Below are 57671 nucleotides of genomic sequence, written 5' to 3'. Positions count from 1 at the left end.
AACTGTTAAATCTTCAATAGATTCAGGGCAGTTTTTAAGATCTCTTATGCTTGTTCTCCCCACACTTAACTTTTTAATTCCTTCAGGTATATGATTAAAATTAGAGATATTAGTTTTCCAAGCATCTATAATTTCAACAGACTCAGGACAATGCTCAAAAGATCCTACTTCTGTATAAGACATTTCTAATTCTTTAGTCGCTGGACATCCTTCAAGGGTTCTGATTTTTGTATTTGAAATATCTATGTTTTTATGAACTTTTGGAAACCCCTCAAATGAGCATATATTGGTATGAGAGCAGTCAAAAGAGTTTCTAACTTCCATGAAAGATAAATCAGGTATTTTCCCGTCTTCAAAAATCATATGAGAAAAGTCCAAATTCTCCAAAGCAATAGGTAGTCTATTATTAATAATATCTTCCATTTTTAGCTTTGCACAAGTAATTTGGTCATCCACAACCATATCTTGAATTATTTTATCTTCTTTGCTCATTTAAATCATCTCCTTATTTTTTGCTATTATCATTATTTAATAAAAAGTTTGTAGATAATGATGGTGTTTCAAACTCTCCTAAGTTCTTTAATCCTAGTCTAAACATAATTGTTGTAGCTGCATCAGCCCCTTTACGATTTGTTAAATCTCTCTCTCCAATTATTCCGAAAGAGAAACACTCATCAGTATATATAAGTCCTAACTTTGATTTAAGTAAGCCATCTCCTTTAGATCCTAAAGATGAAGTTGAGCTTCCAGATAGTTTCCAATAATTATTTATAGCAGAATCAAATCCTAATTTCAACTCTTGATTGTTTTCGTTTGTAATATCAATTGCTTCCTCTTTATAATATAGATAGCTACCCTTTAATCTGAATAGGTCTGGATTCCCTAAAGAAAAATAAGCTTCATGCTTTTTATCTGTTAAGCTATCTTTGTCTAAAAGTAAAGAGTAATCTAAGTTTACATTATTATTTGGTTTAGCTTGTAATTCTATAATTATGTCTGAAAATTTACTGTTTAAACTTGAAGTTTCAGGGAACAAGTATGAATTTTCTCTTTGTCTATAAGCTTGCCCAATAAATGCAGAGTAATATCCTCCATTATTATTTAATATTGATGTTTTAAGACCATAGCTGCTTCTTATTCCATCCTCTAATCTATCAACACCGCTAAGTCTATTTTTAGAAAATAGATTGGTGTAGTCTAAGTCTAAAATCGTTGAATCTTGAATCGGAGTGTCTTCATCATTAACTCCATTAGGAGCAAGTATTAAATTGGCAACAGGTTCTATAATAGCTGTTGAACCGCTTTTAAGATTTTTAGAAAGAGGGTATTTTGCTAGCATGTATAATTGAGGCATTACACTAAATATATTTTCTTTTTTTGTAGGGTCTTCACTGTCTATCATATAAGCTCTTGTGAATAAGTCAGCACTTACATCTAAACTTAAACCAAATGTACTTAAATAGTTCTGTTCAATTCCAGATTGGTTATAAACTCTTAATTCTTTGTTTTCATCTTTTTGATCAAGAGCAAGAATATCACCTTGCGATACCCAATTTGTATTTAGTCCCAAGAAAGAATCACCTTTAAAAGAGTACTCTGCTTTAGGTAGTATTATCGGCTGTTCTTGAGGAATGTTCGGTCTTAAATCTTTAAAATTGTAAGCACTAAGAGCTAAATAATCATCTCCATAAAAACCTTCTAGATAAGCTCTTGATGTAAGCATATCTGTATCTTTATTTTCAAAGTCATATTTTTCAAAATAGTCATCATGACTTACACTCTTTATAGAGAAACCTGTTCTCCAGTGTTCATTAATATTAAATTCTCCATCTGCAAAGAAATGACCTTTAAAACTATCTTCTCCTTTTTTCTTTACATCGCTTCCAGAGGTAATGCTTCCTGATAGTTTTAAGCTTCCATTTTTAAATAGATGTCTAAACTCTCCACCAATTAGAGGAGTTTTCACTAAATCTATTAAAGAAACTTCAAATGTAGCATCGGTATCTTCTTTTATGTCCCAATAGTAATAATTTCTAAGCATAAAGCCTATATCAGAAGAGCTCTCTATAGTTGGAGCCAACCAACCACTTCTTCGTGTAACTCTAGGATCTGGATGAGTTAAATAAGGTGTATAAAATATAGGAGTTCCATATATTTCTAACCAAGCATTCTTATATGTTACATTTAAAGTTTCTTCATTGTTTTCAACTTTACTTGCTTTTATTTGCCATATAGGATTGTTATTATCCTCACACACCTTACATGGAGAATAAACCACATTGTTTATGCTACTTAGAGTAGGGGTCTCTCTTTGAGCTATAGAGCCAGCAATTTGAGAGCTATCACTCATTTTTATTTGAGGGGATTTTATAAATCCTGTTCTTAAGTCATTATTGAACTCCATTGAGCTACCATAGCTAACATTGCCATCATTATCTTTAAATGTAATATTCCCTTTTGCTATTATAATATTTTGCTTCTTATTATAGGTTATTTCATCTGCCCATATAATGCTATTATTTTTAGCTACTTCAACATCACCGAAAGCATTAACTACATCGATAGAATTGTTATATACAATTTCATTAGCATTTATTAAAACCGAATTGTCTAACTCTACATTATCTGCTTTTGCAAAATTCATGCAAAAGCAAGATAGTAGAATAGATAATATTTTAGTTTTAATATTTGTTCTCATAATTATACAGCCTTATTAAGTAAGTAAGATATATCTATTTGTAAAAACTCAGGTATGTGTCCGCCAAAGCTATCTTTTTCCTTTTTAACTGTTGTTTTTTTAGATTGAGTGTTTTTTTCTAATTTCTCAGTTTTAGCAGCCTTTTCAACTTTTTTGTTCATTGCCTTGTTTATTTCAGCTATTTTTTCTTCATCTTCTCCTGAGTGAAATGTTATACCCATGCCTTTTTCGCTTAAATATGATAATCTTATTTTGTAATCATTAGCTCTTGTTGGCAGTTCTGATCCTATTATATAATCAATTTTATTTAAATCAACTTTTTTTGCAACACTATCCGAGCAAACAAGAAATGCTTTTTTATTATCATTAAAGAATTTAACAGCTTCTTCTTTTACTTCATCTTCCATTCCATTGTATAGAGGATGAGATTTGAAACCTGCTTCATTTAAAGCTTTATTAATTGCTTCGATATCTCTTTTCTTGTTTGAGAAAATTAGAGCTTTTGAGATTGATATCTCTTTTATTTTATTTATAATTTCTTCTTTTTTATTTTTTAAGTTTATTTCTAATAACTCGTTTTTTATAGTCATTTTTTTATCCTTTTGCTTTGTTTTTAAAAGGATTTAAAGGTTTACACATCTAATTCGACAGCGAAATGAGCATTCTCTTGTATGAATTTAAATCTAGCTTCAGGTTTTTTACCCATTAGCCTTTCTACCAGATCACTAGTTTCATTTATATTATCTAAGTTCTCAGGGTCGTTTTCAGTAGGGAGAACTACTTTCATAAGAGTTCTCTTTGTTATATCCATTGTTGTCTCTTTTAGTTGTTTCGGAGGCATTTCTCCAAGCCCTTTAAATCGGCTGATTTCTACTTTTGCTTTACCTTTAAACTCTGTTTTTAACAATTCATCTTTGTGCTTATCGTCTCTTGCATATAGTACTTTAGCCTTTTGAGCTATTCTGTACAGAGGAGGCATCGCTAAGAAAAGATGTCCTTGTTTTATTATTTCAGGCATTTGTGAGTAGAAAAATGTCATAATGAGTGATGCTATATGCGCGCCATCAACATCGGCATCCGTCATTATTATGATTTTTTCATATCTTAGTTTATCAATATCAAAATGAGATCCAATTCCACATCCAAGAGCTTGAGTTAAGTCGTTTATTTCTTGGTTTGCATGCATTTTTTCAGCTGTAGCGCTAACAACATTAAGGATTTTACCTTTCAGAGGTAGTATTGCTTGAGTTTTTCTATCTCTTGCTTGTTTCGCAGAACCGCCAGCTGAGTCTCCCTCAACTATGTATATCTCTGTGCCTTCAGCGGAAGAGTTAGAACAATCTGCAAGTTTACCAGGCAATCTAGTCTTCTTTGTTGCAGTTTTTCGATTTGCATCTCTCTTTTGTTTTCTTCTTAATCTATCCTCAGCTTTTTCTACAAATAAATCAATTAATTTTGTAGCCGTTGCTGTATCTTTAGATAGCCAATGATCAAAATGATCTCTTATTGAGCTTTCAACTAGCTTTGTAACATAAGTATTTGAAAGCTTGTCTTTCGTTTGCCCTTGGAATAGAGGATCTTTAATAAATACAGATATCAATACACAAGCACCAGATATAACATCATCTGAAGCAATCATATTTGCTTTTTTGTTGCCTATTAATTCTCCGAAGTTTTTTAATCCTTTATACAGAGCCAATTTAAGTCCGTTTTCATGTGTTCCTCCTTGTGGAGTAGGGACTGTATTACAGTAAGAATGACAAAACCCATCTGCATAAACAGGCCACACAACAGACCATTCAACTTTTCCTTTGTTATCAGGAAAATCTTTTTTACCAGAAAATATAGTTTTGTTATGAAGCTCTTGCCCCTCAATTGCTTGAGTTAAAAAGTCTTCTAATCCATTAGGGAAGTGGAATATATCCTCTTCTTTAACTTGAGATTCTGGTTTAATAATTTCACTTGCACATTTCCAAATGATTTGTACTCCTGAATATAAAAATGCTTTTGATCTAACCATTTTATATATTTTTTCAGCTTTAAATCTAGCTTTTTCTCCAAATATTTCTGGATCAGGGTGGAACAGTATTTTTGTTCCTCTTTTATTTATATTACCTAGGTTTTCTAGCTTAGTTGTAGGAATACCTTTTGAAAATTCTTGTTTGTAAAGTTTTTTCCCTCTGTAAACTTCTACTACAAGTTTATCAGAAAGAGCATTAACTACAGAAATACCAACACCATGTAATCCCCCAGAGGTTTCATAAGCTTTACTAGTAAACTTTCCTCCAGAATGAAGAGTAGTTAAGATAACTTCCAAAGCTGATTTCCCTGGGTATTTTGGATGTTCTCCAACAGGAATACCTCTACCATTATCAGCTATTGATACACAGCCGTCTGCATATAATTCTATTTCTATTTTATTTGCATGGCCAGCAACAGCCTCATCCATAGAGTTGTCAAGTATTTCTGCTATTAGGTGATTTAAAGCTTGTTCGTCAGTTCCTCCAATATACATACCTGGACGATGACGAACTGGCTCTAGACCTTCTAGAACCTCAATGTCGCTTGCGGAATAACCTTTTGATTCCTTTATTGATGTTGAATCTTCAAATAAATCACTCATAGCCATATACCTTAAAGCTTTTTTATATATTAATCAAGTATTTTTATTAACTTTTATCAAATAAATTAACTTTACATATAAGTGCTATATGTTATAGAAGTATATTTTTTTATTGGCTCTTTTTGTTTTGTGTCATTTGACTTTTTATTTTTTAAAACAGGAGGCTTATTATTTTTGTCATTTTTAGTTTGAGCCTTTTCTTGTTCTTCATACTTAGTTTTATTTTTATGACTCTTTTTATAATTATTGCTATATGCTTTTTGCTTTGTTTTTTTCTTAGCTTTTATTTTTTTGGTTTTTTTCTGTTTTTCATGAAAAGAATTAACTTTGTCTTTAAAAAACAATACAGTTTTATCATAGTCTTTAAAGTCAACTTTATGCAAGAATAGATCTTTAAATTTTTTGTTTTCAGGGTTGCCTATATCAACACCCATTTCTTCTATGGTATTTACAAAGTCTGATAAAAAGCTAAATGTTTTATCTCTGCTAAGGCTATAGCCAATTTCCGCAATGCTACTATTAACTTTTTGATTATTCATTGATAATCCTGACAACTTTACAACTTTAATCAATCTCAGTTTCATATTATCATTTTTGTTTTCTGATGTAATCGCATTGTCGCATATAAGAGTTGATAATAAGCTAAAAGAATTGCTAATAGCTTTTTTGTTTGCTCCTGCTTCTTGGCAAAATAATAAAAAAGAAGGAATTTTTTCTTTATCGAAAAAAGCATAACTATTTTTTGTATTATTATAAACTTTATTAAATAAGTTATCAAAAATTAGTTGGTTTATATTATCAGATTTTTCTTCTATTTTTGTTGGGATACAATCGATGTTTCTGAAAGATACCTTATGAATGTCTATAAGCTCTTCTGCTCCCGACTTTGCTGGAGTAATCATTGGAGCTGAATAGCTTAAGCTATTATAAAGTTTATTTGCTATTTTTTTAGCTGTTTTAATTTTTGCTCTTTTCTTTTTTTCTTCTTGACTAAAATATTTAAACATACACTTTCCTTATTGTTAATTTTATTGAGGTATAATATCATAAAATAACAATAAAGACAATAGCCTACTTTAAAACTTAATTAGGTTGTTGTAAGAAATATTACTTATATCTTTATATAAGCTTTCAGGTTTTTTGAGAGTCTCTCCAGTTATTAATCCCATTGGAGAAATGGAAGTAGCAATCTTATTATGTTTTTCCCCTATAGGGAAGGATAAATTAATTCCTACATTACTTCTAAAAGCATCATACTCTTCAATGCCTTCTTGATTTGAAATATTGCTAAATATTTCGATTTCTGCTCCGTTATTAAACTTTCTTTTAGCAGTTAACTGTAACCCTCTATCTCCCGCTAAGAATTGTCTGACTGAAAATTTTAATATAGTGTTTTCTAAATAATCTGGCTCATAATAAAAAGAAAGTCCGCCTGTTTCAATTAAGCTTGGATAAAAACTAAAAGCATTGTAGTGCTGTCTTTGATAAACTTGATTATAATCAAAAGATAAACCCCAATTGGACATTATAGGCTTATACATTACCTCTGTTGCTAATCCTTGATGCATTTCTTCTAAATACCCTAGTTGAGTGTCTATATAAACATTATTAAATGGGTTGAATATTTTCCTTATATATGCATTTTCTAAATTTAATCTGCGATTTGCAAAATGTTTTTCCATTCCTCTACCTTTGGCTAAAAGCCAATCTTCTTTTAAGTTATTAGAGGTGTTTAATCTTAATGCTACTCCATAGCTCAAGCCATTTGCTTCGGATGATTTTTTCTTTAATCCAGCAATTATATAAGATCTGTGCCTTGCTATTTTATCCTTTGTTGAAGTATCTATGTCTATAGATGGCTTGAAAAACCAATTAGAAGAGTCCGCTCTGTTTTGTATTGCATCATAGGATGTTTTATAAGAGGGTGAAAATTCAGACTTTTTAATTAATGCCTCTAAAGAAAGATTGTTGTTGTCTAGTTTCTCTAAATCTTCTCTTAGTATTGATGATTTAACCCCTGAAAGACCTTGATTAGTTTGTACTATTCCAAGCTTCTTGATGTTGTTTGAAGTGTTATTGTAAAGGTATCTAGAAGAGTCAAACATGTTTTGAGTTAAATTATCTTTTTCTTGATAATCAACCCATAGATCGGCTTTATTCATTCCTAAAGAAGAAGCATAAGCATTTATATTGTAATTGTGAGCTTTGGTAATAAGTCGATTTTCAGAAACTTGTATATCTTTTCTATTTATCTTTTTAACCTTATTTATTTTGGGAGTAATATTCTTAGATAACTTGTTGCTATTAAATGAGTATTTAAGTTTTGCTATGAAAATGTTACCATTCTCTATGCCTATTGATGTTGTGTAAGCATCTTTGTTATATTCAAGCCCATAAGATATAGAACTATTAGCATTATTTTTTTGATATAGATTATTAACCTCTTTGTTGTTATATTCAATATTAAATTTAAAGCGAGGATTAATTTTGTATGATAATCCTCCAAATAAGTTTACTCTTTCTCCAGTGAATAAGTTCTCTAGACGATTGTTAGTCTCTCTGTCTTTATTTTTACTGAAGTGAGAGCCTAAAAAAGATAGAGGGTTTTTTATGTTTCCTCCAGTACCCATTGCTCCCCAGGCTAAACCAGTAGAAAAATCAAAATTATAGAAATTCTTTGAAATAACAATATACTCTGATTCTAAATCTTCATCTCCAGCGATGGAGTTTATTCCAATTGCAACTTGAGGGATAAATCTACTTTCCTCATGAGCTTTAAATTTTAAATCTAAAGAGCTCTTATAAATATCACTATCGTTGTTATTTTTATATCTATTAAGCTTAAATAAGGCACTATCGCTCCATTGAAAGTTTGCTGATAATCCTTTTAACGACTCTCTACTATATATTTCTGTAGATATTATGCCCGTGTCTTTAAATCTGGCTGTAGGAGTAGAGATTAAGTCTATAGAACTCTTTGCAATAGCAGAGTTAGATATTAATGTTAATACTAAAAATAGAAATCTTTTCATAATTGTTAATAAATAATTAAGTTTTGATATAAATGCAAGCTTTATTTATTATTTTATTGAGTTAATTCTTCTGCATTAGCTGATGAGTATTGTGTTTTAATTTTTGCTCTTGGAGCTAGGTTGCTACCTATATTATTAACAGAAACATCAGAAGATCTAGATTGAGTTGTCATTACAGATTGTAACTCACTAACAGTTTTGTCATTTATAAACTCTTCAAGTTTTTCTTTATACACTGGAATGCATTTTGTTTTGATTTGATTAACAACTTCAGAGTTTGTCATTGATAATCCTCCAGAGATTAAGATGTTTGTTAAATCTTTTAAATCATTTAATCCACCACTACTATGACTTATAAATTCAATTGCTAAATCATTATTGCTTGTAGTTTTGAAAGAAACTCCTTGCTCGATGTCCATCATAAGTATGTTAGATGTGAAATCATAATATTTAATTCTATTAATTGCTATCTTGCTAGCTTCTTTTAGAGCTTTATTATTTATTCCAGCTTTTATACAAAGTTTTATGAAATTATAAGCTTTTAAAGAACCTTTATAGTCATTTTTATGAGATCTTTTACCTTTAAAATAAGTTTTATCATTTTTAATATGTGCTAATGACTCAGAAAATATATTGTCATTCAAGTCTATTAAGCTTTCTGTCATTCTTAATGTGTTAACAGTTTTAAAAGAAATGTTAAACTTATCAATTAATTGGTCTAGCTCTTTATCAGATCTTTCTTTTGATATAAATGAGCAAATTTTATTAGAGATTCTAATAGAAGTTTTAGATATCTCTTTAGGATGTGGTCCAGATTTTTTTTGGAAATATCCTCTTATATCATAATTCATAACAGCTCACCTGTCTTTCCCTTATTCTATGTTTATTATACCATAAAATAAGAGCAAAAACAAACTTATTTGGCTGTTTTTTTACAATATATTAACTATTTGAAGGACACAAAGAATTAGCTGGTTTTTTTAACTTCAGACAAGGAGAAACTACATATGTTAAGTTTATAGACATTGAGTTATTTGTTGATCTGCAACATCGTTTTGAATCTTCTTTAACTTTTTTAAATTCTTTTGAGTTTTTGCACATTCCACCTCTCCTGAAAATATCTAATAAGTCTTTTTTAGAACAAGGATCTTCACTTAATTTTTTTAATGCTAGTTTTGCTAAATCAATACCTTTTTGATCTTCAAATCTAACACCTGCATTTGTAGCAGATCTTAGAGACCAAAGTATCATATCATCAGTGTTTATTTGTGATGTTTTTCTGTCAGCGAGTTTAGAATGCTTTTTCTTTGTATTTAAAACTTCTTCATTAATAAAATTGAAAGTAAGATTGTGTATTAGGTTTTTATTTGCTCCACCGACAGATATCATATCTATAAATTTAGGGAAAAGATCATAGGTAATTATAGGGCTTTTAAATATTGATTGTAATAATAATGAGTATGTTAAGGAGTTGGTTGTTTCTGGATTTGATGATGATGGGGTGATTGCTTTAAAAGATATCTGCTCTTGTTTTAATTTTTCTCGATATTCAAACTTTTCATCACAATCAGATAGTGTTTTTAACAGTTTATAGGCTTTTATTTTAGCTTGTAGCCAATTTCCTTTTCTTTTAATAATCGCTTTTGCAGTGTCCAGCATGAATTTCACTCCTTTTTTCCCATTACAAAACAAAATGTTACTCCTGTAAAGTTTAAAATGCAAGTTTTTTTTATAGTTGCATTATTTTCTATAATATTATATATTTATTCGCATGAAATCAGAGATTAAAAATTTAATAGTAGAAGTAGAAAAGTCTATAGATGTATTTAGGAGGCATCTTTGACTTTGACAATGCTATTAAAAGAGTTAAAGAGCTAGAAGAAGAGTCTCTGAATCCAAATTTTTGGAATGATAATGATAATGCTCAAAAGGTTATGAGCGAAAAGAGTTATTTAGAGAGCTCTATTCAAGATATTCAAGAAATAGATAAATCTCTAAGAGATAGTATAGAGCTGATTGAGCTAGGAGAACTAGAGCAAGAAGATGATATAGTGTTAGAAGCCGAGCAATCTTTAAATAGTTTGAAAGAATATTGTGATAAAAAACAATTGGAAACATTGCTATCTGGAGAAGCGGATAAAAACGATTGTTATTTAGAAATAAATGCAGGAGCAGGGGGGACTGAATCTTGTGATTGGGCTAATATGTTATTGCGAATGTATTTAATGTGGGCTAGTTCAAAAGGTTATAAAACAGAAATTATTGAAGAGACTAAAGGTGAAGAAGTAGGTATAAAGTCTATAACTGTTGCTATACATGGGATTAACTCTTATGGGTGGTTAAAATCTGAGAGTGGAGTTCATAGATTAGTTAGGATTTCTCCATTTGATTCAAATGCAAAAAGACATACATCATTTGCTAGTGTATTTGTTTCTCCTGTAATTGATGATAATATTAATATTGAGATAAGTGAAAGTGATTTAAGAATAGATACTTTTAAAGCAAGTGGTAAGGGAGGTCAGCATGTTAATACAACCGATAGTGCTGTAAGAATAACTCATTTACCTACAAATACTGTAGCTGCATCTCAACAGCAAAGATCGCAACATAAGAATAAAGATCAGGCAATGAAAATGCTTAAATCAAAATTATATGAATTAGAACTACAAAAAAGAACTGCTGAAAAAGCTCAGGCTGAAGGTAGCAAAACAGATATTGGCTGGGGGCATCAAATAAGAAGTTATGTTTTACAACCATATCAAATGATAAAGGATTTAAGAACTGGAGTTGAAATTGGTAATGCTAAATCTGTTTTAGATGGTAATATTGATGCCTTCCTAGAGGCAAGTTTAAGTAATAAGATTTAAATAAATAGGTTTGTCATGCTGAATTTATTTCAGCATCCATTTCCAGAAGTTAATTTAGGAGTTAGACCTTGAGACAAGTTCATTTTGACAGGTGTTGTATTTTTATTCTCTATAAATAGTTTAATAAGCAAAGGACAGTCATAGAGAATACTCCACCTATAACATCGTCAAACATTACATAAAAAGCTCCTTGCTTTTTATCAAAGTATGAAATCGGCCAAGGCTTTAAAACATCATAAAATCTAAATAATGCAAAAGCTGTTAATGTCATAAACCAAAATGGTAAAGAAAATTGTAAGAAGAAAAATGGTATCATAGCTAACCACATTCCAACTACTTCATCTGCAACGATTGAACTTGCATCATGCTCTCCAAGAGCCTCAAACTTTTTTGCTCCTAAATAACCGATATAAAACACAAGAGTAGTTGCTATTAGTAAAAAATATATATTTGTATATAAAATCATAGCTATACCAAAAGGTAGAGCAAATACCGTTCCCCAAGTTCCACTTGCAGGCTTCAAAAGCCCAGACCCAAACCATGTTGCTATTAATATTTTAAAATCTTTTAAAGATAATTCTTTTGGTAGTTTTCTAATCATATTATACTGTTTACAATGTTTTTTATAAAAAATCAATATTAATATAAAAACTTTATTTAAATTTTTAATTTCAATAATTTTGCCATAGATATAAATGTTAAAATTAATATTAAAGGAGCAATTATAGAGTACATAAACTGTAAACCAAATTCATCAATTAAGAATTTTAAAGAAATCATAACTACTCCGTTGAATAATTGACTAATCATGGAAGAAACAGATAAGACTGTTGCTCTTTCATCAGATTTAATTCTATGATTTATCATTGATTTCATGACAATTGATAGCCCCGCTTGAGATGCTGTAGCAAATCCTACAACTATTAACATCGCATAAGTTGCATAAATGCTTTTTATACTTGGTAAGGCAAAAGCGGTTATAAGTCCTGTAAATAATATTAAAAATGCTGATATTGTGTACCATTTTGTTTTTAGGAATTTAAATAACTTGTGAGCTCCGTGAGATAAGATAGCTCTAAATAGTTGGTTCATTCCCATAAATATACCAAATAGATAAACAGGGACTGCATTGTTCTGCATTAAAGGTTGTTGAGTCCAAAATAAAACTAATGTTCCAGCTCCAAATAGGGAAGGGAATAACATTAACCATTTTATTTCATGATGAGTTGAAGCATATTTTGCAATATCAATAATGTCTTGCCATTTACTTTTGCCTTCTTTAACAACTCTTTTTACATCTTCTAGTTCTGGTAAAAACAGAGTCATAGCTAGACCCACAGCAATTAAAACTACTTCTATTAAGATTATATCAGTACCCATTATTTTATATAAAAACCCACCTATAAATGTAGCCGCTGCGGTTCCGTAAAGCATATAAGCACTAACTTTTCCTTGCTCTTTTATTGCATCTTTTTCTTTGTTTTGTTTCTTTAAAACATCATACAAATAGGCCTCATTAGTGCCAGAGGCAAAAGCCATAGAAAAAGCAAAGAAAACCTCTCCCAAAAGAACTAGGTAGAATCCGTATGCGAAATATAGAACTATTGTTCCTATTAAATAACACATAAAACTAAAAATAATAACTTTTCTTCTAGAGAATAAATCTCCTATATAACCAGTAGGTATTTCCAAAAAGAAATTGAATACACTAAAAAGTCCTTGAATTAAAAAGAATTGCCCAGTTGTTAAGCCTTTATCTTGATAAAATAAAATGATAATTGGTAATATTACCATAAACCATCTTAGCATAGCACTCCATCTTAGTAATATAGGAGCTTTTTCTAATGATACAGTTTTAATAAAATTCATGTTTTCTACTTTCCTTAATTTTTCCTATCTTTTACAATACTTATTGATTAAAAGCAAACTTTTTTAATTTATATCTTGAGTTTTTAATATATTTTTTTTATTATTCGATTTATGGAAGAAATTTTATATGTAATTATATTTGGTTTAATCGTTGGAATTGCTACATCAGTTCCTGTTGGAGCTATGTCTCTGTATTGTATAAAAAACACAATGAATCACTCTATGAAGCTTGGGATAGTTTCAGGAGCAGCCGCATCGTTAGCGGATATGATGTATAGTATTATTGCTGTTTTTTCTATAGGGTGGATGCAGTCTTTTTTAATGCAATATAGAATACCTATAAGAATGATTGGCGGGCTTTTGATTATTGGATTAGGAATAAAAATATTTCAAACTATACCTATTCCTTCAAAACAAGTTGAAGATACAGAGAGCTATTCTAAATGTGCAATGTATAGCTTTTTTATGACAATTACTAATCCTATGACATTTATGGCATTTACATTTATATTCTCTACATTTGGTCTTTCTTCTCACTTGACAAATACTATGTCTCCATATCTACTTGTTTTGAGTATATATTTAGGTTCTATTTTATGGTGGATTACTCTATCTTTAACAATAAAACATATAAAGCACAGAATATCTAAGGAGTTTTTAGTTCATATTAATAAGGGCTCTGCAATTATATTGTTTATTCTAGGAGCTGTATCTATAATTTCTGCAACTATATGGTGGCTATTTTAAAAGGAGTTAAAAATGGAAGAAAAAGGTAAAATATTAATATTATCTGCTCCATCAGGGACTGGCAAAACAACAATTGCAAAAAGGATTATGTCAATGGATCCTGATTTTGTTAACTCAATTTCTTTTACAACAAGAGAACCAAGAGATGGAGAAAAAGACGGAATTGATTATTTCTTTCGTTCAAAAGAAGACTTTAAAAAAATGATAGAAAATAAAGAATTTTTAGAGTGTGCAGAAGTATTTGGGCATTATTATGGAAGTACTAATAATTTTGTAGAGAGAAAAGTTGAAGAAAATAAAATAGTTTTATTTGATATAGACTGGCAGGGAGCTCAAATTATTAGGAAAAGAGCTAGAGTAGATGTATTTAGTGTATTTATTATGCCTCCTACAATGGGAGAGCTAAGAAATAGGTTAGAGTCTAGAGGCAAAGATAGTCAAGAAGAAATAGAAAAGAGATTATCTAAAGCAGAAAGTGAAATAGCTCATAAAGATGAATATGATGCTGTGGTTATAAATCATGATGTTGATGTTGCCGTAGCTGAAATTATTTCTCTAGCAAAAAATAGATTTTAAGTTCATTTTATGTGATTATTCGAGCCCCAGCTTTTATCTGGGGTTTTCGCTCATGTACTTTTATGTACACTTCGCTCAAAAATAATTCACCTAAAATAAGCTTAAAATCTATTTTTTATTGTTTACAGTCATTCTGATGAGCGAAGCGAAGAAGAATCGCACTGTTTTAAATCAGTGCCAAACTTTTTATTTGTCGCCATTCTGAACGGACACACTTGTGTGGTAGTGAAGAATCTCATTGTGTTACTGGATATAAATTAACATTCCACAAGCATGAAAAGATTCTTCACTGTGTTCAGAATGACAATATAATAATATATCATGATGAAAAGATTTTTCGACTCCTTGCAGTCGCTCAAAATGACATTACCATTTTTCCAAGCCGGTCATTCTGATGAGCGAAGCGAAGAAGAATCTTCTTGTGCCACTGAGTGTTAGTTAAGATTTCTCAAGCATGAAAAGATTCTTCGTTACACTCAGAATGATGATAATCTGGGGGGGAAGTATTAACAATAATTTGATAAGCTAAATTCTAGCAGGGTATCTTTTACCAAGAGTATCAAACTCTTTTAGAGTTTTTAACACACTCTCTAATTCTCCCATCGGAATCATATTGGGTCCATCACTAATAACTTGTTCTCCCATAGGATCTTCGTGAGTTTCAACAAATACACCCGCGATACCAATTGATAAAGCACATCTTGCAAGGATTGGAGCAAATTCACTGTTCCCTCCTGAAGTAGCACCTTTGCCTCCTGGTTGTTGACATGAATGAGTAGCATCAAATATAACAGGAGTTCCTTCTTTAGCCATTACAGGAATCCCTTTAAAATCATTAACTAGATTATTATAGCCAAAAGATGTTCCTCTTTCACATGCCATAACTCTATCATTACCATATGCTTTAATTTTATTAATAACATTTTCCATCTCTTGAGGAGATAAAAATTGACCTTTTTTAACATTAATAGCAAGCCCAGTATCTGCTGCAGCTTTTAATAAATCTGATTGTCTGCATAAAAATGCAGGTACTTGTAATACATCAACAACATCTTTAAGAGCTTCACAATGTTCTGGTAGATGAATATCTGTAACAATAGGAATATTGTTAAATTGCTTTTTTATTTCTCTAAAGATTTTTACACCTTCTTCTAATCCAACACCTCTTTTAGAGTTAACACTTGTTCTATTCGCTTTATCAAAGCTTGATTTAAAGATAAAAGGAATGCCTAATCTATCAGTCATTTCTTTTAAAGTTTTAACACTTTCAAGAGCATGTTCCATGCTTTCCATAGCACATGGTCCCGCAAGTAAAACAAATGGTTTATCATTGCTTACTTCTATATTTTGTATTTTAAATGTATTCATTTTAACCTCTTTAGATTATTATTAAGTTGATAAGCTAATATTTATATGTTTTTTTTAATAAAGTCAACTTGAAAATCTATAAATCAACCCCTATATTTTTTATATAAATAGGCAATGAAAGGAAAAAACATGGAAAAAATGCATTTTCAAACAGAAGTATCAAAGTTACTAAATATAGTTACACATTCGCTTTACTCTAAAAGAGAAATCTTTTTAAGAGAACTTATATCTAACTCTTCAGATGCTTGTGATAAGCTTAGATATGAAGCTATGCAGAATAAAGAATTAGTAAAAGAAGATAACATTTATTCAATAAGAGTATCTTTTGATAAGGATAAAAAAACAATTACTGTAAAAGACAACGGTATTGGAATGAATAAAGAAGACTTGATAAATAATTTGGGAACAATAGCTAAATCTGGAACAGAGAAGTTTATTAAGACTCTGGATAATGCAAATGCGGATATAGATTTAATCGGTCAATTTGGAGTAGGTTTTTACTCTTCTTTTATGATTGCAGATAAAGTTGAAGTCATAACTAAAAAAATTAAAGATAAGAGTGGTTTTAAGTGGGTTTCTGATGGGCAAGGAGAGTTTTCAATATCAGATATGAAATCAGCAGAGCAGGGGACTCAAGTTACTTTGCATTTAAAAGAAGATGCTGAAGAGTTCTTAGATGAGAATAAAATAAAAGAAATAGTAAAAAAATATTCAGATCATGTATGTTATCCTGTAGAGCTATGTATGCCTGATTTGGAACCTCAAACAATTAACTCTTCAAGTGCTTTATGGATGATGAATAAATCAGATATTACAGAACAAGAGTATAAAGATTTTTATTATACAGTTTCACATTCTTTTGATACTCCAATGATGAATATGCATTGGAAAGCGGAGGGTGTTATTTCATATAATGCTTTGCTATATGTTCCTTCAATGAAACCATATGACTTATTCGATCCAGCTAGAAATAATCATGTGAAGCTATATGTTAAAAAAGTTTTCATAACTGAAAATGTTGACGGTTTGATACCTGCTTATTTAAGGTTTATGGCAGGGGTTGTTGATAGTGCAGACTTACCTCTTAATGTTTCTCGAGAAATGTTGCAACATAATCCAGTGTTGTCTAAAATAAGACAAGGTATCACAAAAAAAGTTCTTTCTGAATTGAAGAAAACCGCAGAGAAAAAACCAGAAGAATTTAAATTGTTCTGGATGAATTTTGGCTCTGTTATAAAGGAGGGCTTATATGAAGATCCTAAAAACAGAGATGAAATATTTAAAGTGGCTAGGTTTAAAACTACAAAAAGCAACGGTAAGCTAGTATCTTTAGACGAATATATAGATAAAATGAAAGAAAAACAACAATCTATATTCTATATAACAGGCTTTGATAATGCAGAAAGCTTAATTAACAACCCTCATTTAGAAGGTTTTAAGGATAAAGATGTTGAGGTATTATTGTTAACCGATTCAATAGATAGTTTTTGGGTTCCTAATGTTTTGCAATATAAGGGCAATAGATTTGTTTCCGTAACAAAGGCATCGGATGAGCTAAGCAACATAGATTCAGATATTGATAAGTCTAAAGATGAGAAAATAAATAAAAGCTTAGAAAAGTTAATGGGAGTAATGAAACAAATTTTACAAGATGAGGTCAAAGATATTAAAATATCTTCAAGACTTACAAAATCTCCAGTTTGTTTAGTGTCCGATACTCAAGATGTTGATATGCATATGGAGCAATTACTTAAAAGCCATGCAAATCTATCTGATAATGTGAAAAGAATATTAGAAATTAACCCTAAGCATTCATTAATAAAGAAAATGAAAAAGATATCAAATAAAGAGAATGCTTTTGATAATCTGGAAGATTTAACTTTGTTATTGTTTGACCAAGCTAAAATTATAGAAGGAGAGAGTGTAAAGGACACTACAGCCTTCATTAAGAGAATGACAGATGCAATTGAAAAAGGCTTAATTGTTAATTAAATAAAAAAGAAGGGATTTAAAATTAAATCCCTTCTTTTATTTTAAGAACCATTTGTTGGTGTCTTTATACTTATTGTGTTCTCAACTTGTTTAGGTTTTACAGTTTCAGGTTGTTTTACTGTTGATCCTGGAGGGTTTCCAGAAGAACCTATTTTGCTAGTTGTCAATCCTTTGCTTATTTCACTAGCTTTAACTCTATTATCAATTTTTGTTTCAGAATTTTCTTCATTTTTTGTTTCAGAAACGGTTTCTGGAGCATTGCCTTCAGGATTTTCCTCTTCTTCCATTTCTGGCTCTTCATCTGTTTCTGAAGTCTGTTCTTTTTCCATTTTTTTCAATTCCTCTTGATGAGCTTTTTCTGCAGCTTCTAGTTCTTTTTCTGCAATCGCAATTTCTTTTTCATTGCCATTTTTTTTAGCTTCTTCTAATGCTTTTTGTGCATTAGCTAGCCTTAGTTGAGATTTTTTTAGAGGAGTTTTCTCTTCTTTTTGTTCTGCAGAACAATTACCTCCTCTACCACCAAGCATGCCTTTCATAGATTTTCGAGCTCCTTTTATAGCTTTGCCAGTCATATTTTTTAACTTTTTAAAACCACTCGATATAATTTTCCCTATACTTGCAAGTATAGCTCCTATTTTGCCACCTGAAGTAGCAGTATTACTCGTTCCACTCATTGTTTTTCCTCCTCTGTTTTTTAACTATGAAACTCTAAACCAAGATTCCTGTATCTTTCAGGGTTGTCTTGCCACTTTTTTCTAACCTTAACAAATAGTTTCAAGTGAACATCTTTGCTAATTAGGTTTGAAATATCTTGTCTTGATTTTATACCAATATGCTTTATCTTTTTACCACCTTCACCAAGTAGTATTGCTTTATGGCTATTTGTTTGAACAAATATAATCTGGTGTATCTTTACAGATCCATTTTTCATTTCTTCCCATTTCTCTGTTTCTACAGTAAGTTTGTAAGGGATTTCATCATGAACCGATTCTAGTATCTTTTCTCTTGTTATCTCAGATGTAAGGAATCTTAATGGCATATCTGATAAGTGATCATCAGGATATAACCAAGTTCCTTTTGGCATTTTTTCAGCTAATAAATTTAGTAAATCATCTGTACCACTACCTGTTTTTGCAGAAATCATAAATACATCAGAAAATACACCATATGCTGATAGATTTTGAGCTAGCCCTAATAATATTTTTGGATCAATTTTATCAACTTTATTCAAAACCAAAATAGCTTGTTTATCACATTTTTTTAGATTCTCAACGATAGCAATAACATCATCATTAATTCCTGACGAAGCATCTACTAAAAATAAGATGCAATCTGCATTGTCAGCTCCTTGCCATGCTGCAGAAACCATAGCTTTATCTAATCTTTTTTTAGGAGCAAAAATACCAGGGGTATCAATAAATATTAACTGAGTTTTATTATGTATTGTAATTCCTGTAATTTTACTTCTAGTTGTTTGAACCTTTTGGCTTACAATAGATATCTTAGAACCAACATATCTATTTAATAGTGTTGATTTACCCGCATTAGGGCTACCGATCAAAGCTACAAAACCACATCTTTTTGGCATAATAATTTCTTCCTTTTCTTTTTTATATAGAATTCATTATCTATCTAATTACTGTAAAAGTCAATATTATTTATATATAACTTCTGCTTTATTTTTAAGCTCTTTAACTATCTCTAGCATTTTTTCTTTGTATAGAGATTGTCTTATTGTTGACTTAGACTCCTCAAATGTTGGAGCTTTTTCCATTCTGCTTTCTTTAACATGAAAAACATTCCATCCAAATGGAGATTTTACAGGAGCTACAGAAAACTCTCCTTCTTTTATAGACTTTATTTCTTTCGCAATGTTATCAATTAAATCGCTAGACTTTATATATCCTAGAGATCCCTTTGTTTCTTTAACATTTGATGTTTGAGATTTCTTAATTGCTAATTCTGAAAAATCTGCACCAGATTCTAGCTCTTTTATAATATTTTTAGCATCTTCTTCTGTTTTGCTAAGTATGTTAAATACTAAGTATTCTTTTTCAGGAGAGAACTCTTTAACTGCTTCATCATAAACTTCTTTGATTTGTTTTTCTGTAATTGCTTTTTCTACTTCTTGTCTTAAGAACTCTTCTTGAATTAATCTTTCTCTTTCAATTTTAAGAATCTCTTTGAACGATTCGTTTTTTTCAATTCCTGATTTTAGAGCCTCTTGTTTAAGAGCTTCAGCTGAAACTAACTGATTTATTATGGCATTAGTAACCTTTTCTTTACCACCAAGAGATTTTATATTATCCTCAGGGATTGTCTTGTAAACAGCTTCAACAGAATATTCATAGATGTTTTCTCCATTAACTGTCGCTATTACTTTGCCTTTATTTGTTGCCGCATTTGCACTAGCAGATATTAATATAGCTAATGTTGTAATTAATAACTTTTTCATGGTTTCCCTCTTTCTTTATAATGGAGAAAGATTAGCATTTTATAGTTTAAAAGTAAACTTATTTTTAAAATAACTTCTGTAGTAAAAGGTTTAAACAGTCTCTGCCTTTTTTTGTTGCAAAAAGGTAACCTTTATTTATTTTTAAAAAATCATTTAAATTTTTATCAGCAATCATTTTTTTTATATCGATGCTAGTTTTCGCTTGAAAATCTTTCAAACAAATACCTTTGTTCAATCGCAATCCCATAATTAAATATTCATAAGCTTTCTCTTTATCATTTATTGTTTCTATATCTGGGGAGTTCTTTTTCAGCCAATTTTTAATGTTAGGTTCATTTATAAAAGCTTTCTTTTTTCCATTTATAGTTAATCTGCCACTAGCTCCAGCTCCTATGCCAATATAATCATCATAGTGCCAATATAGTAAATTGTGTCGAGATTCTTCGCTTGTTTTAGAATAATTTGAAATCTCATATTGATTTATTCCTTGTTTTGATAAAATGCATTTTGCGGTTTCTTGAAAGAGTAGGGATGTATCTTCATCTATTTCCTTTTCTCCATTTTTATATAGAGCAGTTCCTTCATATATTGTTAGTTGATACATAGATATGTGCCCATTATGATATTTTAGAGCTGTTTTTAAATCCTTTTTCCAATCTGCAAGAGTTTGACCCTTCCAGCCATATATTAAATCAAAAGAGCTTCGGTTAAATACTTTTTTAGCAACTTTTAAAGCTTTTTTGGTTTGTTTTACACTATGAGTTCTTCCTAAAGCTTTTAAGCCTTTTTGAGAGAAAGATTGAGCTCCTATAGAGATTCTATTTATTCCAGCGGTTTTAAATGCTTTAAATTTCTTTATCTCTGCCGTAAGAGGATTTGCCTCTATAGTTATTTCTGCATTGTCTAATAAAGAGAAATGTTCTTTTATATAATCAATTATCTTTTTCACCATTTGCGGAGACATTAAAGAGGGGGTTCCTCCTCCGAAATAAATTGTAGATATTTGTCTGTCGCCGACGAGACTTTTGTAATAGTCTAAATCTCTGAAGAATGCATCTAAAACTTTGTCTTGATCGATGTTTTTGTTTGCAATAGAGTTAAAATCACAATAAGAACATTTTGATAAACAAAAAGGGTAGTGGATATAAATCCCTGTTTTTATATTTATATTTTTTTTTGATAAGCTCATTCCGTTAACCTTTTATTAATTGTTCTATATATTATTTTATTTAAATAAGTATATTAAAATTAATTATTTTTTAATAAACTAAAGAAATAATAATGAATTGATTTGGTGATGATTATATATTAATAAGCATAAAAAAACAACCTTGAATTAACGAGGTTGTTTTTTTGCTTTAGCTTCAAACTTTAAGAGTCTTTTTTAGGAGGCTCAATATTCATATTACCGTCCTGATTCAACCCAGTTGAGGAAGTAGAAGCGTTTTCTTTAGCTCTAATACCATAAGGGTCGCCACCAGATCTATGATCTTCAAGCCTTTGTTTAGCTTCTTTTTTCTCTTGATCTGACATGTCAACATACTCACCTTTATTTGCATCGTATTTCCCTTCTTCCATATCGGCTAACATATTTCCTTTTTCGGATCCATGTTTTACAATAGTATCTTTAATTCTGTCATCTCTTGCAATATTCTTTTTCTTATTAGTTTGTTCATCATCTAATGATTTTTGTCTTGATGCATCAATACTTTTTTCTATGAACTTACCAGCACTTCCAGCGCCTTGTTCTACAGCATCTTCAGCACCGCTCAATGAATATCCGGCTCCGCCACCCATCCAACTTATGACTTTACCTGGTACATCATCTATAAGTTTGAAGCAGTTTGTAGCTATAGTGTATATTGTAGTTACATATATACTTATATATGCTAGACCTTTAAAATATGAGGCAAAAGATAGTATTGACCCTCCCCAAACACTATTCATGCTTCTAACACCCCAAGCAAAGTTATATAAGTCATTAAATATATATGTTGCAACAGATAGTAGTAGCATTGATCCTATCATGCCAAATACCATTAAAACAGGCCTTAAGAATATTTCAAGAATCATCATGTATTTACCTCTGTCTGGTCCAAGTATCATGCTACCTTTTTTTACAGTTATATGTCCTAATAAAAGTAAAGGAGTTCCAATTACTGCTTGGAAGACAGCAGCGAACCATCCTATACCTCCCATTATAAACTTTATAAAAGGAACCAAAGGTAAATAATAGGCTAGAGTTATACCAAAACTAAATATCATACCTTGAAATATGTTTAAAGGTATAGCCAATTGCTTTATGATTTCCCCTTTATAGCTAGGTATTTTAGATGCTAATACTGAGCCAATACCAGCTCCATATGGTATTGCTCCACCAATTTTAGCAAGAAGGTTACCTATAGATTTATATGTTTCAGCTTTCATGGTAGTTAAAATTTTAGTATAGGTTGCTGTATTTATTAATAAATGCCCAAGGTTAACTAAGTCTGCGAAGGGATTAGCGCCATTTATATTTGTAATACTAGCTCCTGCTAAACCAGTAGCAGTATTCATTATGTCAGCTAACATGGCAACATTTGATCCCATGCTGGAGCTTTCATCTGTTGAGCTTATTCCTGTTGTTTTTTTCTCTATATTGCCAATAATAAGATCTTTTTTTGTTAATATATAGTCAAGATAAGGTATGAATCCAGTCATCTTATCAGATGAATATGTATCTATTTTTATAGAACGACTACCTGTAAAAGATGAGATAGGGGAAGAGTAAGCATAGCTTGCACTTGTTGCTTTTATACCTAATCCGTTTATTTGAGATAATAGAGAATAAAAAGCCCCAGCTGCTATCCATCCTTTTTGCATCTGATTAGCTATATCGGTTTCTGCAGGTTTTTTGTTTTCTTTGGCATTACCAAATAGATGAGAATTTAAATCTCTAAAAGATTCGTTGGCTATTTTAAAGTATGGAGCCATATTTTCACTAAAGCGTTTTCCATATTCTTCTGACTGAAGAGATATAGTATTATCTTTAATAAGATCTAAAGAGTCTTCAAAGTTTTTATAATTAAGAGGTTCAATTCCTTTTGGTATAAAATTTTTACCACTTTTATCTGAGTATAAAGATGCAAGGACAAAATCATAAGCATAACTTGATAAACTGTTTGGTGTAGGGGGAGTTATTTTTGCTGCTTTTATGGCTTTTTTATACTTTTCATTTTTAAAATTTTTCTCAGAAATTAATTTTACAGATTTGTTTACAACATAAGCATCAATACCTCCTTTAGGGACACTAGGTATTTGAAATTGTGATGTCGCAGCTTCTTCAGAAGTGTCAGATATAAATCCAAAAACATTTTCTTTGTTTAAAGCTGCTAAAAATCCTTTTTTTACATTAGCTTGCATTTTTGCTTCCGTACAAGTTATTAAGTTGTTTAAGTCATGAGGATTCTCTGATATGCAATCTCTAGTTGCATCTTTTTCTTCAAATTCTTGTTGGAAAAATGCAGGTCCATAAGAACCACAAGCTCCAGCCATTGTAATAGCATTGCTACCTGAACCAAGATTAAAGTCATAAGATAAAGAATCTGCTTTTGAAGCTTTTGTAATCTTAATCGAAGTTGGGTTTTCTAGTCCTCCATACATTTGTTCTAACATTAATTCTTTTGACCCAATGTTGTCTGCCTTCTTTATTATATCTTTAAGTTCTGTAATTCTGAAATCATTAGGATCCGAAAAATCATCTTCACATTCTTCTTTTCTAGCTTCTTTTGTATAATCATTCCAATCTCCTTTATACCAATAAGATGATATTTTCCCATTATTATAAGGAACTATTTCACAGTCGCCGCCAATTTTACCATTTAAGGATTGTATTTCTTTTGATAATTCACTTTTTTCTTTTTTTATCTCATTTGTTTTATGAGGAGGTATACCATCTTTATTGTCAGTAATTTGAAGTTTATTACCTATAGCAGTTCCCCAATAACAAACAAATGAATCAAACATATTTTTTGATAAACTATCTAAATCAAAGCTTTCAGGAGATATTAAATCATTACCTTCTTCGCCACCTAAGTTTTTTAGAAAAGCTAACCATGTATTTGTTGCAAAAATTGACCCCGCTTTAGAAATTGATATAATAAGATTTTGACCTATATTTAAACCAGAGCCATTAGGTAGAGGTACTAATAAACACATAGCTATTAGTATTCTAGGATATGCCCATACTTCATCGCCTTGCCCCATGAATTTACCTGTTGATGCTGTGTCAACAATATTGTCAACAAATAAATAAGAAACCATTATAGAGCCTAATATTAAACAAGTAGAACTATAATATGTAAGCATAGATTGAAATCCTAAGGCAATACCTGGTTTGGCAGCAGTTCCTCCCTCACCAAACACAGCAGGTTTATATTCTCCAGCTAAATTAAACATCCAGTTTAACCATGTTGTTCCATGTTCATGTTTAGCAACCTCTTCAGTTAATGTAAATAAAGAGCTAACATCCTCCCCTGTGTTTTCTTGAGCCATTGCTAATGCTGCATTAGCAGTTCCTGTAGCTAAAGAAAACAGTAAGATAAGTAGTGTTGATAAAACAAAAATAACTAAGGCAATTGAAGATAACCATAAGCAAATTTGTGGTATTGATTTCTTACTCCTCCAGTTAATATTTTTTGCTGAAACAAAAATCATTTCTCCAAAATCAGAAAATGTTAATAATTGGTTTGTGTTAAATAAATCATCTTCCTCGTCTAATAAACCCGCATGAGAGAAAATCCCTGCTATTAATCTAACAAAAGAGTCTATAGATATTTTTATAGGTAAAAAGCTTCGGTTAAACTCTGGCATAAATATTTTTTTAGATATTTTCTTTTTAGTAAATCTTGTCTTTTTCTTACTTGATAGCATTTGTAATTATTCTCCTGAAAATATTATTTTTTTAAATCATAGCACTTATGTATTTTAATTTGCAAGGTTTTTTTTATTATTTTAATTTGCGCTTGAAATTAGTTTTTCCGTGTGTTATACTTATAAAAGTAAAAAAATGATTTTTAAAGGGGGTAATATGTCGATTTCTAACTTTAAAGTGCAATCTGTAAACAAAACTTTAAACAAGGCGGAGGTCTTAAAAACAGAGGATATAGTTAATCTTTATAATATTGAAGATGTTTTTAAGTGCGGTAATCAGATTTCTTTTGATTGTTTTAAAGATACTTGTGATCATGTCAGAAAAACCAATAGTTGTATAGAGAATATTTTAATTAAGGATTTAGAACAGGGGAAAGACAGAAGTAATTCTTTGAGAATCTTTTTGAAAAGATTCAAAAAGCATAGAAATTCTATATACTCTAAAATGCTTGGTGATAGAAAAGATGGGGACAAAGCTTTAAATAGTGTTAAGAATTGGTTAAAAAATACAACTTGTTTGGTTTTGGGAGGGGCTCTTTCAGGCTGGTTAGTAACAACAGGGATTGGTATAAAAAATAAAACTAATTTGCCAAAAGTATTTTTTAATTATGAAGAGTATATGGAAACCGTTTCAAAAACTGAAATGGATGCGTTATCAAAGAAAGAAGTAAATGATGCTGTGTCTGGTTTAAATAGGATTGTATCAAATCTTAAAGATAAAACATTAATTATATATTTTGAGGAGGTAAAAGTTAGTCCCTTAGATGCTTTCCAGTCTGATCGTAATGATAATGGTAGGGGGTTTTTGAAATCTTATTTTGAAAGTCCTATGTGGAAAGACTTTTCTATATTGGTTAAAAAAAGTTCTATAGATTCAAGGCAAAGTAAAGAGATGTTAGCTAATATTAATATGATTAATTTAGAATTATACGATCCATTTAATGAAAAATATTTTAAGGCTATAGATGATATTGATGAAGCATTGAGTGTTGTAAATCCAAAAGATCTTTATCCATTTTTCTTAAAGGAAACTTTGAATTTATACAATGATACTAGAGGTCTTCCTGTTATAGATAATGTTGTTATGTATAATTCTTATAATAAGAGGTCTAATGTTAAAAGCTCTTCTTTATTTATAAAAGAAACTAATGGGGAAAATAATTTATATGTAAGTCTTGGTTATTCAGGGGTGAATATTAGTAAGTATGATAAGTGGGGCGGTTTAGACAAATTAAAAAGTAGTATTGTAAATGTAATTCCTAAATATATTGCATCTGTTGATAATAATATTGACTCTAGACCTAGAATTAATGATGGTAGAGTCAAGGGGGTTTTAAATATTTTTAAAAATATTTCTAATGATTAATTGAAGTGTGTTTTGTCATAAAAAAAAAGAAGCTTTTTATGTATATAAAGCTTCTTTTTTTGCTATAGAGTAATGTTAATTATATTAAATGCTTGCTGTTAAATTTGTAGGTCTTTGTTTTTTTGTTGTTATTGAAGCATTTTCTTTTTTTACTGTTTCTCTAAATTTTTTTATAATATCTTTTTTGTTTGTGTTTTCTGGTGTTTTTAAACAGCTTTTAACATACTTAGATCTTTTGTATTCTATAAATTTATCAGCCAATAAATCTGTCGCTCCACTAGATGCAAATTGTGAACCTAAAAAACAGGTGGATGCAAACAGCGCATGGTGATAAAAAGTTTTTGGCCTTTTAATATAAAATATTGCTGTATAAGCTATCGCTTTTAAAGATGCAAGGTAAAGTACAGCAAAAGCATCCAGGAATCCTCCTAAGTTATTAGTGTGGGCTTCAACTCTACTGCAAACCTCTCTTGAGTCTCTTTGTACATAATCCATAATATCTTCTCCCAAAATATTTGTTCTGTAACTTCATTATCTATCTTTTAAATAACTATGTCAAGCTTTTTCTTATTTTATTGAATAATTATTATAAATATATTGCATTCAAAGAATATATATGATAATATTTGATATGTAAAGTACTTGGTTCAACAATATTAAGAGGATGATTTATGATAGGTAAAGTAATAGGTAAAACATGGAGAGGCTTTCGTTCTCTTAATTTATTTTTTAGAAAAAGATTAAAACCTAAATTTGATGGTACTATAGATGAGAAGTATCTTTATTTATATGCTTATACTAATGAAATTGCTACGAAATGGCATGGTAAATATGCTAATTTTTTATCTAAATATAGAAAAAAATCTATTTTGGGTAAAGCATTATTAAAACCAAAGAAAATAGTGCTAAGAAGGTATTATAAACACAAAAGAAATAAAGAGTGCTACTATAGAAGTATTTTAGGTGGTTATCAAGCAATTATATCTGCTGTTAAGGATCCTAATGTTAAAAATATAGAGTTGCATGATTTTGCAGCTCAAGTTACATCAAAAGATAAATTGTCTGAAGATTATATGGTAAGAGGTAAAAAGCTTCGTAAAATAGAGCTTGCCAAAGAGGGTGTTAGAAGGACTTTAAGGTTTACATCTATTACAACAACTTCTTTAGGGGCTGGGTTGGCTTTTTTAATGTATGGCCCTAGAGAGACTAGTAGAGATATAGTTGACTTTATAGATAGTAATATATATAAAGCAGAGATGTATATAAGAGATAAATTCTCAGATAAAAATCAGGGTCATGATGAGGTAAGTCTGGAAGAGAAAAAAGCTCCTGTTAAATTACAAGCTAGAAAAAAAGCATTAATGGAAATGTATAAAGGAATTAATTAACTATTTATTAACACATAATCAATGAATATATTTTTTTATGTTAATAAATGGTTAATTTAAATATTTTTTAAAAAAAATAAAAAAAGACTTGATTTTTTTTAAAAAAGAGTGTATAAAATGCTCAGTTCAATCGGGATATGGCGCAGTCTGGCTAGCGCACTTGTTTTGGGTACAAGGGGTCGTAGGTTCGAATCCTGCTATCCCGACCATTTGAACTAATAACGGCAAGAGGACTCGTAGCTCAGCTGGATAGAGCAACTGCCTTCTAAGCAGTAGGTCACAGGTTCGAATCCTGTCGAGTTCGCCATTTATAAAACCCCGTCAGCACTAGCTTTGACGGGTTTTTTATTTGTTTAAATTTAAGTTTAAAAAATAGTGATTTTATAGGTGGGTAGCAAACTTGCAAACTCTTTGTGACAGTAGCTTTCAACGATGTTTTTTTCAAAAATATAATTTATTATGGCAGTATGTTACAATAATATTGTTATATTTTAATGTGTTAGCTGTTGCAGGTTATCTGAAAAACTATCAGTCAGTCATAGTGCAAAATTGGTGCAATTAAAAAACTTGATTTTTTAAATATATAGTGATAAACACATAAGTATGTTTAAATTAAGGTGGTTATTTATGAAAAAACTTAAATGGATTAGTGAAAAAGATTTATATGAATTATGTCAGGAGATAGTTGATGTTTTAGAAGTTAAATCTAAAGATATAGAAAAAGATTTGCATTCTAATATTGTAGATCCTTTTTCTGCTTTATTTGATGCTTCTTTTCATAAGATGTCTTTAGAAGAATGGTTAGCTACTGAAAAATCAAGACAAATCCAAAAAAGTTTGCAGAATGCTATTGGCAATTTTCATCAAAAGATTCTAGGAAGAGTAATTGGTTGGAAAGACTTAAAAACTGGAGGAGTGGCAGATTTAGTAAATAAAGATAAAAAAATTATAGCTGAAATTAAAAATAAATTTAACACTACAAAAGGTAATCATAAAGTTGCAATATATGATGATTTAAAATCTCTAACTAAGTCTAAATATGAAGGATATGTTGCTTATTATGTTGCCATATTAACTAAAAAGAGATTTGATAAAGAATTTACTCCATCTGATAATAGAAAAGCAGGGAAAAGAAGACCTAAGAATAAAAATATTAGAGAAATTGATGGAGCTACTTTTTATGAAATAGCAACTGGAGATAAGAATGCTATCTATGACTTATACAATGTTTTGCCTCATATAATATCTGATATAGTTAAAAATGATAAAAAGAAAATCATTAAAGACCCTTTGTTTAAAGAGCTTTTTGATAGAGCATTTCAATAAAATTTATAAAAATATAAAATAACCCTTGCATTATGCAATGGGTATTGCTATATATAATTTATAGTAATGAATTTTATTTTTTAAAGGAGTTGAAATAATGAATTTAACAGTTCATCAGGTAAGTGAAGAATTAGAAGTCTCTGTAGATACAATTAGAAGATGGGATAAAAAAGGTCTTATAAAATCTCAAAGAGATGAGAAAAATTATAGAGTTTTTGATTTGGAGGAAGTGCAAAGATTAAATTCTAAATTAAATGGAGTTTCTAATGATAATAATTTTCAAATTTTAAAAAGTAATATAAAAACAGACTATAATATAATAGAACTTTTTGCAGGAGCGGGAGGAACTTCTTTAGGATTTGAAAATGCAGGCTTAAATCATTTATTATTAAATGAAATAGATAAAAGTGCGGTTGAAACATTAAGATTTAATTTTCCTAATGCTAACATAGTTCATGAAGATGTTAGAAATCTTGATTTTAAAGAATATAGAAATAAAGTTGATATAGTGCAAGCAGGATTCCCTTGTCAAACATTTAGTTATGCTGGTAAAAGTATGGGGTTTGAAGATACAAGAGGAACTTTGTTTTTTGAATTTGCAAGATGTATCAAAGAAACTAATCCTAAAATTGCGGTTGGAGAGAATGTTAAAGGTCTTTTAAGACATGATAATGGTAAAACATTAAAAACAATGTGTAATGCATTAAGGGAATTGGGATACAAAGTTCATTATAAAGTATTAAGATCTCAATATTTAGATGTTCCTCAAAAAAGGGAAAGGTTGATAATAATAGTTATAAGAGAAGACTTAAATATACCTTTTATATTTCCAAAAGAAAAAGATTATACAATTTCTATGAGGGAAGCTTTAAAAGATTGTCCTAAGTCTGAAGGACAAAAATATCCCGAGAAGAAATATAAAGTTTTAAAACAAGTTCCTGCAGGAGGGTGTTGGAGAGATTTGCCTGAAGAAGTTCAAAAAGAATATATGGGAAAAAGTTTTTATCATACGGGGGGAAGAACAGGAATGGCTAGAAGGTTGTCATGGGATGAACCTAGTTTAACTTTAACTTGTTCTCCAGCTCAGAAACAAACTGAAAGATGTCATCCCGAGGAAACTAGACCATTAAATGTTAGAGAATATGCAAGAATACAAACATTTCCAGATTATTGGGAGTTTAAAGGTTCTATGTGTGCTCAATATAAACAAATAGGCAATGCAGTCCCTGTTAATTTAGGATATCATATAGGTAGGTGTTTAATAGCTATGTTAGATAAAAAGTTTGATATAGAAGATGTGATTATAGAAAAAGAAGAAATTATCACAGATAAACAAGGGGAGTTGTTTTAGTGTGGTTTATTAACTGGGTGTATTAAGTGATGTAAACTGCTTGACAAGACTATAAAAATAGTATATAACTATTTTTATAGTCTTTTATTTTGCAAGGAGGTTGATTATGGCTTATCAAAAATTTACACAAGTTGGAGGTAGTTTTTCTCCGAGGTGTTCGGTAAATACAAATGGAAATATAGGTTTGAACCAAGGTTCTAGAAAGAAATATTTAATAGATAATTATTCTTATGTTGTTTTGTATTATGATAGAGAATGTAAAAAGATAGGTATTGAAATGTTAAATGATAAAACAGCTGAGGGAGCTATTAAAATAAGAAAGGGGGCTTATGGAGCTAATATAGCAGCAAAAAGTTTTTTTAATTGTTTTAATATAATGCCTGAAAAAACAAGTTATTTTGACACAAGAATAGATGAGAGGGGTTGGATAGAAATAGATTTAGAAAGTAAAAAAGTAAGAAACAGTAAAGTTGTTTCTAATCTTAATAGTTAGGTTAACAGTTAATAAAAAAATAGTTTTATAGTTGACTTAATGATATAAAGGTGATATAAAGAAATAATATTGAAAGATTTGTTGTGTTTCAATATTAAAAGAAGCCGACATGCTACTAACATGGCGACTTCAAATTCGAATGATAAGGTTTAACCTATCGAGACGAGAGAACTTGATAGTATCATGCTTATACACCCTTGTCAAGTTAATAATTGAGTGTGTGGTTAAAATGCTCAATAATATGGAGATACATGATGACTAGAAAGTATGTAAAATCTTCTATGATTAATGATATTGGTTATGATAGAAATATCCTTGAAGTTGGTTTTCACAATAATAGTGTTTACCAATATTATGGTGTGTCTGAAAATCTTTTTAAAGATTTAATGAATGCATCATCTCATGGTAAATTTTTTCATAACCATATAAGAGATATCTATAATTATAAAAGAGTTATGTAAAGCTATGGGTAGAATTATATTCTGCCCATTAGACTAAGTATTTTCAAGAAAGGGAACTTAACTATGTCTAAAATAGACAATATTTGGGATAAAGGTAAGCCTATAAGAGGAAAAAACCCAGATGTTTGGAGAAGAGATTCTAACGGCAATAAAATTAGAAAACCTTCATATGGAACTTTAGGTGAGTATGGTTGGGAAGTGGATCATAAGCATCCTAAGTCCAAAGGTGGTTCTAATAATATTAGAAATTTACAACCTCTTCATTGGGAAGCAAACCGAGAAAAAAGTGATAAAATAAAAAAATAGATTTTATTATTGTTTTTAGAAGGGCTTTTAAAAGCCCTTCTTTTTTAATATTAAATATACTAAGCATTAAAAAGAGTTGTTTAATGTATATTTGTTTCTTTAATTTTCTGTGACTGACTGTTTTTATAACAGTTAGTCGTATATAAAATGGGTAGCAAAGTGGGTAGCATCTGGAGGACAATAATAGGCAACAAATAGCAATGATTAGCAACAATTAATAAAACGAAAGTGTCTTTGAAAGGATTTGTGTGTCTAGCTAAGACTTTGTTTTAGTTGATTTATTTCTTTAAAGCTGTCTCTGCTTCTAAGCAGTAGGTCACAGGTTCGAATCCTGTCGAGTTCGCCATTTATAAAAAGCCCTGTAGCTGTAGCTTCAAGGGCTTTTTTTATATCTAAAATATAGAAATTATAATCGATTAAAAATCACTATAAAAGTCTAGAAAAATAGGCATATTTTTATTGCTCTCCGCAGAGTGACAACCCAAAGCTCTGGGTTGCCACTCGTGTTTGAACTCCACAAAGGTCTAGAGGGTGGTAACTGGCAACCAAAAATTATTTAGTGTTACTAGATATTCGTTGGGGTTCCCGCTACCCTCGTTAGTAAAAACTAGTCAAAAGTACCTTTATTTATTTGACATTTCTAATGCTAAATATACTAACTCTATAAGCTTATAAACTTCTTGGTTTAATTCTTTATCTGTTTTTTCTACACCTCTCTCTTTAAGTAATTTTCTTAGTCCTTCTTTTGTTTCTTGAAATGTTTTCTCACTAACCATAAAACCTTCTTGATATTTATTCTTTATTAATATATGCTTATTGCATGATTAAATTATACACTATAGGTTTTGAAAATAAATCAGCTGATGAATTTTTCTCTTTACTTAAAAAAGCAGGAGTAAAATCTTTAATAGATATTCGTTTAAAGAATACAAACTCTAAATATGGATATGCGAGCAAGAAAGAACTATATAAATGTCTTGCATATTATAAAATAGATTATAAGCACAAAATAGAGTGTGCTCCTAGTATTGAAATATTTGAGAATATAAAAAGAGGCAATGCTCCTTTTTCTGTTCGTTGGGAGAAATATGAAACAGATTATATTGACTTAATCAAACAAAGAGATATTATTGATATTTTTAAAGATATAAATTTAAATAATGCTTGTCTAATGTGTTATGAAGATAAACCTAAATATTGCCATCGCAGGTTGCTAGCAGAATATTTACAAAAATACTTTACTGATATTGAGATTGTACATTTTTCTTAACAATTTTATAATGCCCTGTCGCAAGACAGGGCTTTTTTTATTGGAGAAAGAAAGGAGTATAATATGACTAGAGCATTCGGTAGAGACAATATAAATTATGACGCCACAGGCAGAGCTGTTAGAAGCAGTAGCGATACTCCCAACCAAACACCTCAAGCAGGTAAAAATATTAAAAAGTGGAAAATACACAATACTAAAGGCGATACAAGTAAAGTTTGTGAAAATTGTGCTTCACTTGATGGCACAACATACACTAAAGTTGAAGGCATACCCAAACTACCTGTTCATCCAAATTGCAAATGCTATATTGAAAACATAGAAGTTTATTTAACATTTGATGGCACTGCTTTAGCTTTAATGGAAAATAAAACTGTTGTAGATGCTTGTTATGCAATGTCTGGAAAAGAAGATTATCAAGGAGAAGAGTTTACTGGGGTAAAAAACAAAGGACCTTTACCAGCAGGAACCTACACGATATCTCCTAGTAATGTTCAAAGGAGAAAAGATTATTCTTTTATTAAAAGATATACTAGTTGGCCAGGTGGAGAAGATTCTTGGGGTAACGAGAGAATATGGTTGACTCCAGATAAGGAAAATGATATGAAAGGAAGAGATGGTTTTTCTATACATGGCGGAACTTCCTTTGGTTCATCTGGTTGTATCGACTTAGCAGGAAGCATGTCTGAGTTTCTTGATGTTTTTGAAGAATACGATACTGAATTAGAATTAAGAGTAAGATATTAAAACATGAAAATAAAAAACATAATACAGAGTGAGTTAATTCCCAACGCAATATTCATATTGGGTTGGGTTGGATATGCTATTATATCTATTTGCCAAATTATTTTTTGGAATTTAAATTTATTTAATATTAATCCATATTGTTTAAAATGTGATTCTATAAATGAATATAGAATATTATTAACTTTTACAATAATAATTACACTAATCTATTCTTTAATTTTTATAAGAATAATCCCCATGTTTTTTAATTATAAAAACTCTTTGGCTAAAAAATATTCAATATTATTTTCATGCTTTATATTAGGAATATTATATTTTGTACTAATTACTCTAGGATATATCATTGGTATTATCATAAATTAAAAAGAAACTTTTAAATAAATAAAATTACTAAAATTAAAATAAGTTTTTTCATAAATAATTTTATAAATCAAAAATAATGTTTTATCAAATAAAAAATTGATTTTATTTAAAACATTGTTTATATTAATATCTTATGAAGAAAGCTCTTAATTTTATCTGGAATTTTTATAAGACAATTTGTGTTATCACATTTAGTTTCTTCTTAGGACTTTCTTTTTTAGTTATTATAGTTTCTTTATTTTTAGTTTAGGCAGGTTTAAATGAATAAAACAAGAATTTTTAAAAAAATATATGTTATTATATCCGTAATATTCACGACATTTATAATGATACCTGCATTTCTATTAATGGGAGCATATGAAGAAACTTATATAAAAAATAAGGAATATTTTTTAGAAGATAAATTAGTAGATTCAGACACCTTCTATAAAAATAATCAAAAAGGATATTCAACCATCAAAGAATACTATAAAAGTGGAGAACTTAAATCTCATAACATTTATTTAAATACCTTGTGTGATAATAAAACAGGATATTATAAAAGTGGGCAAATTGAATTCACTCATAGCTGTAAAAATGGAGAGTTAGATGGTAAATATATAGAATATTATGAAAATGGTAATTTAAAATATGAAGCAAATTTAATTAATGGAGAAACTAATGGTTTAGTTATATGGTATAATGAGGATGGTAAAATAAAGCGCAGCGAAGAACATAAAAATAATATGAAAAATGGTGAAGAAAAAATAAATTTATAAAAAGGATATGGTATGATATCAGACAATGTATTTAAAGGGAAAAAAGGAGTGCAGGATTTTTTAAATCCTAAAAACCATGTTACTCCATTAATCGAGATACCAGAAGAGTTAAATCCTTTTTACAATGATGAAGTTCATGTGTTTGTAAAGATGTTAAGTTTTACTCCATTAATGAATGTAAAGTCTATACCATCCTATAATATGTTGGATAAACATAAAAAGTTAGAAGAACATAATATAATTGAGAATTCTTCAGGAAATACGGCATTTTCTCTTAGTATATTATCTAAAATTTTTGGGTTCAAAAAAACTAGAGTGCTTATTTCAGCAAAAGATACCTCTATCGGTAAATTACAAATGCTCTTATTATCAGGGGCTGAAGTGCAAGCTAATAATGAGCCTTTATGTCCAGATCCAAGTGATTTAAGCTCTGGAATTCAAATAGCTAAAAATATGGGGAAAAGAAAAAAATGGTTTAACCCGAATCAATACAGCAATAAAAACAACCCTGAATCACATTATAAAATTACAGCACCTCAAATTTATGAACAATTAAATGGAGATATACAAATATTTTCTACTGGATTAGGAACAACAGGAAGCATGGTTGGTTGCGCTAAATACCTTAAAGAAAAATTACCAAATTTAAAAATATCTGGAATAGTAAGAAAACCTAACAACATAATATCTGGACCAAGAACTCTAGGCTTATTGAGAATGATTGATTTTGATTGGAAAAAGGATATAGATGAAATAATAGATGTAAGCACATATGACTCCTATTTAAGAAGCTTAGAGTTATGTAGATCTGGATTATTATTAGGACCAAGCTCTGGTTTTAATCTAGCGGGAACTCTTAAATATATAATGAAACTTAAAAGAAATAATTTATTGGATAAAATTAGAAATAAACAAGGTAGAATAAATGTTGTATTTATAGGATGTGATTCTCCCTTTCCATATTTAGATACATATTTCAAGTGTCTACCTAGAAATAAATTTCCGAAAATAATAAATGAAGAATTATTAATTGCTGAAAATAAAATTACTTTTAATTATAGTAAAGAAAATAAAAAAATATCTATATCTCCTCAAAAAACTATAAAAACAATATATGAAAGTTCAACTTCAAAGTTTAAGAGTATGGATATAAATACGAGAAATATTATTGTTGATGTTAGAAATAATGATAAATTTGTTCACTCTAGACTGCCTAATAGTGTTAACATACTTGAGGATGAGCTAATAAATAACCATCAAAAATATTTGGCTAAATGGGAAGGTCGCCGAGTGCTATTTTATTGTGAATATGGAGAGCTGTCTTATTTGATTGCCAAATATTATGCAAATAAAGGTATAGATAGCTATTCTTTATTAGAAGGTTTTGTTAAATGGTCTGATTTAGATTTGCTTAGGGTTTCAGATATATGTAAATGTGATTTAAAGTTAAAAAATAAAAAGAGCTAATAGGTGTTATTCTAGATAGTTTTTAAATTTATATTTATAATAATTATCATTATATAAATTTTTTGATAGATACAATTTGATTTTATTATTAAAATATTGTAGGTATATATGATATAAGGAGTTTTAGAGGAGGGAGAGCTATGTCAGAATATAAAGCAGAAAAGTATAAGTTAAAAGATGGTAGGGAGATTATTCTCCGTAGTCCTAAGCCGGAAGATTTGCCAAAATTCAGAGAATTTATCAAAGTAATTGGTGAAGAAACAACTTTTACAAATCAAACTCCATTACGACCAGAAGCTCCAGATGAAAAAATATTACAAGTTTGGAAACAACATAATGAGGCAGAAATATCTTCCATAATTATTGCTATTGAAGAAAAAACTGAAAATATTGTGGGTTTAATTGGATTAACTCAGGTTTCTCCATTGCATCCATGGTTGGAACATATTTCTAATTTTGCAACTATGATTGTTAAAGATTATTGGGGAGTTGGATTAGGTAGCAAATTTATGAGTGAAATAATTGCTCATTGTGAAAAATCAGGAATAAAGAGATTAGAGGGCTCGGTTAGAACTTATAATGAAAAGGCTATAAGATTATATAAGAAATATGGTTTTGAAATTGAGGGATGTCAAAAGAATACAGCTCTAATTGACGGCAATATGACAGATCTTTATATGATAGCTAAATTTTTTAACTTGTAGATATGTAGATATATAGATATATAATTAGTTGTAAGTGATATAGGTAAATCTATATGGTTTTATGTATAAAATTGGTTTATTGTAGTAAGAATATTAATTCTTTGACAAAAATGGATATTAATAGTATAGTCCGGATATGGAAAATATTTATGCAATCTCAAGTGGAGCAACTAAAGCAGGTGTCTGTGTAATTAGAATCTCAGGGCCAGAAGCAGAAAAATCTCTGCAAGTTTTAACAAATAAACCTTTGCCTCAACATAGAATGGCAAGTGTTAGATATTTGTACGATAACGAAGAGTTATTAGACGATGCTCTAGTAATATATTTTGAATCTCCTAAGTCTTTCACTGGGGAGAATGTGGTAGAATTACATATTCACGGCGGTAGAGCAGTTATTGATGGAGTGTTAAAGGCTTTGTCTAAAATTAAGAATTTCCGTATGGCTGAACCAGGAGAGTTTTCTCGTAGAGCATTTGAAAATGGTAAAATGGATCTTACAAAAGCGGAAGCTATTGCTGATTTAATAGATGCTGAAACAAAAGCTCAGAAAAAGCAAGCTCTAAGGCAAATGGAGGGTGAGCTAGGTAGGTTATATGAAGGTTGGAGAAAAGATTTAAAAGAGATTATGGCTTATACAGAGGCCGTGATAGATTTCTCTGATGAAGAGATTGATGTTGATAATACTTCTCCAAAAATTAAGAGGGTTTTACAAGAGATTGATAATCACTTAAATGATAATGGAAGAGGGGAAAAACTTAGAGAGGGGTTGTCTATTGCGATATTAGGAGCTCCTAATGCTGGTAAATCTCAGTTGATGAATGCAATAGCAAAAAGAGAAGTTGCAATAGTCTCTGATACAGCGGGTACAACAAGAGATGTTATAGATGTTCATCTGGATTTGAATGGTTATCCTGCAATAATTTCTGATACCGCAGGTATAAGAGAGGCGGATAATGAAATTGAACATGAAGGCATATTAAGAGCTCTTAAAAAAGCTGAAAATGCAGATATAAAAGTTGTGATGTTTGATTGCTCTAAAGATGTTGATGACACAAGTTTAGATTTAATAGATGAAGATTCTATTGTGGTTATCAATAAATGCGATTTAGAGAAAAAAGAAAATAGTTATAAAGCTGTTTGTGCTAAAGCCTCGGATGTGATAGAGATATCTGCTTTAAAAGGGATGAATCTTGATGTTTTATTATCTAAATTAGAGCAAGAAACTGAGAGTAGGTTGTTCTCTGCAGGAAGTGCTTCTGTAACAAGAGAGAGGCATAGAAAGTTCTTGCAAAATGCGGTGGAATCCCTTAATAGAGCAATAGAAAATAATGTTTTAGAGTTGCAAGCAGAAGATGTTAGGCTTGCTATTCGTGAGATAGGAAAAATTACTGGCTCTGTAGAAATTGAAGAGCTTTTAGATATAATTTTCTCGGATTTTTGTATAGGTAAATAACTAATTTATAGGCTATTATTTACTTGCAATTGATATGTTGTTTTGCTAAAGTTATATATGAACAATAATGAATTTCAGGGATAGGATAGTTTTTATGAAAAGATTTTTCGTGTTTTTTATCGCTATAATGATTAGCGGTTATAATGCAACAGCAAATAATAAAAAATTAGAAACAAAAAAAGTAGATAATGCTCCAAAGGGCATGGTCATGACTTATGATGAACTCCAAGATGCTTATAAACAACTTGAAAAGTTTGAAGCAGTTTTATCTCTTGTTAAACAAAGATATGTAGATGAAAAAACATATAAAGAGATAATAGATTTGTCTTTGGATGGTATGCTTAAATCTTTGGATCCTCACTCATCTTTCTTGGATGAAAAAGAGCTAGAAGATATGCAAGTTTCAACTTCTGGAAAGTTTGGTGGTTTAGGTATTCAAATTACAACAGAGGATGAGGTTGTAAAAGTTGTTTCTCCTATAGATGATACTCCAGCTCAAAAAGCAGGTATTATGTCCGGTGATTTTATAACTCATCTGGATGGTGAAGCTATTATAGGTATAGATTTAAATGATGCAGTAGATAGAATGAGAGGAGAGCCTGGTACAGATATCACACTTACAGTTCGTCAAGGTTTAAAAGGAGAACCTAGAGATGTTAAAATCGTTAGAGATATAATTAATATAGACTCTGTAAAAAGCGATGTTATAGATAATATTGGATATATAAGAGTTGCAACTTTTAGTCAAAAAACTAAATCAGAGCTAGAAACCGCTTTTGATGAAATTGGAGCTAATGTTGATGGGTATGTTTTAGATTTAAGAAATAACCCTGGAGGGCTTTTAACTATGGCAATAGCTGTTTCAGAAGCATTTTTAGATGGTGGCGAGATAGTTTCAACAAAAGGTAGAGATTCTGTTGATAATATGAAGTTTTTTGCTGCAAATGGAGATAAAGCAAATGGAAAACCAATAGTTGTTATTATAAATCAAGGCTCTGCTTCTGCATCAGAAATTGTTGCTGGTGCTCTTAAGGATCATAAAAGAGCTGTAATAGTTGGAACAAAATCTTTCGGTAAAGGGTCAGTGCAAACAATCTATCCTTTAGTTAATGGTAAAACAGCTGTAAAAATGACAACTTCAAGATATTACACTCCAAGTGGACACTCTATACAAGCTCTTGGTATAGATCCAGATATCGAAATTAAAAATGAAGAGCTTAAAGAAAAAGAGAATGATTGGGAGAAATATCTAATAGAAGAAGCTGATTTGAAGGGGGCTCTTAAAAATCCAGAAAAGGGTGAAAAAAAAGATAAAAACCCTAAAAACAAAGATAATTCTGGTGATAAAAAAGATGATTATCAATTAAACAGATCTATTGAAATTGTAAAAGGTATCGCAATATATGCAAAACAAAATGATTACAAAGAAGCAGATAAGAAGGTGGAAGATGTTAAGTAGTGTTTATAAAATAGTAGTATTTTTATTATTAATAACTTTTGTATCTATTATTTATATTATGAGTGGATCAGATTATGGTTCTTTAGAAGTAACTAAGTCTGATGAAGTTTATATAACTGTTGAGGAGCCAGTTGTTGTAGAAGTGGTTCCAAGTGCAGATTTAGAAAGCTTTGTTCCTGCTGAGCCTGTTGTTGATTTGGTTGCAGAAGAATTATTTACATATGATGAAGAGGTGAGTTTAGAAGATGAAAATCTATTAGATTCTTCTTGGGAAGCATTAAATGGAGCATATTTAGTTTCTGAAGAAAAGTCTTTAGAAGTTGTTTCTGAAGCTAATGAAGAAAGTGTTATAGATAGTGTTGTTGAGGAACAAGAAGAGGTTGTTGTGAAATCAACTAATATATCTATTGTTTTGACAGATATATCATCAGAGAACATAGATAGTGTTATTAAATATTTAGCAAATAACAAGGAAATTGGATTAGCTTTTAAAAATGGTAATTTTGAAGCTATGAAGAAAGCGAAAGAAGCTGGTTTTGATAATCTTATAGTAAGTATTACAATGGAACCTTTTAACGAAAGCATTTCTCTTCCAGAACTGTCAATTACTACAGGTAATTCAACAATGGAGAATGTGGATGTTTTAGATACTGTGCTGGATAATTCTTATATGCCTATAGCTATTACTAATGATATGGGATCCAAAGTTACTAGCAAGAAACACATTAATGTAATGAAGCCAATAATGGCATCTATAAAAAGCAAAGATTTAGCATTTTTGGACTCAAAATCTAATTATTATTCCGTCGCAGCTGGTGTTGCAGAAGAATACGGAGTTCCTTATGCAAGTAATTATGTTTTCATAGATAAAGATATATCAAATAAGGAGGCTGTTATTGGTGCTCTTAATGAGCTTGAAAAGGTCGCTTCTTATAAAGATTATGTAATAGCAATGGGAGATTACTCCGAAACTGTTATTAAAGCTCTTAGCGAATGGTTGGAGAATGTTAATACATACCCTATATCAAGTGGCTTCTAAGGCAATTTTATTTTAATATTTTAAGACTCTATTGTAGTGCTAGTGTGCACAACAAGAGTCTTAATTTTTTGTTTTATTTAATTTGATAAAAAAGACAGAGTGTTAATGCTATCCATTGAATCGGGTTTTTCTTGACTTTTTAGTATAAAAATGTAATATATGTATCTAAATCGATGGAAATTAATTTATAAATAAGAAATTATTTCAACAGATTTGTGTATAGATCTAAAAGTATATGTTATATGCATTTGGAAAAATTTAAACAATAAGGAGAAATTATAAAATGGCAATTAAAGTAGCTATTAATGGTTTTGGTAGAATCGGTAGACTTGTTTTTAGAGCAGCTATCGAATCAGGCAGAACAGATATCGAATTCGTAGCAATTAATGACCTAGCGCCAGCATCTGCTCACGCTCACCTATTAAAATACGATTCAACACACGGTAAATTCAACGGTGAAGTATCTTTCACAGAAAACTCACTAATCGTGAACGGAAAAGAAATTAAAGTTTGTGCTGAAAGAAATCCAGCTGACCTTCCATGGGGTGAACTAGGTGTTGACCTTGTTATGGAATGTTCAGGTATCTTCACAGCTAGAGAAAAAGCAGCTCTTCATTTAGAAGCTGGTGCTAAAAAAGTTCTTATCTCAGCTCCATCAGGTGATGCAGATAAAACAATTGTTTATGGTGTTAACCATGACACATTAACAGCTGAAGATGTTATCGTTTCTAATGCTTCATGTACAACAAACTGTCTAGCTCCAGTAGCTAAAGTTCTTGATGAAGTTATCGGTATCGAAAAAGGTTACATGACAACAATTCATGCTTACACAGGTGATCAAAACACAGTTGATTCAATTCACAAAGATCCACATAGAGCAAGAGCTGCTGCTATGTCTATGATCCCAACATCAACTGGTGCTGCTAAAGCTGTTGGTCTAGTATTACCACAACTTGTTGGAAAACTACACGGAAGTGCTGTTAGAGTACCTACACCAAATGTATCTTTAGTTGATCTAAAATTTACAGCTAAAAAAGATACAACTGTAGAAGAAATCAACAATGCTATCATTGCTGCTTCTGAAGGTGAATTAAAAGGTGTTCTAGGTGTTTATGATGAACCACTAGTATCTATCGACTTCAACCATAACCCTAACTCATCAACTTTCTCTCTAAACGGTACTACTGTTATGGAAGGTAACTTCGTTAGAATTATGACTTGGTATGATAATGAATGGGGATTCTCAAACAGAATGAGTGATACAGCTGTAGCACTTATGAATGCATAATTTATTTATATAAATCATGAATTTGAGTAAATGAAGAAAAGAGTCTGTTTTGAACAGACTCTTTTTTTATATAATTAATTACCTTTTTGATATTATTAAAATAATCCAATAGTGCTTTTATTAACCAAATTAGCTTCAGAATGTTGATTGGTTTTTTGATTTATTATAATAATATCATTAGATCTTTTTTGCTCTGAAAAATTAAAGCCATTTGTTGCTTTGTAAATAGCAAAAGCTGATGCAATGCTTGCTCCAGCTAATATCGCATCCCAAGCAACTCTACCTGTGTCTGCTAATAATTTCTTTCTCATGATTTCTCCTTATAAATAAAGATTCATTTTATCATATTTTTTATAAAAAATAAAGAGGGTTTGAATTTTTAAAAAAATAATTGCAAATTTATAAAAATAGAGATAGATTAGAAAATATGAAAATAAAAACTAGATTATATATAGAAAAGCCTTTGAGAGAAAATCTAACTCTTGATATAGTCGCTCCACAATTGCATTTTTTAAAAAATGTTATGAGAATAAAAGAGGGTGATTATATATCTGTGTTTAATGGCAAAGATGGAGAGTATTTAGCTCAAATAACAGAAGTTAAAAACAAGTTTATATTAGCAGAATGTCAAAAGCAGTTAAAAGAGCAAAAATGTTCTTCAAATATTAAGTTATATTTTGGCTCTACTAACAAGCATCGTTTAGCATTTTTAGTAGAAAAAGCTACAGAGCTTGGAGTTTCAGAACTTCAGCCAATTATTACAAGTTTTGGTGATAGTAAATTATTTAAAGAAGATAAAATGAGATTGCAAGTTATTGAGGCTGCAGAACAATGTGAAAGATTAGATGTGCCAAAAGTTCATGATGCTATTAAATTAAGAGATATAAAAGATGATAACTTAATCTTATTTGCTGATGAAAGCAGGGTGGGTGATAATCTTTTTTCTGCTTTATCAAAGATGGGGTCTAATCAAGAGGTTTCTATTATAATAGGCCCTGCGGGAGGATTTTCTGCAGAAGAAAAAGACTTTATAAATAATAAATTAGATAATATAAAAAATATTTCTTTAGGAGATAATATTTTAAGGGTAGAGACCGCTGTTATAATGATACTTTCTTGTCTAGTTGCTAATCAGGCTTATCATTAGAGCTCTTAGTTCATCAATACCATCTTTTTTCTCAGAGGATGTGAATAATACTTCAGGGAAAGCTGCTGGATTCTTCTTGATAGTAGTCTCCGTTTCAAGTTTTAATCTTTCAATTTCTTTGATTCCAACTTTATCTTTTTTTGTAAATACAATAAAATATTGAACTCCGGCTTCATCAAGTATACTCATTAACTGTTTATCGTGATCTTTTAAACCACGACGAGAATCTACTAGAACAAAAGCTCTTTTTAGGTTAGGACGACCTTTAAGATAGTTAACCATAAGTCCATCCCACTCTTTTCTTAGAGATTTAGAAACTTTAGCATAACCATAACCAGGCATGTCTGCTAACATAATCTTGTCTCCAATTTTAAAGAAGTTTATTTGCTGAGTCCTTCCCGGTGTATTTGATGTTCTTGCAAGTTTTTTTTGTCCAACAACTGCATTTATAAGAGATGATTTTCCTACATTTGACTTTCCTGCAAATGCAAACTCTGCTAGTTTTGAATTTATCATGTTTTTTTCAGAAGTTACCCCAGCCATAAACTGAGTTGGCTTTGAGAATTCTTTCCTTGCTTTTGTGACGATACCTTTTTCAAATTCCATGATAAATATTCCTTATAAATTGATTTGATATGTTTGTAGCATATAAAACAGAAAGTTGCAACTTATTATAGTTTGTTACTTTAAATATAGCTTAGATTTACATTAGATTTTTTTAATTTAAGTTTGTATAATATTATGCAAGAATAAAAGAAGACCTTGTATCTTCACAAGGTCTTCTTTAACAATCATATTAAATTGAATAAAAATTCGTTTTAAGCTTTGTTAGCTGATCCGAAAACTTCAATCTTTTGTTTTACGATCTCTTTCATAGCTTCTTTAGCTGGACCACAATATTTTCTTGGGTCAATTTGAGCAGGATCTTTTACAAAAGTTTCTCTGATTGCTCCAGTCATAGCAAATCTTAAGTCTGTATCTGTATTAACTTTTGCAATACCGTGTTTAGCAGCATAAGATAGCATTTCATTTGGAACACCCATAGCTGGAGGAATTTCTCCACCGTTTTCATTACATCTAGCAACTAGTTCTGGATATACAGAAGAAGCTCCGTGCAACACTAATGGGAAGTTTTCTGGTAAAACAGCTCTGATTTCTTCAAGTCTATCAAAAGCTAATTGAGGCTCTGTTGTGAACTTGAATGCACCGTGACTTGTTCCAATAGCGATAGCTAGAGAGTCACAACCTGTTTCTTCAACGAATCTTTTTGCTTCTTCTGGAATTGTATAAGAAGCATCTTCAGCAGATACATTAACATCATCTTCAACACCAGCAAGTCTTCCTAATTCAGCTTCAACAGTAACACCTCTTGCATGAGCATACTCTACAACTTCTTTAGTGATTCTAATGTTTTCTTCTAGTGGGTGATGAGATCCATCAATCATAACTGATTTAAATCCTGCATCTATAACTTTTTTACAAGCTTCAAAGTCTGGACCATGGTCTAGGTGAATAGCTAGAGGAACTGTGCTTGATTTTAGAGCACCTTCCATCATTGCCATTAAGTATTCCATACCAGCATATTTAATAGCACCTGTAGATGCTTGAATAATTGCAGGTGATTGCATTTCTTCACAAGCTTCAACAATAGCTTTAACAGCTTCTAGGTTGTTCGCATTAAATGCTCCGATAGTATAACCTTCTTTTTGAGCTCTTTCGAACATTTCTTTAGTATTTACTAATTGTCTTTCCATTTTAAAATCCTTTTTTTTGTTAAATTAACTCCTATTTTATATAGTATAATTCTATATTATGCAAGCTTTTAATTATATTATAAAAAAATCTTGCAATTTGTTGTAAAAGGTCGTTAAATATAAATATAAGGGGTAGAAAGTGAGGTGGTTGTCATGAGTAAAAAGACAGTAGTAGTTGTTCCTATTTATGAAGAATTATCCAAAGAGGATAAGGTTTCCTTAAAATGCCTAAAGAATAACTTAAAAAAACATGATAAGTATATATTATGCCCTATAAACTTTGATTTAAAGGGGGTTAATACAGCTGGTTTTAAAATAATGAGGCTTTCTCCTGGAAGGTTTAAGACTAGAAAAACAGCTCTTGCAATGCTAATGTCCAAAAAATTCTATTCCTATTTTAAAGATTATGATTATATGCTTTATCATAAGATTGGTAGTGTTGTTTTTGGCGATGATGAAGATTTGGATAAATGGGCTGAAAAAGACTATAGTTATATAGGAGCTCCGTGGTTTAGAAGAAATAAAGAGAATCGCAAATCTGTTATAGGTGGAGTAGGTAAGGGTGCTTTATCTCTTAGAAAAATTGATGAGTTTATAGAAATTTTTGATAGAGAAACAATACACTTGGTTCCTCAGAATAGACAATCTAGAAAGCTATTTTTAGAATGGAGATGGTGGAGTAGATTAAAAAGATATGGTGCTTGGATTCATCTACAAAACATGGTTGGTCGAAAAAGAGCTATTCATAGTTTAATCAGGAAGTTTGATAAGAAAGAGGATATTTTCTGGGCTTTCTTTGCGGTTCAAATTAATCCTAAGTTTAAGCTACCATCTTTTGATGAGGGGTATAAATTCGCTATAGAGAATACTCCATATAGAATTTTCCCTGATACAATTCCTTTTGGAATTACTAGAAAAGCTTGGTTGAGCTCTAATAAATGGGATGATTTGATCGAAGAAAATCTAGCTAAGCATAAGGTTAAAAGAAAACCTAAAGCTAAAATAAAAGAGCCAGAAACTAAGAGTAAAGTTGTAAAAGCTAAAAAGTCAGTTTCAAAGGTTAAGAAAGCGGTTACTAAAAAGAAATCTATTAGGAAAACTGCTTCTAAATAGAGTTTTTAATTCTTTTAACCATTGAGAAAAAGCCATTTCTTCTGTTTACAGATAAATGACCTTCAAGACCTAGTTTAGTAAATACTTCTTCGATGTTTATCTCTTTTGCTTCTTTAGCAGATTTACCATTGTATATCAATAGTAATATTGCAACTAATCCTTTTACTATTGTAGAATCGCTATCTGCTACAAATTCTAAGCTTTCTTTACTTGAGTTTTGGGTCTCTGTTAGCCATACTTGAGATGTGCAACCATCAACTTTTGTCTTGTCGTTTTTTAGTTCTGAGCTCATGTTTGGCAAGCCCTTGCCTAGGTCTATTATGTAGGCATATCTGTCTTCCCAGTCGCTTAATAAAGCAAAGTCATTTTCAATATCTAATAAATTCATGATGGCTATTATATATGTAAACATAAAAAAATCAAGTTAAAACTCTTGACAAAAAAAGGGTTTTAATGTATATACTTTAGTTCATAAAAGAATTTTAGGAGAATTATACAAATGAAAAGAACATTACAGTCTCAAACAAAGAGAAAAATGAAAAGAAAACTAGGCTTCTTCGCTAGAAAAAAAGCTGGTACAGGAGTACTTGCTAAAAGAAGAGCAAAAGGTAGAAAAAAATTAAGTGCTTAAATTAAATAAAAAATTTTCGATAATTAAAAAACGAAAAGATTTTATAGATATATCTAAATCCGATTTGAAATGGGTATGTCCAGCTTTCATTATGCAAATAAAAAAGAAAGAGGGAATTGTTCAGAATAGAATCGGATTTACGGTATCTAAAAAGGTTAGTAAAAAAGCTGTTGTGAGAAATCGCATAAAAAGAAGATTAAGAGCTTTAGCTAAGGAAACTCTTAAAGATAATGTTATAGATGGTGTTGATTTTGTTTTGATAGGAAGAAAAAGCACTCTTGACACAGAATACTCTGATATGTTAAAAAGTATGAAACATTGCTTAAAGAGGTTAAACTTAGAAAAATAATGAAATTTATTTTATTAACACTTATAACGATTTATAAAAAATTGGTGTCACCAGTTTTACCAAGTCATTGTAGATTTACTCCAAGTTGCTCAAATTATGCTGTAGATGCTATAACTGAACATGGATGCAAGACTGGATTAAAATTGATTATAAAAAGGCTAATGAAATGCCACCCTTGGGGCTCTCATGGATTTGATCCCGTCCCTACAAAAGAAGAGTTGAAAAATAGAGGTTTAAAAAAACATGACAGATAATAATAAAAAAGATAAAGAATTAGTTAAAACCGATGATGTAGAACTAAAACCTAAAAATAATTTTATGGTTACTCTTATTTTGTCTATGGTTATACTATTTGCTTATAAGCATTTTGTAGAGAAGCCAAAGCTTGAGGTTATTGAACAAAAGAAGCAAGAGCTTATTGAAAAGCAAAAAGAACAAGATTTAGTTTTGCAAGAGGATATTAACTCTGTTTTTGAAAACATAGATAATAATGCTGGATCAATTAAAATAAATACAGATAAATTGTCAGGAGAAATCTCTTTACAAGGAGCAAAGCTAAGTAATTTAAGTCTTAATAAATATTTTACAGATGTTTCAAAAGAAGAAAATGTTAAACTATTGCAAAAAGGAACCACTCCTTACTTTGTAGAGTATGGTTGGAAATCTAATGATAAGTTAGTTAAATTACCAGGTGTTAATACAGTATGGAGTAGTGATAACGAAGTTCTGGAAGCTAACTCATCAGTTACACTGACTTGGGATAATGGAGAGGGGCTAGTATTTAGTAAAAAGATTACTCTAGATGATAACTATATGTTCAGTGTAGAGCAATCTCTTAAAAATGAAAGCGGTAAAGTTGTTGCTGTTACTCCATATACAAAAATAGTTAAAGAAAAACAAAAGCCAGATCCAAAGAAAAAAGAGAGAGCTACTCAACAGGGAGCTATAGGAAATATAAATGGGATTATATTTGATAAGTCTTATAGAAAATTAAAGAAAGAAAAAACTGTAGAAAATTCAACAGTTGGTGGTTGGTTCGGTTTCACAGATAAATATTGGTTAGTTAGCTCTATCTTTGAAAGTGAAAACAGTATAACTTCTAAATATGATAAAATTAACGGGCACGATGTTTATTTTATAGAGATTGAGTCAGAGCCTCAGTATATAGAAAATTTATCTTCTAAGTCATATAATAGTAAGCTATTCTCTGGTGCTAAAGAGCTTAATCTAATAGATAAATATATGTCTGAACAAGGTATATCTTTGTTTGATAAAACAATTGATTTTGGTTGGTATTACTTTCTAACAAAGCCTTTTTACTATATTTTAAATACAATAGGTGGAATAGTGAATAACTTTGGTATCGCTATATTGATCTTTACAATTATGTTAAGAATAGCTTTATTCCCAATTGCTAACAAATCTTATGCTAGCATGAGCAAGACAAAGAAGATACAACCAAAAGTAAAAGATTTAAAAGATAAGTATGGTCATGATAAGCAAAAACTTCAAATGAAACTTATGGAGCTTTATAAGAAAGAGGGGGTGTCTCCAATGGGTGGTTGTTTGCCGATGTTGATACAGATTCCTATTTTCTTCTCTCTTTATAAAGTGTTATCTATTTCTATTGAAATGAGACAGGCTCCGTTCTTTGGTTGGATACATGATTTGTCAGCTCCAGACCCTACAAATATATTTACATTGTTTGGTTTATTGGAATGGAATCATCCAGCTATATTATCAATTGGTGTTTGGCCATTATTAATGGGTATAACAATGTTTTTACAACAAAAAATTAATCCAAAGCCTGAGGATAAATCTCAAGCTCTTGCTATGGCATTTATGCCAGTGTTGTTTGTATTCATGTTAGGAAGATTTGCTTCTGGATTAGTTATCTATTGGACATTTAGTAATATATTTGCTATTTGTCAGCAAGTGTTCTTTATAAAAACACATGGGCCAAAAAAATAGATTTTTAATATTTTTTATATAATTTTTTAAACCTCAGATTTTATCTGGGGTTTATATTTTTTTACTTGATAATGTTTAATTTTTTATATATTATTGCTTAAATGCTTAAAAGAAAGGAAAAATAGTATGAAAAAAATATTGTCAGTTTTAGCTGTATCATTTTTACTAAGTGGTTGTGCGACTCCTCTAAACTCTATACAAAAATCTGAGCTTAGAGAGTGGAAAGCAGATGGTTTAGAGGTTCAAGAAAAAGACCCTACGGCAGCGGCTTTCTTAGGGCTTTTACCTGGAGGAGGATCTTTCTACACTCGTCAATATGGATATGGTGTTGCTAATTTGCTATTATGGCCTCTTTCTATATTATGGGATCCAATTAATGGAGCTAGAGGTGCAGAAACTCTAAATTATGATACAACTTATTTTGCTATTAGAAGAAGAAATAAATAATAAATTAACTATTTTAATATATAATCCTCTCTGTTAAAGGGAGGATTTTAAAATGAAAAAAGTATTTTTATTAATCTTATTGGGATTAGTTGTTTTATCTAGCAATAGTTTTGCTAGAGTCAGAGTTAACGGTTATTATAGAAGCAATGGAACTTATGTTGCTCCTCATTATCGTAGTAATCCCGATGGCATAAAGTCCAATAACTATAGTTATAGAGGTTATTAATACAAAAAGCTCTGTGTTTCACAGAGCTTTTTATTTTATTAGATTATTTTTAATTTTTATTTATACATTTCTTCAGTAGTTGCATTCTTAATTAAACATTTATAAGGAACAGATACCTCGTACTTAACACAATATGAGACTCCATCTGTAGAGTTCTCTTCTATGCATTCTTGTTTCGGTTTGCCAAATTTTTCTGCATCATTATAGTCTAATTCATGACGACAATATTTGATAGCTTTGGCTTTTGCATTTTTCCAGTTTATGTTAACCTCTTCTGTGGTTTTTTGATGATATCCCAAATATACTTTAGAATCTCCTCCATCCATTAAAAATGTTTCTGTATGAGCTTGAAAGCAAGAACTTAGAGATAGACAAGCTATGGCTAATATAATAAATTTTTTCATGAAATAAACCTCTTTTTATTGTTTCTAATAAAGAAAGTATATTATTAAGTTAAAAAAGTCAACATTTAATGTTTCTCTTGATTTTTGCTATGTTATATTTTATAAGATATGAGGATGACCCTGTAGCTCATCAGGATAGAGCGACAGATTCCTAATCTGTAGGTAGTAGGTTCGAGTCCTATCAGGGTCGCCATTTACAATATTTCTATGGAAAATATTTTTTTATCTAATCTATTTTCTTATATAAATATTGTAAAATTGTGATGTTGTTTGAATGAGAACCTTAAAGGTTCGACAATTGTTCTTCTTTTCACAGGGCAGAGCCCGCATGAAAAGTTAGAAGTTGCAACTTTCACAAGGAGTGGAGCGACTGAATGAAAGAAGTCCTATCAGGGTTGTTATTTAATAAAAAAAGAATAATAAAGCTAGACTTTTTTATGTTAATATACTATAGTGCTGTTTTTAGTAATCAGATTATTGTTAAAAGCTTATTTCTATATGGTTAAAAGTTGTTTACGATTTTAGGATAACTTATATTAACTGTTCATAAGAAAGGAATAAGAATTATGGCAAAAGGAAAAGTAAAGTGGTTTAATAGCACAAAAGGTTATGGTTTTATAGAAACAAAAGATAGTGCAAAAGATGTGTTTATTCACATATCAGCTCTTCAAAAAGCAGGAATGAGAACTTTAGATGAAGGTCAAGATATAGAATTTGATATCGTTGAATCTAAAGGTAGAGAATCAGCTGAAAATATTAAAGCTTAATAACTACAATTATTATTTGTTAAAAACCCTCTGTGTAAAAGCAGGGGTTTTTTTATTTAAAGTTGAAATTTTTATTGTGTTAAATCTATTAAATAGTTTGCTAATATATAATAACTTATTAATAGCTTATGTTTTTATCTCTTGCTTTTGAAGAAATCTTGTAAAAGTTTTGAACTTTGTTCTTTGTATTCTCCGTTATAAATCTTTATTTTGTGATGACAGCTTTTTTGTTCAAAGAATTTAACTCCATTTTTAATTGCTCCGCCTTTTTTATCTTCCGTAGAGAAGTGTAGGCTATTCAATTTAGCTAGAGATATTGCTCCAGCACACATGGTGCAAGGCTCTAAAGATACATATATGTCGCAATCATTTAAATATTTTGATTTCTTTTTTTTGCAAGCTTTGTTTATAGCAATTATTTCGGCATGACATGAAGCATTTTTCTTTTTTTGTACAAGATTGTGAGCTCTGGCAACTATTTTATTTGTTGTCTTATCAACTATAATAGCTCCTACAGGAACTTCATCTTTTTTATAGGCTTTCTTTGCCTCTTTAATTGCTTCAATCATGTAATCCATAAATCGTATTATAAATTAAAACTTGAAAAAAGCTAGAAAAAATGTTAGAAGACTATAAGTTAAATTTTAAAGAAGTTTTATGCTTGTAAGATTCAGGTGTTTAACAAAAATTAGGAGATAAAAAATGGCAGGACATAGTAAATTTAAAAACATTCAACACAGAAAAGGTGCTCAAGATGCAAAAAGAGCTAAAATCTTCGCTAAAATTGCAAGAGAAATAACTGTTGCTGTAAAAGAGGGCGGTTCTCCAGATGCTTCTATGAATCCAAGACTTCGTGGTGCTATTGTAAATGCTAAATCTGCTAATATGCCAAACTCTAGAATTGATAGTGCTATTAAATCTGGTATGCCTGGTCAAGGTGGAGCAGATTATAAAGAAATGAGATATGATGGCTACGGTGTTGCTGGTGTTGGTATTTTGGTTACAGCTCTTACAGATAACAAAAATAGAACTGCTTCTGATGTTAGATCAACATTTACTAAATATGGTGGTAATATGGGAGAAACAGGGGCTCTTGATTTTGCATTCGAAAAAATGGGAGTTATTGTCTATTCTGCAGAAGTGGCTTCTGCAGATGATATTTTTGAAGCTGCTCTTGAAGCTGGTGCAAGTGATGTTATCTCTGAAGGAGAAACTCATGAGATTAGAACTGCAGTTGAAGACTTTACATCTGTTAGAGATGCTCTAGGTGAAAAATATGGAGATGCTTCTGAATCAGAGCTTTCTTATATTCCTAACACATTAACAGAATTAGATGAAAAACAAGCTACATCACTATTAAAATTAATTGATGTTCTTGAGGATAATGATGATGTGCAGAAGGTTTATACTAATGCAGATATTTCAGAAGAAATTTTAGAAAAAATAGTATAGTTTTATACTATATTATTGATAGAAAAGACCTTGCTAAAAGCAAGGTCTTTTTTTTATTTAATTTTTTATTAAGACTATTTTGTATCCTTGACAGCTTTGATAAAATCATCTCTGCTTTTGCTTAAATCAACTATTTCATTTGGATAACAATCATCTATAATTAAATTTCTTTTTATGTAATCTCTGTTTTTGTCAAATTTATTCATTTGAGTTACAGGGTTAAAGACTCTAAAGTATGGATTACAATCGAATCCACTGCCAGCAGACCATTGCCAAGAAAAGCTGTTGATAGCATCATCAGCATCTAATAGAAAGTCTCTGAAATGTGATGCTCCTTCTCTCCAATCTATTCCCATGTTTTTTATTAAAAAAGATGCAACTATCATGCGAGTTCTGCCATGCATATATCCTGTGTTGGTTAGCTCATTCATGGCTGCATCTATAATAGGGTATCCAGTTTTACCTTCTTTCCAAAGTTTCAGCATTTTTTTATCAGGATTCCATTTGTAATTATTCAATGTATTATTTAGATTCTCATTAATAATATGAGGGTTGTAATGATATGTATAGTAATCGAACTCTCTCCATATTAATTCTCTTATGAAATCGCAAGAGTTATCTCGCACTTGATGTAAAATTTGGATAGGGGATATTTCTCCAAAATTTATATGAGGAGAAAGTTTTGATACACAATATTCTCCTAAGAAATCTCTATTATCACCGTAATGTTTTAAGTCATTGTTAATGAAGTTATTGAGTTTTGCCTGTGCAGAATGTTCTCCAGGATTCCAGCTATCCATTATTGTCTTATGCCAATTTAGTGTAGGTAGTAATTTAAGTTCTTCAATAGATTTATTTAAATTGTGCTTTATGAAATTTATTTCTTTAGGAGCATCTAGAGGTTTGCGACACTTGTCTAACAATATAAGTGATTTTTTATAAAAAGGAGTAAATATTTTATATGGAGAATTATCTTTTTTTAGTATATCTTCATAAGAGAAAAGAAAATTAGTATTGTAAGTGTGTATTTCTGCACTTGTACTTATCTTTACTTGTTCGTAAGAGTTCATAAAGATTTTATCAATTTTATATTCTTTAACTATTTTGTTTATTTCTTCTTCTAAGTTTCCTGATATGATAGCTAGGTTATTTTCTAATGATTTTTGAAAAGATATCAAAGAGTGGTGAAGCCAAACTTTACTGGCTTTTCCATAATTTGCTTCGTTGTATATAAAAACTGGTAATATATCTCCAGATTTGCAAGCATTAAATAGTGCTAAATTATCTGATAACCTTAGATCTCTGTTAAAAATAACTAAATTTCTCATGAATATAATCCCTATTTTGATATGGAACCTAGTATAGTTTATTTACTTTTTTAAATCAAATGAATTATAAAATAATAATTATTTATTGACAATAATGCGAATCTGTGTTAGTTTCTACTCAACTTAAATCAATATATTTTAGGTATAACATTAAAAGAAAGGCCCGAGGGTCCCATTAGTCTACGAGTTTCGTTCGCTAATGTTTGCTTTGCTTATACCTTAAATTTAAAGAGTTTAAGGCAGAAAGTTTAAAAAATAAGGAGAAAAACAAATGGCAGTTAAACTTAGATTGGCAAGAGGTGGTAGCAAAAAGAGACCATTTTACTCAATCGTAGCAGCAGATAACAGAGCGCCTAGAGATGGTAGATTCATTGAGAAGATTGGTACATATAACCCAATGCTATCAAAAGAAGACGAAAATAGAGTTGTAATCAACTCTGAAAGAGCTAAATACTGGTTATCAGTTGGAGCTCTTCCAACAGATAGAGTGGCTCTATTCCTAGGTAAAGCAGGTATTGCAGAAATGCCAGCACAAAAAAACAACCCTAATAAAGCTAAGCCAAAAGCTAAAGCTCAAATGAGAGCTGAAGAAAAAGCAGCAGCAGAAGCAGAAGCAAAAGCAGCAGCTGAATCTGAAATTCAAGAAGCAGCAGCTGAAGAAGTAGCTAAAGAAGAAGCAGAAGCTTAATAATTTAAAGGATATTAAAAATGGCTAATGATACTCAAATGTTAATAGGTAAAATTACATCATCACATGGTGTAAGAGGACTTGTTAAAGTTGATTTATATATTGAATCAACAGATATCATTGCTAGCTTAGATTCTGTAAATGATGAAGATGGTAATAAACTTTTTGATATTAAAAGTTTAGTTAAGCATAAGAACTTATATTTAGTTAAGCTTGAAGGAATTGATTCTAGAGATGATAGCGATGCATTAAGAAATACTAAATTGTATTTAGATGAATCTCTATTGCCTAGCTTGAATGAAGATGAGTTTTTTGTATCTGACTTAGAAGGCTTGAAAGTAAAAGATTCTAACAATGAAGATTTCGGTGTTGTTAGAAATGTATTTAACTTTGGAGCGGGTGATGTGTTGGAAATAGTAAGAGATAGTGGTGATTATTACATGCTTACTTTTACTAAAGATACAGTTCCTAATGTTGATATAGAAAATGGATTTGTTCAAATTAATGAAGAGTCAGCAATTAGCAATAAGGGAGAGGTGTTATGCACAAAGTAAATGTATTAACTCTGTTTCCAGAAATGCTTACAGATTATTTTTCAAAAGCTTTAAATGGTAAAGCATTAGAGAAGAATATATGGGCTCTTAACCCTATCAATTTTAGAGACTATGCAGAAGATGTCCACAAAACAGTAGATGATACTCCATATGGAGGCGGTGCTGGAATGGTTATCAAATGTGATGTTCTTGAAAAAGCTATACTAGATAATAATTTGCAAAAAAACAAATTCTACTTTATGTCTCCAAGAGGCAAAAGACTTACTCAAGATAAGGTAAAAGAAATCATTAAAGATGATGAATTTACTATTCTATGTGGAAGGTATGAAGGAGTTGATAATAGAATTATTGAAGCTTATGATATGGAAGAAATCTCAATGGGAGATTTTGTGCTTTCAGGTGGAGAATTGCCAGCTATGGCTATGATCGATGCTTGTGTTAGATTGTTGCCAGGTGTTATGGGAAATTCTGAAACAGCAGGAGAAGAAAGTTTTGAAAATAATCTTTTAGAGTATTCTCATTACACAAAACCAGCTGTTTGGATTGATAACAAAGGTAACGAACACAAAGTTCCAGAGATTTTATTGTCAGGTCATCACAAAAATATAAACAAATACAGAATTGAAGAATCTGAAAAAATTACAAAACAAAATCGTCCAGATATATGGGCAAAACATGAAGAAATTAGGAAAGGATATTAATATGAATATCATTGAAAAATTAAACAAAAAGCACGTTGAAGATCTTAATAAAGATATTCCTGCTTTCTCAGCAGGTGATACTGTTAGAGTTAATGTTAGAATCGTTGAAGGTTCAAGAGAAAGAATACAGGCATTTGAAGGTGTTTGTATAGCTAGAAAAAACAGAGGTTTAAACTCATCTTTCACAGTTAGAAAAATTAGTTCAAACGAAGGTGTTGAAAGAAGATTCCCTCTATATTCTCCAAAAATTGAATCTATTACTCTTGTAAGAGCTGGTGATGTTAGAAGATCTAAACTTTACTACATGAGAGAGCTAAGAGGTAGAGCGGCTAGAATTAAAGAAAGAACTACTGGTAGAAAAGAAGGTAGAACAAAATAATTTTGCTTTAAATCAAGAAGTGCTGACACTTGTGTCCAGCACTTCTTTCTTAAATAAAATTTTTTTAAAAGAAAGTATAAAAAACTCTTTACTAAAAGAAGTTTTTGTTCTATTACTATATAACACAATATAGTAGTAAGTAAATAAGGAGATACAAAATGAAAATTCAAGTTGAAGGTAAACAAATGGATGTTGGGGCATCTTTATCTCAATATGCTAATGATGAGTTAGCAAAAGTTGCTGATAAATATTTCGATCATCCAATTGAAGCTAAAGTAGTTTTCTCAAAAGATAACCACTTTTTCAAGGCAGAGATTCTAATTCATGCAAACAAAGGTATTAATCTTCAAGCTCATGGTAAAGCGGATGAAGCTTATCCAGCTTTTGATGCTTGTCTAGATGTTTTAGAAGGTAGACTAAGAAAGCATAAAAACAGACTTAAAGATCATCACAGAAAACTAGGTGCAGAAGCAAAAGAAGTTATTAACTCTTATATCGTTGAAGCTCCAGTTTCTGAAGAAGAAGGTCATGATGAAGATCATATTATTATTGCTGAAATCGAAAACAGTGTTGAAACAATGTCTGTTGCTGATGCAGCTATGAGATTAGAACTAGCTAACTTAAATGCATTAATGTTCATAAACTCTTCAAATAATAAAATCAATATGGTTTACAGAAGAGAAGATGATAACATTGGTTGGGTAGACCCATCATCAAAATAGGATTTTAATTAAATTTTATTTTTACAAAAAAGCTCCCTCAAGTACTACTATGTACTACACGGGGGCTTTTTCATAATCTAAAATTTTTTAAAATCCTGTTTTGCTTTTCTATGTCATTCTGAACAAAGTTAAGAATCTTTTCACCATGCTATATTATTATATCGTCATTCTGAGTGTAACGAAGAATCTTTTCATGCCTGAGTAATTTTGATTTACATCCAGTAGCACAGTGAGATTCTTCACTACTAGAAAAGTGTGTCCGTTCATAATGACGACAAATAGAAAGTTTGACATTGCTTTAACACAATGAGATTCTTCTTCGCTCTGCTCATCAGAATGACGGGCTTGGGATACGGCAGTGTGTCTTTTCCTTTTCTCGTCATTTTGAGCGACTGCAAGGAGTCGAAAAATCTTTTCACCATGCTATATTATTATATCGTCATTCTGAGTGTAACGAAGAATCTTTTCGAGCTTGTGGAATCTTAATTCAAACTCCGTAGCACAGTGAAATTCCCGCTTTCGCGGAATGACCGAGTATGGATATGGGAATGACGAACAGATAATAAGTTTTTTTGTACTACCTTATATAAAATTATAATCATAAATATGTAAAAGACTTATAATAAGGTATTAAATTTTTATCTTTACATTCTGCTTATAAATT

The 57671-nt window shown here is 30.3% G+C and carries 60 protein-coding genes and 4 tRNA genes (1 of these 64 running past the window's edge); 39 read left to right on the top strand and 25 right to left on the bottom strand.

Annotation, left to right across the window (positions count from 1 at the left end; translation table 11 throughout):
- The 8 genes from OIF36_02440 to OIF36_02405 form a co-directional block, all read right to left on the bottom strand.
- Positions 1-492 carry the 5' portion of a hypothetical protein gene (locus OIF36_02440; GenBank protein MCV6599324.1) on the bottom strand. 351 nt of this gene lie to the left of the window's left edge, so only the first 492 of its 843 coding nucleotides appear in the window; its start codon is at positions 490-492; its stop codon lies beyond the left edge, outside the window.
- Positions 493-505: 13 nt separating this feature from the next.
- Positions 506-2698 carry an LPS assembly protein LptD gene (gene lptD, locus OIF36_02435; GenBank protein MCV6599323.1) on the bottom strand — a complete coding sequence of 731 codons (2193 nt, stop codon included), beginning with the start codon at positions 2696-2698 and terminating at the stop codon, positions 506-508.
- A 2-nt stretch (positions 2699-2700) separates the two neighbouring features.
- A complete protein-coding gene (locus OIF36_02430; GenBank protein ID MCV6599322.1) occupies positions 2701-3288 on the bottom strand; it encodes a DEAD/DEAH box helicase in 588 nt (195 codons plus the stop codon).
- A 41-nt stretch (positions 3289-3329) separates the two neighbouring features.
- Positions 3330-5321 carry a DNA topoisomerase IV subunit B gene (gene parE / locus OIF36_02425; protein ID MCV6599321.1) on the bottom strand — a complete coding sequence of 664 codons (1992 nt, stop codon included), beginning with the start codon at positions 5319-5321 and terminating at the stop codon, positions 3330-3332.
- Between the two features lie 71 nt (positions 5322-5392).
- The gene (locus tag OIF36_02420) at positions 5393-6328 is read right to left on the bottom strand and encodes a hypothetical protein (protein ID MCV6599320.1); all 936 of its coding nucleotides are present in this window, start codon (positions 6326-6328) and stop codon (positions 5393-5395) included.
- 69 nt (positions 6329-6397) lie between these two features.
- Positions 6398-8353 carry a YjbH domain-containing protein gene (locus OIF36_02415; GenBank protein MCV6599319.1) on the bottom strand — a complete coding sequence of 652 codons (1956 nt, stop codon included), beginning with the start codon at positions 8351-8353 and terminating at the stop codon, positions 6398-6400.
- A gap of 53 nt (positions 8354-8406) precedes the next feature.
- Positions 8407-9204 (bottom strand): hypothetical protein, encoded by a 798-nt coding sequence (locus tag OIF36_02410; GenBank protein ID MCV6599318.1) that lies wholly within the window; start codon positions 9202-9204, stop codon positions 8407-8409.
- A gap of 91 nt (positions 9205-9295) precedes the next feature.
- Positions 9296-10012, bottom strand: coding sequence for a hypothetical protein (locus OIF36_02405; GenBank protein ID MCV6599317.1), 717 nt, complete (start codon positions 10010-10012; stop codon positions 9296-9298).
- Between the two features lie 112 nt (positions 10013-10124).
- On the opposite strand from OIF36_02405, the gene prfB reads away from it, so the two are divergent.
- A protein-coding gene (gene prfB / locus OIF36_02400) for a peptide chain release factor 2 (protein MCV6599316.1) occupies positions 10125-11220 on the top strand; the annotation gives its coding sequence in 2 pieces (ribosomal slippage) (positions 10125-10193 and positions 10195-11220; 1095 coding nt in all).
- Positions 11221-11329: 109 nt separating this feature from the next.
- Here prfB and OIF36_02395 read toward each other — a convergent pair.
- Positions 11330-11821 (bottom strand): phosphatidylglycerophosphatase A, encoded by a 492-nt coding sequence (locus OIF36_02395; GenBank protein MCV6599315.1) that lies wholly within the window; start codon positions 11819-11821, stop codon positions 11330-11332.
- Positions 11822-11877: 56 nt separating this feature from the next.
- Entirely contained in the window at positions 11878-13089 is a 1212-nt protein-coding gene (locus OIF36_02390) for an MFS transporter (GenBank protein ID MCV6599314.1), read from the bottom strand.
- A gap of 111 nt (positions 13090-13200) precedes the next feature.
- On the opposite strand from OIF36_02390, the gene OIF36_02385 reads away from it, so the two are divergent.
- The gene (locus OIF36_02385) at positions 13201-13836 is read left to right on the top strand and encodes a LysE family translocator (GenBank protein ID MCV6599313.1); all 636 of its coding nucleotides are present in this window, start codon (positions 13201-13203) and stop codon (positions 13834-13836) included.
- Between the two features lie 12 nt (positions 13837-13848).
- Positions 13849-14412, top strand: coding sequence for a guanylate kinase (gene gmk, locus OIF36_02380; protein MCV6599312.1), 564 nt, complete (start codon positions 13849-13851; stop codon positions 14410-14412).
- A gap of 525 nt (positions 14413-14937) precedes the next feature.
- On the opposite strand, the gene kdsA is transcribed toward gmk, so the two are convergent.
- A complete protein-coding gene (gene kdsA, locus OIF36_02375; GenBank protein MCV6599311.1) occupies positions 14938-15780 on the bottom strand; it encodes a 3-deoxy-8-phosphooctulonate synthase in 843 nt (280 codons plus the stop codon).
- Between the two features lie 129 nt (positions 15781-15909).
- Between kdsA and htpG the strand changes: the two genes are divergently transcribed.
- Positions 15910-17772 (top strand): molecular chaperone HtpG, encoded by a 1863-nt coding sequence (gene htpG, locus OIF36_02370; protein MCV6599310.1) that lies wholly within the window; start codon positions 15910-15912, stop codon positions 17770-17772.
- Positions 17773-17813: 41 nt separating this feature from the next.
- On the opposite strand, the gene OIF36_02365 is transcribed toward htpG, so the two are convergent.
- The 5 genes from OIF36_02365 to OIF36_02345 form a co-directional block, all read right to left on the bottom strand.
- Entirely contained in the window at positions 17814-18446 is a 633-nt protein-coding gene (locus OIF36_02365; GenBank protein ID MCV6599309.1) for a hypothetical protein, read from the bottom strand.
- Positions 18447-18466: 20 nt separating this feature from the next.
- Entirely contained in the window at positions 18467-19360 is an 894-nt protein-coding gene (gene era / locus OIF36_02360) for a GTPase Era (protein ID MCV6599308.1), read from the bottom strand.
- A 66-nt stretch (positions 19361-19426) separates the two neighbouring features.
- Positions 19427-20227: a peptidylprolyl isomerase gene (locus OIF36_02355; GenBank protein ID MCV6599307.1), complete on the bottom strand. Its 801-nt coding sequence runs from the start codon at positions 20225-20227 to the stop codon at positions 19427-19429.
- A 64-nt stretch (positions 20228-20291) separates the two neighbouring features.
- Positions 20292-21416 (bottom strand): radical SAM family heme chaperone HemW, encoded by a 1125-nt coding sequence (gene hemW / locus OIF36_02350; protein MCV6599306.1) that lies wholly within the window; start codon positions 21414-21416, stop codon positions 20292-20294.
- 182 nt (positions 21417-21598) lie between these two features.
- Positions 21599-25138: a DotA/TraY family protein gene (locus OIF36_02345; protein ID MCV6599305.1), complete on the bottom strand. Its 3540-nt coding sequence runs from the start codon at positions 25136-25138 to the stop codon at positions 21599-21601.
- 136 nt (positions 25139-25274) lie between these two features.
- Between OIF36_02345 and OIF36_02340 the strand changes: the two genes are divergently transcribed.
- Positions 25275-26504, top strand: a complete 1230-nt coding sequence (locus OIF36_02340; protein MCV6599304.1) for a hypothetical protein — start codon at positions 25275-25277, stop codon at positions 26502-26504.
- 84 nt (positions 26505-26588) lie between these two features.
- Here the strand turns inward: OIF36_02340 and OIF36_02335 are convergent, their stop codons facing one another.
- Entirely contained in the window at positions 26589-26999 is a 411-nt protein-coding gene (locus OIF36_02335) for a hypothetical protein (GenBank protein ID MCV6599303.1), read from the bottom strand.
- A gap of 176 nt (positions 27000-27175) precedes the next feature.
- Between OIF36_02335 and OIF36_02330 the strand changes: the two genes are divergently transcribed.
- The 9 genes from OIF36_02330 (at position 27176) to OIF36_02290 (ending at position 32175) form a co-directional block, all read left to right on the top strand.
- Positions 27176-27892 (top strand): hypothetical protein, encoded by a 717-nt coding sequence (locus OIF36_02330; protein ID MCV6599302.1) that lies wholly within the window; start codon positions 27176-27178, stop codon positions 27890-27892.
- 131 nt (positions 27893-28023) lie between these two features.
- Positions 28024-28101, top strand: a tRNA-Pro gene (locus OIF36_02325).
- A 21-nt stretch (positions 28102-28122) separates the two neighbouring features.
- Positions 28123-28199, top strand: a tRNA-Arg gene (locus OIF36_02320).
- A 320-nt stretch (positions 28200-28519) separates the two neighbouring features.
- Entirely contained in the window at positions 28520-29218 is a 699-nt protein-coding gene (locus tag OIF36_02315; protein ID MCV6599301.1) for an Eco47II family restriction endonuclease, read from the top strand.
- Positions 29219-29315: 97 nt separating this feature from the next.
- Positions 29316-30569, top strand: a complete 1254-nt coding sequence (gene dcm / locus OIF36_02310) for a DNA (cytosine-5-)-methyltransferase (GenBank protein ID MCV6599300.1) — start codon at positions 29316-29318, stop codon at positions 30567-30569.
- A 106-nt stretch (positions 30570-30675) separates the two neighbouring features.
- The gene (locus OIF36_02305) at positions 30676-31062 is read left to right on the top strand and encodes a hypothetical protein (protein ID MCV6599299.1); all 387 of its coding nucleotides are present in this window, start codon (positions 30676-30678) and stop codon (positions 31060-31062) included.
- A gap of 254 nt (positions 31063-31316) precedes the next feature.
- Positions 31317-31523, top strand: coding sequence for a KTSC domain-containing protein (locus tag OIF36_02300; GenBank protein MCV6599298.1), 207 nt, complete (start codon positions 31317-31319; stop codon positions 31521-31523).
- Between the two features lie 63 nt (positions 31524-31586).
- Positions 31587-31829, top strand: a complete 243-nt coding sequence (locus OIF36_02295) for an HNH endonuclease (protein ID MCV6599297.1) — start codon at positions 31587-31589, stop codon at positions 31827-31829.
- A gap of 240 nt (positions 31830-32069) precedes the next feature.
- A tRNA-OTHER gene (locus OIF36_02290) sits at positions 32070-32175 on the top strand.
- Positions 32176-32452: 277 nt separating this feature from the next.
- Here OIF36_02290 and OIF36_02285 read toward each other — a convergent pair.
- Positions 32453-32605: a hypothetical protein gene (locus tag OIF36_02285; GenBank protein ID MCV6599296.1), complete on the bottom strand. Its 153-nt coding sequence runs from the start codon at positions 32603-32605 to the stop codon at positions 32453-32455.
- A 44-nt stretch (positions 32606-32649) separates the two neighbouring features.
- On the opposite strand from OIF36_02285, the gene OIF36_02280 reads away from it, so the two are divergent.
- The 9 genes from OIF36_02280 to gap all read left to right on the top strand — a co-directional run bounded on the left by OIF36_02280 (position 32650) and on the right by gap (position 42374).
- Positions 32650-33099: a DUF488 domain-containing protein gene (locus OIF36_02280; protein MCV6599295.1), complete on the top strand. Its 450-nt coding sequence runs from the start codon at positions 32650-32652 to the stop codon at positions 33097-33099.
- 63 nt (positions 33100-33162) lie between these two features.
- Positions 33163-33843, top strand: a complete 681-nt coding sequence (locus OIF36_02275; GenBank protein MCV6599294.1) for a DUF2778 domain-containing protein — start codon at positions 33163-33165, stop codon at positions 33841-33843.
- A 623-nt stretch (positions 33844-34466) separates the two neighbouring features.
- Positions 34467-34964 carry a hypothetical protein gene (locus tag OIF36_02270; protein MCV6599293.1) on the top strand — a complete coding sequence of 166 codons (498 nt, stop codon included), beginning with the start codon at positions 34467-34469 and terminating at the stop codon, positions 34962-34964.
- Between the two features lie 12 nt (positions 34965-34976).
- Positions 34977-36431: a pyridoxal-phosphate dependent enzyme gene (locus OIF36_02265; GenBank protein ID MCV6599292.1), complete on the top strand. Its 1455-nt coding sequence runs from the start codon at positions 34977-34979 to the stop codon at positions 36429-36431.
- A gap of 140 nt (positions 36432-36571) precedes the next feature.
- Positions 36572-37135, top strand: a complete 564-nt coding sequence (locus tag OIF36_02260; protein MCV6599291.1) for a GNAT family N-acetyltransferase — start codon at positions 36572-36574, stop codon at positions 37133-37135.
- A 136-nt stretch (positions 37136-37271) separates the two neighbouring features.
- The gene (gene mnmE, locus OIF36_02255; protein ID MCV6599290.1) at positions 37272-38588 is read left to right on the top strand and encodes a tRNA uridine-5-carboxymethylaminomethyl(34) synthesis GTPase MnmE; all 1317 of its coding nucleotides are present in this window, start codon (positions 37272-37274) and stop codon (positions 38586-38588) included.
- A 94-nt stretch (positions 38589-38682) separates the two neighbouring features.
- Positions 38683-40047, top strand: a complete 1365-nt coding sequence (locus tag OIF36_02250) for a S41 family peptidase (GenBank protein ID MCV6599289.1) — start codon at positions 38683-38685, stop codon at positions 40045-40047.
- Entirely contained in the window at positions 40004-41086 is a 1083-nt protein-coding gene (locus OIF36_02245; protein MCV6599288.1) for a divergent polysaccharide deacetylase family protein, read from the top strand. Before OIF36_02250 ends, OIF36_02245 begins: the two co-directional genes overlap by 44 nt.
- Before the next feature lie 283 nt (positions 41087-41369).
- Positions 41370-42374 (top strand): type I glyceraldehyde-3-phosphate dehydrogenase, encoded by a 1005-nt coding sequence (gene gap, locus OIF36_02240; protein ID MCV6599287.1) that lies wholly within the window; start codon positions 41370-41372, stop codon positions 42372-42374.
- Positions 42375-42469: 95 nt separating this feature from the next.
- Here gap and OIF36_02235 read toward each other — a convergent pair whose 3' ends face one another.
- The gene (locus tag OIF36_02235) at positions 42470-42685 is read right to left on the bottom strand and encodes a hypothetical protein (GenBank protein MCV6599286.1); all 216 of its coding nucleotides are present in this window, start codon (positions 42683-42685) and stop codon (positions 42470-42472) included.
- A 116-nt stretch (positions 42686-42801) separates the two neighbouring features.
- Between OIF36_02235 and OIF36_02230 the strand changes: the two genes are divergently transcribed.
- A complete protein-coding gene (locus OIF36_02230) occupies positions 42802-43521 on the top strand; it encodes a 16S rRNA (uracil(1498)-N(3))-methyltransferase (GenBank protein ID MCV6599285.1) in 720 nt (239 codons plus the stop codon).
- Here OIF36_02230 and yihA read toward each other — a convergent pair.
- Both yihA and fba read right to left on the bottom strand, forming a co-directional pair.
- Positions 43495-44127: a ribosome biogenesis GTP-binding protein YihA/YsxC gene (gene yihA / locus OIF36_02225; GenBank protein ID MCV6599284.1), complete on the bottom strand. Its 633-nt coding sequence runs from the start codon at positions 44125-44127 to the stop codon at positions 43495-43497. The two genes, OIF36_02230 and yihA, sit on opposite strands and share 27 nt — an antisense overlap.
- A 212-nt stretch (positions 44128-44339) precedes the next feature.
- Entirely contained in the window at positions 44340-45275 is a 936-nt protein-coding gene (gene fba / locus OIF36_02220) for a class II fructose-1,6-bisphosphate aldolase (GenBank protein MCV6599283.1), read from the bottom strand.
- Between the two features lie 153 nt (positions 45276-45428).
- On the opposite strand from fba, the gene OIF36_02215 reads away from it, so the two are divergent.
- A complete protein-coding gene (locus tag OIF36_02215) occupies positions 45429-46388 on the top strand; it encodes a hypothetical protein (GenBank protein MCV6599282.1) in 960 nt (319 codons plus the stop codon).
- Here OIF36_02215 and OIF36_02210 read toward each other — a convergent pair.
- Positions 46381-46776, bottom strand: coding sequence for a SufE family protein (locus OIF36_02210; protein ID MCV6599281.1), 396 nt, complete (start codon positions 46774-46776; stop codon positions 46381-46383). The genes OIF36_02215 and OIF36_02210 overlap by 8 nt on opposite strands.
- Positions 46777-46887: 111 nt before the next feature.
- On the opposite strand from OIF36_02210, the gene rpmH reads away from it, so the two are divergent.
- From rpmH to OIF36_02180, 6 genes are all read left to right on the top strand, one after another.
- Positions 46888-47019, top strand: coding sequence for a 50S ribosomal protein L34 (gene rpmH, locus OIF36_02205; GenBank protein ID MCV6599280.1), 132 nt, complete (start codon positions 46888-46890; stop codon positions 47017-47019).
- Positions 47012-47368, top strand: a complete 357-nt coding sequence (rnpA, locus tag OIF36_02200; GenBank protein ID MCV6599279.1) for a ribonuclease P protein component — start codon at positions 47012-47014, stop codon at positions 47366-47368. The genes rpmH and rnpA overlap by 8 nt, the downstream gene beginning before the upstream one ends.
- The gene (yidD, locus tag OIF36_02195) at positions 47368-47622 is read left to right on the top strand and encodes a membrane protein insertion efficiency factor YidD (protein ID MCV6599278.1); all 255 of its coding nucleotides are present in this window, start codon (positions 47368-47370) and stop codon (positions 47620-47622) included. The genes rnpA and yidD overlap by 1 nt, the downstream gene beginning before the upstream one ends.
- Complete coding sequence (yidC, locus tag OIF36_02190; GenBank protein MCV6599277.1) at positions 47612-49339, top strand: membrane protein insertase YidC; 1728 nt, start codon at positions 47612-47614, stop codon at positions 49337-49339. The genes yidD and yidC overlap by 11 nt, the downstream gene beginning before the upstream one ends.
- A gap of 126 nt (positions 49340-49465) precedes the next feature.
- Entirely contained in the window at positions 49466-49786 is a 321-nt protein-coding gene (locus OIF36_02185) for a hypothetical protein (GenBank protein MCV6599276.1), read from the top strand.
- 52 nt (positions 49787-49838) lie between these two features.
- On the top strand, positions 49839-50012 hold the full coding sequence (locus tag OIF36_02180; protein MCV6599275.1) for a hypothetical protein: 174 nt from the start codon (positions 49839-49841) through the stop codon (positions 50010-50012).
- 56 nt (positions 50013-50068) lie between these two features.
- Here OIF36_02180 and yecR read toward each other — a convergent pair whose 3' ends face one another.
- On the bottom strand, positions 50069-50416 hold the full coding sequence (gene yecR / locus OIF36_02175) for a YecR family lipoprotein (protein ID MCV6599274.1): 348 nt from the start codon (positions 50414-50416) through the stop codon (positions 50069-50071).
- Positions 50417-50532: 116 nt separating this feature from the next.
- Between yecR and OIF36_02170 the strand changes: the two genes are divergently transcribed.
- Positions 50533-50609, top strand: a tRNA-Arg gene (locus OIF36_02170).
- Between the two features lie 373 nt (positions 50610-50982).
- Entirely contained in the window at positions 50983-51183 is a 201-nt protein-coding gene (locus OIF36_02165) for a cold-shock protein (protein ID MCV6599273.1), read from the top strand.
- Between the two features lie 134 nt (positions 51184-51317).
- Here OIF36_02165 and OIF36_02160 read toward each other — a convergent pair whose 3' ends face one another.
- Positions 51318-51761, bottom strand: coding sequence for a nucleoside deaminase (locus OIF36_02160; protein MCV6599272.1), 444 nt, complete (start codon positions 51759-51761; stop codon positions 51318-51320).
- Positions 51762-51885: 124 nt separating this feature from the next.
- Between OIF36_02160 and OIF36_02155 the strand changes: the two genes are divergently transcribed.
- Positions 51886-52635, top strand: a complete 750-nt coding sequence (locus OIF36_02155; GenBank protein MCV6599271.1) for a YebC/PmpR family DNA-binding transcriptional regulator — start codon at positions 51886-51888, stop codon at positions 52633-52635.
- A gap of 74 nt (positions 52636-52709) precedes the next feature.
- Here OIF36_02155 and OIF36_02150 read toward each other — a convergent pair whose 3' ends face one another.
- A complete protein-coding gene (locus OIF36_02150) occupies positions 52710-53963 on the bottom strand; it encodes a DNA photolyase family protein (GenBank protein MCV6599270.1) in 1254 nt (417 codons plus the stop codon).
- Between the two features lie 271 nt (positions 53964-54234).
- On the opposite strand from OIF36_02150, the gene rpsP reads away from it, so the two are divergent.
- The 5 genes from rpsP (at position 54235) to raiA (ending at position 57007) form a co-directional block, all read left to right on the top strand.
- Positions 54235-54651: a 30S ribosomal protein S16 gene (gene rpsP, locus OIF36_02145; GenBank protein ID MCV6599269.1), complete on the top strand. Its 417-nt coding sequence runs from the start codon at positions 54235-54237 to the stop codon at positions 54649-54651.
- A gap of 20 nt (positions 54652-54671) precedes the next feature.
- Positions 54672-55205: a ribosome maturation factor RimM gene (rimM, locus tag OIF36_02140; protein MCV6599268.1), complete on the top strand. Its 534-nt coding sequence runs from the start codon at positions 54672-54674 to the stop codon at positions 55203-55205.
- On the top strand, positions 55193-55906 hold the full coding sequence (gene trmD / locus OIF36_02135) for a tRNA (guanosine(37)-N1)-methyltransferase TrmD (protein ID MCV6599267.1): 714 nt from the start codon (positions 55193-55195) through the stop codon (positions 55904-55906). Before rimM ends, trmD begins: the two co-directional genes overlap by 13 nt.
- Position 55907: 1 nt before the next feature.
- Entirely contained in the window at positions 55908-56285 is a 378-nt protein-coding gene (gene rplS / locus OIF36_02130) for a 50S ribosomal protein L19 (GenBank protein MCV6599266.1), read from the top strand.
- Between the two features lie 158 nt (positions 56286-56443).
- Complete coding sequence (raiA, locus tag OIF36_02125) at positions 56444-57007, top strand: ribosome-associated translation inhibitor RaiA (GenBank protein ID MCV6599265.1); 564 nt, start codon at positions 56444-56446, stop codon at positions 57005-57007.
- The last annotated feature ends 664 nt before the right edge of the window (positions 57008-57671 follow it).

The organism is Alphaproteobacteria bacterium (assembly GCA_025800285.1).
Lineage (GTDB): Bacteria > Pseudomonadota > Alphaproteobacteria > JAOXRX01 > JAOXRX01 > JAOXRX01.
Note: the sequence above shows the minus strand (reverse complement) of the source record. Positions and strands in the feature narration are given on the sequence as shown.

Coding starts and splice junctions, on each gene's coding strand:
- lptD (MCV6599323.1), bottom strand. CDS start 2,698: ATGAGAACAAATATTAAAACTAAAATATTATCTATTCTACTATCTTGC.
- OIF36_02430 (MCV6599322.1), bottom strand. CDS start 3,288: ATGACTATAAAAAACGAGTTATTAGAAATAAACTTAAAAAATAAAAAA.
- parE (MCV6599321.1), bottom strand. CDS start 5,321: ATGAGTGATTTATTTGAAGATTCAACATCAATAAAGGAATCAAAAGGT.
- OIF36_02420 (MCV6599320.1), bottom strand. CDS start 6,328: ATGTTTAAATATTTTAGTCAAGAAGAAAAAAAGAAAAGAGCAAAAATT.
- OIF36_02415 (MCV6599319.1), bottom strand. CDS start 8,353: ATGAAAAGATTTCTATTTTTAGTATTAACATTAATATCTAACTCTGCT.
- OIF36_02410 (MCV6599318.1), bottom strand. CDS start 9,204: ATGAATTATGATATAAGAGGATATTTCCAAAAAAAATCTGGACCACAT.
- OIF36_02405 (MCV6599317.1), bottom strand. CDS start 10,012: ATGCTGGACACTGCAAAAGCGATTATTAAAAGAAAAGGAAATTGGCTA.
- OIF36_02395 (MCV6599315.1), bottom strand. CDS start 11,821: ATGATTAGAAAACTACCAAAAGAATTATCTTTAAAAGATTTTAAAATA.
- OIF36_02390 (MCV6599314.1), bottom strand. CDS start 13,089: ATGAATTTTATTAAAACTGTATCATTAGAAAAAGCTCCTATATTACTA.
- OIF36_02385 (MCV6599313.1), top strand. CDS start 13,201: ATGGAAGAAATTTTATATGTAATTATATTTGGTTTAATCGTTGGAATT.
- gmk (MCV6599312.1), top strand. CDS start 13,849: ATGGAAGAAAAAGGTAAAATATTAATATTATCTGCTCCATCAGGGACT.
- kdsA (MCV6599311.1), bottom strand. CDS start 15,780: ATGAATACATTTAAAATACAAAATATAGAAGTAAGCAATGATAAACCA.
- htpG (MCV6599310.1), top strand. CDS start 15,910: ATGGAAAAAATGCATTTTCAAACAGAAGTATCAAAGTTACTAAATATA.
- OIF36_02365 (MCV6599309.1), bottom strand. CDS start 18,446: ATGAGTGGAACGAGTAATACTGCTACTTCAGGTGGCAAAATAGGAGCT.
- era (MCV6599308.1), bottom strand. CDS start 19,360: ATGCCAAAAAGATGTGGTTTTGTAGCTTTGATCGGTAGCCCTAATGCG.
- OIF36_02355 (MCV6599307.1), bottom strand. CDS start 20,227: ATGAAAAAGTTATTAATTACAACATTAGCTATATTAATATCTGCTAGT.
- hemW (MCV6599306.1), bottom strand. CDS start 21,416: ATGAGCTTATCAAAAAAAAATATAAATATAAAAACAGGGATTTATATC.
- OIF36_02345 (MCV6599305.1), bottom strand. CDS start 25,138: ATGCTATCAAGTAAGAAAAAGACAAGATTTACTAAAAAGAAAATATCT.
- OIF36_02340 (MCV6599304.1), top strand. CDS start 25,275: ATGATTTTTAAAGGGGGTAATATGTCGATTTCTAACTTTAAAGTGCAA.
- OIF36_02335 (MCV6599303.1), bottom strand. CDS start 26,999: ATGGATTATGTACAAAGAGACTCAAGAGAGGTTTGCAGTAGAGTTGAA.
- OIF36_02330 (MCV6599302.1), top strand. CDS start 27,176: ATGATAGGTAAAGTAATAGGTAAAACATGGAGAGGCTTTCGTTCTCTT.
- OIF36_02315 (MCV6599301.1), top strand. CDS start 28,520: ATGAAAAAACTTAAATGGATTAGTGAAAAAGATTTATATGAATTATGT.
- dcm (MCV6599300.1), top strand. CDS start 29,316: ATGAATTTAACAGTTCATCAGGTAAGTGAAGAATTAGAAGTCTCTGTA.
- OIF36_02305 (MCV6599299.1), top strand. CDS start 30,676: ATGGCTTATCAAAAATTTACACAAGTTGGAGGTAGTTTTTCTCCGAGG.
- OIF36_02300 (MCV6599298.1), top strand. CDS start 31,317: ATGACTAGAAAGTATGTAAAATCTTCTATGATTAATGATATTGGTTAT.
- OIF36_02295 (MCV6599297.1), top strand. CDS start 31,587: ATGTCTAAAATAGACAATATTTGGGATAAAGGTAAGCCTATAAGAGGA.
- OIF36_02285 (MCV6599296.1), bottom strand. CDS start 32,605: ATGGTTAGTGAGAAAACATTTCAAGAAACAAAAGAAGGACTAAGAAAA.
- OIF36_02280 (MCV6599295.1), top strand. CDS start 32,650: ATGATTAAATTATACACTATAGGTTTTGAAAATAAATCAGCTGATGAA.
- OIF36_02275 (MCV6599294.1), top strand. CDS start 33,163: ATGACTAGAGCATTCGGTAGAGACAATATAAATTATGACGCCACAGGC.
- OIF36_02270 (MCV6599293.1), top strand. CDS start 34,467: ATGAATAAAACAAGAATTTTTAAAAAAATATATGTTATTATATCCGTA.
- OIF36_02265 (MCV6599292.1), top strand. CDS start 34,977: ATGATATCAGACAATGTATTTAAAGGGAAAAAAGGAGTGCAGGATTTT.
- OIF36_02260 (MCV6599291.1), top strand. CDS start 36,572: ATGTCAGAATATAAAGCAGAAAAGTATAAGTTAAAAGATGGTAGGGAG.
- mnmE (MCV6599290.1), top strand. CDS start 37,272: ATGGAAAATATTTATGCAATCTCAAGTGGAGCAACTAAAGCAGGTGTC.
- OIF36_02250 (MCV6599289.1), top strand. CDS start 38,683: ATGAAAAGATTTTTCGTGTTTTTTATCGCTATAATGATTAGCGGTTAT.
- OIF36_02245 (MCV6599288.1), top strand. CDS start 40,004: ATGATTACAAAGAAGCAGATAAGAAGGTGGAAGATGTTAAGTAGTGTT.
- gap (MCV6599287.1), top strand. CDS start 41,370: ATGGCAATTAAAGTAGCTATTAATGGTTTTGGTAGAATCGGTAGACTT.
- OIF36_02235 (MCV6599286.1), bottom strand. CDS start 42,685: ATGAGAAAGAAATTATTAGCAGACACAGGTAGAGTTGCTTGGGATGCG.
- OIF36_02230 (MCV6599285.1), top strand. CDS start 42,802: ATGAAAATAAAAACTAGATTATATATAGAAAAGCCTTTGAGAGAAAAT.
- yihA (MCV6599284.1), bottom strand. CDS start 44,127: ATGGAATTTGAAAAAGGTATCGTCACAAAAGCAAGGAAAGAATTCTCA.
- fba (MCV6599283.1), bottom strand. CDS start 45,275: ATGGAAAGACAATTAGTAAATACTAAAGAAATGTTCGAAAGAGCTCAA.
- OIF36_02215 (MCV6599282.1), top strand. CDS start 45,429: ATGAGTAAAAAGACAGTAGTAGTTGTTCCTATTTATGAAGAATTATCC.
- OIF36_02210 (MCV6599281.1), bottom strand. CDS start 46,776: ATGAATTTATTAGATATTGAAAATGACTTTGCTTTATTAAGCGACTGG.
- rpmH (MCV6599280.1), top strand. CDS start 46,888: ATGAAAAGAACATTACAGTCTCAAACAAAGAGAAAAATGAAAAGAAAA.
- yidD (MCV6599278.1), top strand. CDS start 47,368: ATGAAATTTATTTTATTAACACTTATAACGATTTATAAAAAATTGGTG.
- yidC (MCV6599277.1), top strand. CDS start 47,612: ATGACAGATAATAATAAAAAAGATAAAGAATTAGTTAAAACCGATGAT.
- OIF36_02185 (MCV6599276.1), top strand. CDS start 49,466: ATGAAAAAAATATTGTCAGTTTTAGCTGTATCATTTTTACTAAGTGGT.
- OIF36_02180 (MCV6599275.1), top strand. CDS start 49,839: ATGAAAAAAGTATTTTTATTAATCTTATTGGGATTAGTTGTTTTATCT.
- yecR (MCV6599274.1), bottom strand. CDS start 50,416: ATGAAAAAATTTATTATATTAGCCATAGCTTGTCTATCTCTAAGTTCT.
- OIF36_02165 (MCV6599273.1), top strand. CDS start 50,983: ATGGCAAAAGGAAAAGTAAAGTGGTTTAATAGCACAAAAGGTTATGGT.
- OIF36_02160 (MCV6599272.1), bottom strand. CDS start 51,761: ATGGATTACATGATTGAAGCAATTAAAGAGGCAAAGAAAGCCTATAAA.
- OIF36_02155 (MCV6599271.1), top strand. CDS start 51,886: ATGGCAGGACATAGTAAATTTAAAAACATTCAACACAGAAAAGGTGCT.
- OIF36_02150 (MCV6599270.1), bottom strand. CDS start 53,963: ATGAGAAATTTAGTTATTTTTAACAGAGATCTAAGGTTATCAGATAAT.
- rpsP (MCV6599269.1), top strand. CDS start 54,235: ATGGCAGTTAAACTTAGATTGGCAAGAGGTGGTAGCAAAAAGAGACCA.
- rimM (MCV6599268.1), top strand. CDS start 54,672: ATGGCTAATGATACTCAAATGTTAATAGGTAAAATTACATCATCACAT.
- trmD (MCV6599267.1), top strand. CDS start 55,193: ATGCACAAAGTAAATGTATTAACTCTGTTTCCAGAAATGCTTACAGAT.
- rplS (MCV6599266.1), top strand. CDS start 55,908: ATGAATATCATTGAAAAATTAAACAAAAAGCACGTTGAAGATCTTAAT.
- raiA (MCV6599265.1), top strand. CDS start 56,444: ATGAAAATTCAAGTTGAAGGTAAACAAATGGATGTTGGGGCATCTTTA.